Annotated in this window: 48 protein-coding genes, 2 tRNA genes and 1 pseudogene; 30 read left to right on the top strand and 21 right to left on the bottom strand. The window is 74.6% G+C overall.

What is annotated here, in order from left to right; genetic code table 11:
• Positions 1-180 precede the first annotated feature (180 nt).
• Both ACFQ8T_RS14400 and ACFQ8T_RS14405 read left to right on the top strand, forming a co-directional pair.
• Positions 181-253 (top strand) — tRNA-Arg (locus ACFQ8T_RS14400).
• An 87-nt stretch (positions 254-340) separates the two neighbouring features.
• Positions 341-865 carry a DinB family protein gene (locus ACFQ8T_RS14405; protein WP_430547207.1) on the top strand — a complete coding sequence of 175 codons (525 nt, stop codon included), beginning with the start codon at positions 341-343 and terminating at the stop codon, positions 863-865.
• A 77-nt stretch (positions 866-942) separates the two neighbouring features.
• On the opposite strand, the gene ACFQ8T_RS14410 is transcribed toward ACFQ8T_RS14405, so the two are convergent.
• Positions 943-2175 (bottom strand): MFS transporter, encoded by a 1233-nt coding sequence (locus ACFQ8T_RS14410; RefSeq protein ID WP_430547315.1) that lies wholly within the window; start codon positions 2173-2175, stop codon positions 943-945.
• A gap of 334 nt (positions 2176-2509) precedes the next feature.
• Between ACFQ8T_RS14410 and ACFQ8T_RS14415 the strand changes: the two genes are divergently transcribed.
• A complete protein-coding gene (locus ACFQ8T_RS14415; RefSeq protein WP_430547208.1) occupies positions 2510-7033 on the top strand; it encodes a hypothetical protein in 4524 nt (1507 codons plus the stop codon).
• Between the two features lie 33 nt (positions 7034-7066).
• On the top strand, positions 7067-7273 hold the full coding sequence (locus ACFQ8T_RS14420; protein ID WP_430547209.1) for a hypothetical protein: 207 nt from the start codon (positions 7067-7069) through the stop codon (positions 7271-7273).
• A gap of 67 nt (positions 7274-7340) precedes the next feature.
• On the opposite strand, the gene mscL is transcribed toward ACFQ8T_RS14420, so the two are convergent.
• The gene (gene mscL, locus ACFQ8T_RS14425) at positions 7341-7763 is read right to left on the bottom strand and encodes a large conductance mechanosensitive channel protein MscL (RefSeq protein ID WP_430547316.1); all 423 of its coding nucleotides are present in this window, start codon (positions 7761-7763) and stop codon (positions 7341-7343) included.
• A 114-nt stretch (positions 7764-7877) separates the two neighbouring features.
• Complete coding sequence (locus tag ACFQ8T_RS14430; RefSeq protein ID WP_430547210.1) at positions 7878-8666, bottom strand: SAF domain-containing protein; 789 nt, start codon at positions 8664-8666, stop codon at positions 7878-7880.
• A gap of 148 nt (positions 8667-8814) precedes the next feature.
• On the opposite strand from ACFQ8T_RS14430, the gene ACFQ8T_RS14435 reads away from it, so the two are divergent.
• Positions 8815-8994 (top strand): hypothetical protein, encoded by a 180-nt coding sequence (locus ACFQ8T_RS14435; RefSeq protein WP_430547318.1) that lies wholly within the window; start codon positions 8815-8817, stop codon positions 8992-8994.
• Between the two features lie 14 nt (positions 8995-9008).
• Here ACFQ8T_RS14435 and ACFQ8T_RS14440 read toward each other — a convergent pair.
• Positions 9009-9149: pseudogene (locus ACFQ8T_RS14440) on the bottom strand (FmdB family zinc ribbon protein); the annotation flags it as partial.
• A gap of 103 nt (positions 9150-9252) precedes the next feature.
• Here ACFQ8T_RS14440 and ACFQ8T_RS14445 point away from each other — a divergent pair.
• Entirely contained in the window at positions 9253-11988 is a 2736-nt protein-coding gene (locus ACFQ8T_RS14445) for a penicillin acylase family protein (protein ID WP_430547211.1), read from the top strand.
• 72 nt (positions 11989-12060) lie between these two features.
• On the opposite strand, the gene ACFQ8T_RS14450 is transcribed toward ACFQ8T_RS14445, so the two are convergent.
• Both ACFQ8T_RS14450 and ACFQ8T_RS14455 read right to left on the bottom strand, forming a co-directional pair.
• A complete protein-coding gene (locus ACFQ8T_RS14450; RefSeq protein WP_430547212.1) occupies positions 12061-12501 on the bottom strand; it encodes a hypothetical protein in 441 nt (146 codons plus the stop codon).
• A 33-nt stretch (positions 12502-12534) separates the two neighbouring features.
• Positions 12535-12978: a VOC family protein gene (locus ACFQ8T_RS14455; RefSeq protein WP_430547213.1), complete on the bottom strand. Its 444-nt coding sequence runs from the start codon at positions 12976-12978 to the stop codon at positions 12535-12537.
• Between the two features lie 141 nt (positions 12979-13119).
• Between ACFQ8T_RS14455 and ACFQ8T_RS14460 the strand changes: the two genes are divergently transcribed.
• On the top strand, positions 13120-13671 hold the full coding sequence (locus tag ACFQ8T_RS14460; protein ID WP_430547214.1) for a CGNR zinc finger domain-containing protein: 552 nt from the start codon (positions 13120-13122) through the stop codon (positions 13669-13671).
• A gap of 4 nt (positions 13672-13675) precedes the next feature.
• Here the strand turns inward: ACFQ8T_RS14460 and ACFQ8T_RS14465 are convergent, their stop codons facing one another.
• Positions 13676-14341: a 5-formyltetrahydrofolate cyclo-ligase gene (locus tag ACFQ8T_RS14465; protein ID WP_430547215.1), complete on the bottom strand. Its 666-nt coding sequence runs from the start codon at positions 14339-14341 to the stop codon at positions 13676-13678.
• 112 nt (positions 14342-14453) lie between these two features.
• Here ACFQ8T_RS14465 and ACFQ8T_RS14470 point away from each other — a divergent pair, with 112 nt between their 5' ends.
• The 3 genes from ACFQ8T_RS14470 to ACFQ8T_RS14480 all read left to right on the top strand — a co-directional run bounded on the left by ACFQ8T_RS14470 (position 14454) and on the right by ACFQ8T_RS14480 (position 16640).
• Positions 14454-15095 (top strand): GNAT family N-acetyltransferase, encoded by a 642-nt coding sequence (locus tag ACFQ8T_RS14470; RefSeq protein ID WP_430547216.1) that lies wholly within the window; start codon positions 14454-14456, stop codon positions 15093-15095.
• A 93-nt stretch (positions 15096-15188) separates the two neighbouring features.
• Positions 15189-16517 (top strand): hypothetical protein, encoded by a 1329-nt coding sequence (locus ACFQ8T_RS14475; RefSeq protein ID WP_430547217.1) that lies wholly within the window; start codon positions 15189-15191, stop codon positions 16515-16517.
• Positions 16518-16567: 50 nt separating this feature from the next.
• A tRNA-Ala gene (locus ACFQ8T_RS14480) sits at positions 16568-16640 on the top strand.
• 73 nt (positions 16641-16713) lie between these two features.
• On the opposite strand, the gene ACFQ8T_RS14485 is transcribed toward ACFQ8T_RS14480, so the two are convergent.
• Both ACFQ8T_RS14485 and ACFQ8T_RS14490 read right to left on the bottom strand, forming a co-directional pair.
• Positions 16714-17295 carry a hypothetical protein gene (locus tag ACFQ8T_RS14485; protein ID WP_430547218.1) on the bottom strand — a complete coding sequence of 194 codons (582 nt, stop codon included), beginning with the start codon at positions 17293-17295 and terminating at the stop codon, positions 16714-16716.
• A gap of 126 nt (positions 17296-17421) precedes the next feature.
• Positions 17422-17964, bottom strand: coding sequence for a sugar O-acetyltransferase (locus ACFQ8T_RS14490; RefSeq protein ID WP_430547219.1), 543 nt, complete (start codon positions 17962-17964; stop codon positions 17422-17424).
• Positions 17965-18278: 314 nt separating this feature from the next.
• Here ACFQ8T_RS14490 and ACFQ8T_RS14495 point away from each other — a divergent pair, with 314 nt between their 5' ends.
• On the top strand, positions 18279-19967 hold the full coding sequence (locus tag ACFQ8T_RS14495; protein ID WP_430547220.1) for a hypothetical protein: 1689 nt from the start codon (positions 18279-18281) through the stop codon (positions 19965-19967).
• Between the two features lie 155 nt (positions 19968-20122).
• On the top strand, positions 20123-21580 hold the full coding sequence (locus ACFQ8T_RS14500) for a family 20 glycosylhydrolase (RefSeq protein ID WP_430547221.1): 1458 nt from the start codon (positions 20123-20125) through the stop codon (positions 21578-21580).
• Between the two features lie 24 nt (positions 21581-21604).
• On the opposite strand, the gene ACFQ8T_RS14505 is transcribed toward ACFQ8T_RS14500, so the two are convergent.
• From ACFQ8T_RS14505 to ACFQ8T_RS14540, 8 genes are all read right to left on the bottom strand, one after another.
• Complete coding sequence (locus ACFQ8T_RS14505; RefSeq protein WP_430547222.1) at positions 21605-22270, bottom strand: response regulator; 666 nt, start codon at positions 22268-22270, stop codon at positions 21605-21607.
• Positions 22267-23457 (bottom strand): hypothetical protein, encoded by a 1191-nt coding sequence (locus ACFQ8T_RS14510; protein WP_430547223.1) that lies wholly within the window; start codon positions 23455-23457, stop codon positions 22267-22269. Before ACFQ8T_RS14510 ends, ACFQ8T_RS14505 begins: the two co-directional genes overlap by 4 nt.
• A 50-nt stretch (positions 23458-23507) precedes the next feature.
• Complete coding sequence (locus ACFQ8T_RS14515) at positions 23508-24140, bottom strand: hypothetical protein (protein WP_430547224.1); 633 nt, start codon at positions 24138-24140, stop codon at positions 23508-23510.
• The gene (locus ACFQ8T_RS14520) at positions 24137-25009 is read right to left on the bottom strand and encodes a hypothetical protein (RefSeq protein ID WP_430547225.1); all 873 of its coding nucleotides are present in this window, start codon (positions 25007-25009) and stop codon (positions 24137-24139) included. Before ACFQ8T_RS14520 ends, ACFQ8T_RS14515 begins: the two co-directional genes overlap by 4 nt.
• Positions 25009-25641, bottom strand: coding sequence for a signal peptidase I (locus ACFQ8T_RS14525; RefSeq protein WP_430547226.1), 633 nt, complete (start codon positions 25639-25641; stop codon positions 25009-25011). Before ACFQ8T_RS14525 ends, ACFQ8T_RS14520 begins: the two co-directional genes overlap by 1 nt.
• Positions 25638-26690: a hypothetical protein gene (locus ACFQ8T_RS14530; RefSeq protein WP_430547227.1), complete on the bottom strand. Its 1053-nt coding sequence runs from the start codon at positions 26688-26690 to the stop codon at positions 25638-25640. The genes ACFQ8T_RS14525 and ACFQ8T_RS14530 overlap by 4 nt, the downstream gene beginning before the upstream one ends.
• Before the next feature lie 97 nt (positions 26691-26787).
• The gene (locus ACFQ8T_RS14535; protein ID WP_430547228.1) at positions 26788-27489 is read right to left on the bottom strand and encodes a SipW-dependent-type signal peptide-containing protein; all 702 of its coding nucleotides are present in this window, start codon (positions 27487-27489) and stop codon (positions 26788-26790) included.
• Between the two features lie 180 nt (positions 27490-27669).
• On the bottom strand, positions 27670-29472 hold the full coding sequence (locus ACFQ8T_RS14540; RefSeq protein WP_430547229.1) for a dolichyl-phosphate-mannose--protein mannosyltransferase: 1803 nt from the start codon (positions 29470-29472) through the stop codon (positions 27670-27672).
• Positions 29473-29507: 35 nt separating this feature from the next.
• On the opposite strand from ACFQ8T_RS14540, the gene rsmI reads away from it, so the two are divergent.
• Complete coding sequence (rsmI, locus tag ACFQ8T_RS14545; RefSeq protein WP_430547230.1) at positions 29508-30413, top strand: 16S rRNA (cytidine(1402)-2'-O)-methyltransferase; 906 nt, start codon at positions 29508-29510, stop codon at positions 30411-30413.
• 30 nt (positions 30414-30443) lie between these two features.
• Here the strand turns inward: rsmI and ACFQ8T_RS14550 are convergent, their stop codons facing one another.
• From ACFQ8T_RS14550 to ACFQ8T_RS14560, 3 genes are all read right to left on the bottom strand, one after another.
• The gene (locus ACFQ8T_RS14550) at positions 30444-31037 is read right to left on the bottom strand and encodes an isochorismatase family protein (protein ID WP_430547231.1); all 594 of its coding nucleotides are present in this window, start codon (positions 31035-31037) and stop codon (positions 30444-30446) included.
• 28 nt (positions 31038-31065) lie between these two features.
• Positions 31066-31275: a hypothetical protein gene (locus ACFQ8T_RS14555; protein ID WP_430547232.1), complete on the bottom strand. Its 210-nt coding sequence runs from the start codon at positions 31273-31275 to the stop codon at positions 31066-31068.
• A 109-nt stretch (positions 31276-31384) separates the two neighbouring features.
• Positions 31385-31561, bottom strand: a complete 177-nt coding sequence (locus tag ACFQ8T_RS14560) for a hypothetical protein (protein WP_430547233.1) — start codon at positions 31559-31561, stop codon at positions 31385-31387.
• Positions 31562-31653: 92 nt separating this feature from the next.
• Between ACFQ8T_RS14560 and ACFQ8T_RS14565 the strand changes: the two genes are divergently transcribed.
• The 8 genes from ACFQ8T_RS14565 to ACFQ8T_RS14600 all read left to right on the top strand — a co-directional run bounded on the left by ACFQ8T_RS14565 (position 31654) and on the right by ACFQ8T_RS14600 (position 42104).
• Positions 31654-32931 carry a PQQ-dependent sugar dehydrogenase gene (locus tag ACFQ8T_RS14565; protein WP_430547234.1) on the top strand — a complete coding sequence of 426 codons (1278 nt, stop codon included), beginning with the start codon at positions 31654-31656 and terminating at the stop codon, positions 32929-32931.
• A gap of 68 nt (positions 32932-32999) precedes the next feature.
• Positions 33000-34784 carry a methionine--tRNA ligase gene (metG, locus tag ACFQ8T_RS14570; RefSeq protein WP_430547235.1) on the top strand — a complete coding sequence of 595 codons (1785 nt, stop codon included), beginning with the start codon at positions 33000-33002 and terminating at the stop codon, positions 34782-34784.
• A gap of 2 nt (positions 34785-34786) precedes the next feature.
• Positions 34787-35701, top strand: coding sequence for a TatD family hydrolase (locus tag ACFQ8T_RS14575; protein ID WP_430547236.1), 915 nt, complete (start codon positions 34787-34789; stop codon positions 35699-35701).
• Between the two features lie 61 nt (positions 35702-35762).
• Positions 35763-36980 (top strand): ubiquitin-like domain-containing protein, encoded by a 1218-nt coding sequence (locus tag ACFQ8T_RS14580; RefSeq protein WP_430547237.1) that lies wholly within the window; start codon positions 35763-35765, stop codon positions 36978-36980.
• Between the two features lie 276 nt (positions 36981-37256).
• Positions 37257-38501, top strand: a complete 1245-nt coding sequence (locus ACFQ8T_RS14585) for a transglycosylase family protein (protein WP_430547238.1) — start codon at positions 37257-37259, stop codon at positions 38499-38501.
• 359 nt (positions 38502-38860) lie between these two features.
• Positions 38861-40243 (top strand): G5 domain-containing protein, encoded by a 1383-nt coding sequence (locus ACFQ8T_RS14590; RefSeq protein ID WP_430547239.1) that lies wholly within the window; start codon positions 38861-38863, stop codon positions 40241-40243.
• 50 nt (positions 40244-40293) lie between these two features.
• Positions 40294-41166 (top strand): 16S rRNA (adenine(1518)-N(6)/adenine(1519)-N(6))-dimethyltransferase RsmA, encoded by an 873-nt coding sequence (gene rsmA, locus ACFQ8T_RS14595; protein WP_430547240.1) that lies wholly within the window; start codon positions 40294-40296, stop codon positions 41164-41166.
• Positions 41163-42104, top strand: a complete 942-nt coding sequence (locus ACFQ8T_RS14600; RefSeq protein ID WP_430547241.1) for a 4-(cytidine 5'-diphospho)-2-C-methyl-D-erythritol kinase — start codon at positions 41163-41165, stop codon at positions 42102-42104. Before rsmA ends, ACFQ8T_RS14600 begins: the two co-directional genes overlap by 4 nt.
• Positions 42105-42114: 10 nt before the next feature.
• Here ACFQ8T_RS14600 and ACFQ8T_RS14605 read toward each other — a convergent pair whose 3' ends face one another.
• Positions 42115-43110, bottom strand: a complete 996-nt coding sequence (locus ACFQ8T_RS14605; protein WP_430547242.1) for an acetylxylan esterase — start codon at positions 43108-43110, stop codon at positions 42115-42117.
• A gap of 147 nt (positions 43111-43257) precedes the next feature.
• Between ACFQ8T_RS14605 and ACFQ8T_RS14610 the strand changes: the two genes are divergently transcribed.
• The 9 genes from ACFQ8T_RS14610 to lat all read left to right on the top strand — a co-directional run bounded on the left by ACFQ8T_RS14610 (position 43258) and on the right by lat (position 56027).
• Positions 43258-44478, top strand: a complete 1221-nt coding sequence (locus ACFQ8T_RS14610) for an ROK family transcriptional regulator (RefSeq protein WP_430547243.1) — start codon at positions 43258-43260, stop codon at positions 44476-44478.
• 81 nt (positions 44479-44559) lie between these two features.
• Entirely contained in the window at positions 44560-45921 is a 1362-nt protein-coding gene (locus tag ACFQ8T_RS14615; protein ID WP_430547244.1) for an ABC transporter substrate-binding protein, read from the top strand.
• A gap of 4 nt (positions 45922-45925) precedes the next feature.
• On the top strand, positions 45926-46864 hold the full coding sequence (locus ACFQ8T_RS14620) for a carbohydrate ABC transporter permease (RefSeq protein WP_430547245.1): 939 nt from the start codon (positions 45926-45928) through the stop codon (positions 46862-46864).
• Positions 46864-47784, top strand: coding sequence for a carbohydrate ABC transporter permease (locus ACFQ8T_RS14625; RefSeq protein WP_430547246.1), 921 nt, complete (start codon positions 46864-46866; stop codon positions 47782-47784). Before ACFQ8T_RS14620 ends, ACFQ8T_RS14625 begins: the two co-directional genes overlap by 1 nt.
• A 47-nt stretch (positions 47785-47831) precedes the next feature.
• Entirely contained in the window at positions 47832-50885 is a 3054-nt protein-coding gene (locus ACFQ8T_RS14630) for an alpha-mannosidase (protein WP_430547247.1), read from the top strand.
• A gap of 115 nt (positions 50886-51000) precedes the next feature.
• Complete coding sequence (locus ACFQ8T_RS14635; RefSeq protein ID WP_430547248.1) at positions 51001-52188, top strand: glycoside hydrolase family 76 protein; 1188 nt, start codon at positions 51001-51003, stop codon at positions 52186-52188.
• Between the two features lie 62 nt (positions 52189-52250).
• Positions 52251-54152, top strand: coding sequence for an ABC-F family ATP-binding cassette domain-containing protein (locus ACFQ8T_RS14640; RefSeq protein ID WP_430547249.1), 1902 nt, complete (start codon positions 52251-52253; stop codon positions 54150-54152).
• Positions 54149-54604 (top strand): Lrp/AsnC family transcriptional regulator, encoded by a 456-nt coding sequence (locus ACFQ8T_RS14645; RefSeq protein WP_430547250.1) that lies wholly within the window; start codon positions 54149-54151, stop codon positions 54602-54604. The genes ACFQ8T_RS14640 and ACFQ8T_RS14645 overlap by 4 nt, the downstream gene beginning before the upstream one ends.
• Before the next feature lie 58 nt (positions 54605-54662).
• Positions 54663-56027 carry an L-lysine 6-transaminase gene (gene lat, locus ACFQ8T_RS14650; protein WP_430547251.1) on the top strand — a complete coding sequence of 455 codons (1365 nt, stop codon included), beginning with the start codon at positions 54663-54665 and terminating at the stop codon, positions 56025-56027.
• Positions 56028-56109: the final 82 nt, after the last annotated feature.

Below are 56109 nucleotides of genomic sequence, written 5' to 3' on the forward strand. Positions count from 1 at the left end.
GCCGTGGGTTCCCTCCGGCCGGAAGTGGGGGTCCGGCGGGGAATTTCGAACTGCCGACCCCGACCCGAACTGCCGACGTGAGCGGCTGACGGCGGCTGTCGCGTCGTCGGCGCGTACCGATGCCGGTGGTTCGGGGTGCGGGCGCTAGGCTGTGGGTCGCCTTCTTCGTCGAAGCGGCATGCGCTTGTAGCTCAGTGGATAGAGCAACCCTCTCCTAAAGGGTAGGTCGGAGGTTCGAATCCTCTCAGGCGCACTTTGGTAAGGAAATGTTCATACGCCCAGGTCGCACGCTTCCTCGGAAGCCACGCCAGGGTTCTTGGGGCGGACGTACGCTGACGTCGTGACCTCCCCTGACGTCGAACCGCGCCTGGACTCAGCCGACCCGGCGGAGCAGTTCGCCGCCTACCTCGACCACTACCGCGCGGTGGTGGTCCGGAAGCTCGACGGGTTGACCGAGGCCCAGCTGCGCGAGAGCCGGCTGCCGTCGGGCTGGACCCCGCTGGAGCTGCTGACTCACCTGGTGCACATGGAGCGGCGCTGGTTCGTCTGGGGGTTCCTGGCCGAGCAGGTCGCGCACCCGTGGGGCGACAACGTCGACGACGCCCCGGAGAGCCCCTGGCACGTGCCCGACGACGTGAGCCGCGACGAGCTGGTCGCCGACCTGCACGCGGGCGGCGCGCGGACGCGCGAGATCCTGGCGGGCCACGACCTCGCCGCACGGGCGGCCGTCGGCGGGCGGTTCGCGGCGGACGACGAGGTGCCGACCCTCCTGTGGATCTGCTTCCACGTGCTGCAGGAGTACGCCCGGCACGCCGGGCACCTCGACGTCGTGCGGGAGCTGGCGGACGGCTCGACGGGGGAGTAGCACCTACTAACCTCGCGGGTCGCGCTACTACCTCGCGGGGACACGTACTACCTCGTGGGGCCCGGTACTACCTCGCGTCAGTCGGCCTGGGCGTGGGCGATGTGCGCGAGCTGTCGCCACACGAGCACGAGCGTGAGGCCGGCGCCGACGAACCCGAACCACATGGGCGCGGTGAGGCCCCAGTGCTCGGCGAGCACGCCGCCGATCGCGTTGCCCACGACGATGCCGCCGAACACGCACATCATGTAGACCGAGCCGACGCGGCCCTGGAAGCGGGTGGGCGTGGCGCGCTGCCGCACCGTGTTGGACACGGTGCCCCACACGAACGAGTACGCGCCGAAGACGAACAGGATCGCCATCGCGGCCCAGCCGGTCGTCGCGAGGGCGAGGGCGAGGTGGAACAGCACCTCGAGCGTCAGGCACACCTTCATGAGGGCGGACAACGACCACCGCCGCTCGAGCGAGCCGTACGAGAACGTGCCGATCAGCCCGCCGACGGCGGCGGCCGTGGTGAGCAGTCCGTACCCGACGGGGCCCATGTGCAGGTAGTCCAGCGAGTACTTCACGAGGATGCCCCACGGTGCCGCCCACGTGGCGTTGAAGACGAGGATCACCAGCGCGAGGGTGCGTACGGGCGGGTTGGTCCAGATCCAGCGCAGCCCCTCGGCGATGTCGTGCCGCACCTTGCGGGGCGTGGCCGGGTCGGCGCCGTCGGCCGGGGGTACGGGCGTGAGGACGACCTTGCTCACGAGCAGGACGGCGAGCAGCACGGTCAGCACCTGCGCGGCGAACGGCCACGCGGCCCCTGCGGCGAAGAGCGCGGCGCCGAGCGGCGGCCCGACGAGCTGGTTCGCGGTGAGGAACCCGGCCTGCAGGCGCGCGTTGCCGGTGCCGAGGTCGGCGGGCCGCACGAGCATGGGCAGCAGGGTCTGGGACGTGGTGTCGGCGAAGACCTCGGCCACGCCCATGAGCAGCATGGCCGCCAGGACGACGCCGATGTTGACGTGCCCGGTCACGATCACCACGCAGAGCGCGGCGACGACGACGGCGCGCAGCAGGTTGGCGACGATGACGAGGCGGCGCCGGTCGAGGCGGTCGGCGAGCACGCCGGCCCACAGGCCGAACACGAGCCACGGCAGGCGCTGCAGCATCGCGGCGAGCGCGACGAGCATGGCGGAGCTCGTCTGCGAGGCGACGAGGAGCGGTCCCGCGGCAAGGGCGACGCCGTCGCCGATGTTGCTCACCCACGACGCCGACATCAGCCACCGGAACCCGGTGCCCATGCGTGCGGGGGCCACCGCCTCGACCATTCTTCTCACGGGCGCCCAGCCTAGGTGCCCCGGGCAGGCGCCCCTCCTCTGATTTTCCTCAGACGGGTTGCGAGGTTCGCCCCCGTCCCTTATTGACGTCGTCCCTGCTGGGCGGCACACTCTCGGTGACAGCGCGCATCGCCCGCCCCCTGCGCGGTGCGCGCTGTCCCTTGCCGGGCCGAGCCCGGCCCGACGCCCCTTCGGACCCCCCGCCGAGGGGGCGTCAACACGCTCCCGTCCTTCGCACCCCTCGCGGGTCCCCGGGAGCGTGTGCTCCGGCGGTTCCTCGGCGCGCCGACACCGGCGCGGCGGCAGCCCGTTCTACCGTGCTGGCGTGAGAGCCGCCCGACGATCCACCGCCACGACCGCGGTCGACCCCTCTGCCGGGGCACCCGCCGCGCCGGACCCGTCCCCGCGGACGGGCGCGGACGGCGGCCCGGCGGCGGGACCCGACCACCCCGACGACACCTCCGCGCGCGACGCCGCCGGCAGCCGGTCCCCGCGACCGCCGGGCCCGTCCGGTGCCGACGGCCGCCGCGAGAGCGCGTCGTCCGCGGCGGCGGCCTCCGTCGAGGCCGCGACGCGCCGCTGGCGCGCCTCCCTGGTGGAGATGGTGGGCGGCTCGTCCCTGTCCGACGTGGGCCTGCTCGGCGAGGCGATCGTCGACCTCTCGAAGGCGCACCCGAACGGGGTCGCCGGGCTGTTCGCGGGGCGCCCGACCCGCCTGTCGAACCTGGTGCGCGAGGGCGAGGCGCTGCCCGCCGCGCGGCGTCGGGCGCGGGCGGTGGCGGCCCGCGCAGCCGAGCACGCGTCCCGGTACGGCGTCGCGCCCACCTACCTCGCGATCGGCGTCGCCACCTGGACCGAGCACGACGACGGACCGGAGGTCCCGTTCGGAGGCGGCGGGCCGCAGCGGCACGACGTCGCGGCGCTCGCGCGGGTCGCGTCGTCGGGCACGACGACGGCCGCCCCTGCGGACGGCGACCCGGCCGACGACGCCGACCGTGGCGACGGAGACGGGGCGGAGCCGGGCGCAGCACCCGCGAGCGACCAGGACGGCGCCCCGGTCACCGGGGCTGCCGAGGGCCCCGTGGCCCCGGAGGACCAGGACGCCGAGGGGCCCGCGCTGACGACGTCGATCCCCGTCGTGTCGATGGCGGCACGCGAGCCGGTCGCCGCGCCGCGCGCGACGCCGTCGGACCCCGACGCCGCGATGCCCGCCGGCCGCGTGGTGCACGCGCCGGTCGTGCTGCGACCGGTGACGCTCACCCCGCGCGGGGACGGCGGTGCCGACTACGACCTCACGCTGGAGCCGACGGTCGAGATCAACCCCGTGGTGGCGCGCACGCTGCGTGCGCACGGGGCGCTGCTCGACCCGGCGGCGCTCGCCAAGGCGACGTTCACGCTCGCCGGCTTCGACCCGACGGACGTGCTGGCGCGGGTGGCGGCGCTGGGCGAGGCCGTCCTGGACGACTTCCAGCTCGACCGCCGCGTGCTCGTCGGCACGTTCGTGCACCCCGGCCAGGCGCTCGTCGACGACCTCGACCAGCTCGCGCCGTCGCTGCACCGGCACGAGGTGGTGGCGGCGCTCGCCGGGGTGGACGACGCGGCGCAGCGGCTGGCCTCGCTGGAGCTGCCGGCCCTGCGCCGGGGCGACGCGGACCCGACGCGCGAGCGGGGCGTGGGCGACCTCGACCCGCAGCAGCGCTCCGTGCTGGACGCGCTGGCCACGGGCGGGCACCTGTTCGTCGACGCCCCCGTCGGCTCGGACGTCGCGGGCACTCTCGCCGCCGTCGTCGGCGAGGCGACCGCCGCGGGCCGCTCCGTGCTCTACGTGACCGGCCACCGGCGTGCCGCCGACCGGCTCGCGCTGCGGCTGGAGTCCCTCGGGCTGGAGAGCCTGCTGCTCGACGTGCCGCCGCACCCCACGTGGCGCGAGGACGTGACCCGACGGCTGCTGTCCGCGATGGCGAGCGAGCCGGAGCAGGTCGACGTGGACGGCACCGCGCGCGTACGTGACGCCCTGATCGGCACGCGCTCCCAGCTCACGGGATACATCGAGGCGCTGCACCAGCCGCGCTCGCCGTGGCAGGTGTCCGCGTACGACGCGCTGCAGGCGCTCGCGCGCCTGACCGCCGAGCGGCCCGCGCCGTCGACCACCGTGCGGCTCGCCTCGGAGTCGGTGCTCGCGCTGACGCCGGAGCGACGACGCGAGGTCGCCGCCGGGCTGGAGCGGGCCGCCGCCCTGGGCGCGTTCACCCTGCGACCGGCGTCGACGCCCTGGTACGGGGCGCACCTGATGACCGACGACGACGCCCGCCAGGCGCTGGTGCGCGTGGAGCGGCTGCGCGACGTGACCCTGCCGCAGCTGCGCCGCCAGCTCGCGTACACGGGCGAGGTCACGGGCCTGACGACGCCGACGACGGTGCGCGGCTGGGGCGAGCAGCTCGCGATGCTCGGCGGGATGCGCAGCACGCTCGACCTGTTCCACCCGATGGTCTTCGAGCGGACGGCGGCCGACCTCGTGCAGGCGACCGCGTCGCGGCGCTGGCGGGCCGAGCACGGTATCGAGATGGGCTGGTTCGCGCGCCGCCGGCTGCACAAGCGCGCCAAGGACATGGTGCGCCCCGGCGTGCGGGTGCCGAACCTGCACGAGGCGCTGGTGCAGGTGCAGGAGCAGCGCGACGTCTGGGCCGAGCACGCGCAGCGCGGCGGCTGGCCGACCCTCCCCGAGGGGCTCGCGTCCATCGAGGACACGTACGAGGCCGTGCGCATCGACCTCGAGGCGCTCGAGCCCGTGCTGGCGCCGACCACCCTGGGCGGCCACCTCCTGGACCTCGACCTGGACGGCCTCGCGGAGCGCCTGCAGCGGCTGGCGAGCCACGCCGACTCGCTGGCCGTGCTGCCCGAGCGCACCAGCCTGCTGCGTGCCGCGCGCGCCGCCGGCGTGGGCGACCTCGTGGACGACCTCATCGACCGGCGCGTGCCCGGCGACCTCGTCGCCGCGGAGCTGGAGCTCGCCTGGTGGTCGTCCGTCTTCGAGCAGCTGCTCGCCGGCGACCCCGTGCTCGCCGGGCAGGACGGCGTCGGGCTCGACGCGCTCGCGCGCCGCTTCCGCGACCTCGACCGCGAGCACCTCGCCGCGCTGTCCCAGCCGGTGCGCGTGGCGGCACGGGCGCACCTCGGGACCGCGATGCGCGAGGACCGGGACTCCGCGGAGGCCCTCTTCACGGAGCTCATCGAGGGCCGGCTGACGACGCTGCGCGACCTCGCGGAGCGGCACGGCGACATCCTGCGCCGCCTCCGCCCCGCGCTGGTCGCGACGCCCACCCTGGTGCCGCACCTGCTCCCCGAGCACCGCACGGCCGACGTCGTGATCCTCGACGCGGTGCAGCACGTGCCCACGGAGGTCGTGGTGCCCGCCCTCGCGCGCGGACGGCAGGTCGTCGTGGTGGGGGACCCGCGGTCGGCGTCCGGCACCAGCGTGCACGAGCTGTCCGCGCTGCTGCCCACGGTGACGCTGCAGCCGCACGAGCACAGCCGCGACCCGGAGCTGACCCGCCTGCTCGCCGCGCACGGCTACGAGGGGCTGCTGCGCCCGGCGCCACTGCCGCGCGCCGAGCCGCTGGTGCACCTCGACGTCGTGGAGGGCACCGGCATGCCGGACCCGGTCTCGGGGAGCGTGGAGAGCACGCAGGCCGAGGTGGACCGCGTGGTCGAGGTGTCGATCGAGCACGCCCTGACCCGCCCGGAGGAGACGTTCGCGATCGTCACGGTGACGGCCGCGCACGCGGACCGGGTGCGCGAGGCGCTGCTCGCGGAGGTCCGCGCCAACCCCGCGCTGGCGCCGTTCTTCTCGGGCTCGCGGCCCGAGCCGGTCGTCGTCGCGGACATCACCGGCGTGGCCGGGCTCTCGCGGGACACGGTGCTGCTGTCCGTCGGCTTCGGTCGGACGCCGCACGGCCGCGTGCTGCACCGCTTCGGTGTGCTCGGCGAGGCCGGGGGGGAGGCCATGCTGGTCGGCGCGCTGGGCGCCACCCGCAAGCGGCTGCACGTCGTGTCCTGCTTCACCGCCGACGCGCTCGACCCCGAGCGCCTCCGCAGCGCCGGCCCCCGGCTGCTCGTCGAGACGCTGGAGCTGGCCGAGCGCCGGTCCGGCGTCGCCGACCAGGTGCGGCTCGGGAACGGCGTCGACGTGGGTCGCGCGCCGGACCGCCTGCTCGTCGACCTCGGCGAGCGGCTGTGGAAGCTCGGCTACCTCGTCGAGACCGACTACGGCGCCCCGGACGGCGATCGCATCCCGCTGGTCGTGGGCCACCCCGACCTGCCGGGCGAGCTGCTCGTCGCCGTGCTGACCGACGACGCCGCCTACGTCGCGGAGCCGTCCGTGCGCGTGCGGGACCGGCAGCTCGCCGAGCGGCTGGAGCGCCTGGGCTGGGTCGTGACGCAGGTCTGGTCCGCCGCCGCGTTCCTCGACCCCGACGGCGAGGCCGACCGGGTGCGCCGGCTCGTGCAGCGCGTGCGTGACGAGCGGATCGGCACCGCCGGCGGCGTCGTGCCCCCGCGCGAGGTCGTCGTGCCGGTGCTCCCGGACGAGGACGAGCCGCCCGTCGACCTCGGCGTCGCGCCCGACGTCGTCGAGGTCGCCGTCGAGGACCTGGCTGTGGCGCCGGTGCGGAACGACGATCTCGAGACCGCCCCGATGGACGCCGCGACCGTGCTGGACGGCGATGCCGCCCCGGCGGACGGCGCGGCGGTCCAGGACGAGGCCGGGGTGGACGCCGACGACGTGACGTCGGACGAGGCGGACGCCGGGACCTCGGCCGGCGACGAGGGCGAGGCACGGCCCGAGGCCTGACAGGACCGGCGGGCGATGCCCGACAATGGTCGGGTGAGCGACTCCACCGCACCGGCCGGCCCGGCGTCCGGCACCCCGACGGGTGAACCGACCCCGCGCAAGCGGGTGCGGCGCCGTGTGGTCCGGCAGGGCACGGAGCGGGAGACGGTGCCGGGCGAGACCGCCGACGACCGTGGCGGTCACGACGACAACGACGATCGCCTGCTGCGCGACGTGCCGCCGCACTGGGGCCGGCGCTGACGACGCGGTCGGCAGGCCCCGGGGACCAGGTCTCGACGGGCTCGGCCGGCGGCGTCGGTACCGCGGGTCAGTACCGCGAGCGGCCGGACTGCGCGGCGAGCAGGTCGCGGATCTCCTGCAGCAGGACCGTGTCCTGCGCCAGCGGCTCCGGCTCCACCTCCTGGCCGCGGGCGCGGCGCTCGGCGAGCTTGTTCAGCGGCATCACGATGGCGAAGTACAGCGCGGCCGCGACGATGAGGAAGTTGAGGACGGCGTCGAGGAAGCCGCCGACCGACAGCACCGACGGGCCGATGTCGCCGTGCGCGCCGCGCAGCGTGATGTCCCAGAGGTTCGTCAGGTCGGGCTTGCCGAAGATCGCGCCGATGATCGGGTTGAGGATGTTGTCGACCATCGCCGTCACGACGGCGGTGAACGCGCTGCCGATGATGATGCCGACGGCGAGATCGACGACGCTCCCTCGCATGATGAATTCCTTGAAGCCTGCGAACATGCTCTTCACGTGATTCCCCCTGTGGTGCGGCGCGCCCGGGCGAGCCGGGCGTGGGCTGACGGTCGCCGATTCTCGCGGGGGACGCGGCGGGCTGCAACGGCGGCCGCGATCGGGTCACCGCACGAGCACCGCGCCGACGGTGCCCCACCCGGACGCGGCGGACAGCCCCGGGGCCTCGCCCTTGCTCACCGCCACGAGGGTGACGTCGGCATCCTGGGACGCCGGCGCCGCGCCCGCCAGCAGGCCGCCGTCGACCGGCTCGACGGCGTCCGGCCGCGGCAGGACGAGCGCGCGCCGCGCGAGGTAGGCGTCGTCCCGCTCGGTGTCACCCTCGTCGTCCGCACGGTCGGTGCCGGCGGCCCGCGCGGCCTCGCCGGTGAGGACCAGGTCGACGCGGTCGCCCGGCCGCAGCCAGCCGGCCGCGGTGTCCTCCAGCCGCACGGGCACCACGACGGTCCCCCGCGGGGCCTGCGCGACCACGCCGCCGCCGGGCAGCAGCCCGGGGTGGAGGGGGACCCCGGCGGGCAGCGCCGTCACCGGCGTGCGCCCGACGAGCTCGGCGGGGTCCGTGGCGACGCCGTCGGGGGCGAGGGCGTCGGCCACCGCGACGGTGGTGAGATCCGCTGCGGCCACGGGCTCGCCCGCCGGGAGCGCGCGGGCGGGGACGACGACGTCCACCGTGGGCGGCGGGGCCGGCCGCACCGCCTGCACGACGGCGGCGGCCGCGAGCCCGCAGCAGACGGCGGCGAGCACGAAGCGCACCCGCCAGAGCAGGGACCGCAGCCGGCGTGCGACCCGGCGCCGCCAGGCCGGGCCACCGGGGTCGGGCGGACGCGGGGGCCCGGACCGTGGTTCCGGGGCGCGGCGGATGTCGGGTCGGGGGAGCGTGTCGAGCGGCGGCATGCGGGCGACGCTAGGTCGCCCGGTCGCCGGACGTCGGTGCGGCGCGACAGCCTGTGGACGGCGCCGGCCTGGGGGCAGCGTCCGCGGTCGGGACCGCCGCGACGGCGTCGTCGACCGGGGACCGCCGGACGATCAGGAGGAGGCGGCCTTGGACGTGCTGGACGACCCGGACGACGAGGTGCTCGACGAGCTGGTCGAGGACGAGCCGCTCGAGGACGAGTCCTTGCCGGAGGAGCTGCCCGAGGAAGCGGACGAGCCGCTCGACGACGAGGAGCTCGAGGACGAGCCGGAGCCCTTGCCCGACCCGGACCGCGAGTCGGTGCGGTAGAAGCCCGATCCCTTGAACGTCACGCCCACGGAGCCGTACTGCTTGCGCAGCGTCCCGCCGCACTCGGGGCAGACGGTCAGCGAGTCGTCCGTGAACGACTGGTGGACGTCGAAGGCGTGGCCGCAGTCGGCACACCGGTACGCGTAGGTGGGCACGTGATCTCCTCGTGGCGGACGCCGGCACCCGCCGGGAGGGGCGCGATGCTGGCACTCAGGTGATGCGAGTGCCAATCATACGCCGGACGGTAGTCTCGCCTGCGTGTCAGCGACCGTCACCCCTGCAGAACCCGGAAACCCGTCCGAGCCCGACCCCTCCCAGGACGTGACGGAGACCGAGGAGGCACCCCGCCGGCGCTCGCGGCTCCGCAGCGCCGTCGTCGGTGTCGCCGTCGTCGTGGTGCTGGCCCTCGTGGCCGGCACGGTCTTCACCGTCGTCACGCTGCGCCGGCCGCTGCCGGACCACGAGGGCTCGCAGCAGGTGCCGGGGCTCAGCTCCGCCGTCGAGGTGCGACGCGACGCGCAGGACGTGCCGCAGGTCTACGCGGACACCCCCGAGGACCTGTTCCGCGCCCAGGGCTACCTGCAGGCGCAGGACCGCTTCTTCGAGATGGACTACCGCCGCCACGTGACGTCCGGCCGCCTCGCCGAGCTCGTCGGCGACGTCCCGGAGGCGATCGAGGCGGACAAGGTGACGCGCACCTTCGGGTGGCGTCGCGTGGCCGAGCAGGAGTGGAACCTCGTCTCGGACGAGTCGCGCGAGTACCTGCAGGCCTACGCGCAGGGCGTCAACGCGTACCTGGAGAGCCGCGACCCCGAGGAGCTCGGCGTCGAGTACACGGTGCTCGGGGCGCGCGTGGACGTCGCCGAGCCCGAGCCGTGGGACCCGGTCGACTCGCTCGCCTGGCTCAAGGCGATGGCCTGGGACCTGCGCGGCAACTACGACAGCGAGCTCGACCGGGCCCTGGCGTACAGCACCCTCGGCGAGACCGACCTGGTCGACGAGCTGTTCCCGGCGTACGCCGAGAGCGGCAACCGGCCGGTGCTGCGCAACCGCGACCTGGACAACGAGCGGCCCGCGCGGGCGTCGGGCGACGCGACGGAGGGCGACGACGCCGGTGCCGACACCGGGACCGACGCCGAGCTGACGTCGGCCCTCACCGGCCGCGCGACCGGCGGGGCCGGCGAGGCGACCGCCGCGCTGGGCGCCGCCGTCGAGTCCACGCGCAGCGCGCTGGACGCGGTGCCGGTGCTGGTGGGCCGCGGCGACGCGGCGGGCTCCAACTCGTGGGTCGTGTCCGGGGAGCACACGGAGTCGGGCGAGCCGATGCTCGCGAACGACCCGCACCTCGCGCTGTCCGCCCCCGGGATCTGGTCGCAGGTGGGCCTGCACTGCAACGAGGTCTCCGCCGAGTGCCCGTTCGACGTCGCCGGCTTCTCGTTCGCCGGCTTCCCGGGCGTCGTCATCGGGCACAACGGCGACCTCGCGTGGGGCCTGACCAACATGGGCGCCGACGTCACCGACTTCTTCATCGAGCGGGTGCGCGGCGACACGTGGCTGAAGGACGTCGGTGCGGAGCAGTGGGAGCAGCTCGACACCCGCAAGGAGACCATCCGGGTCGCGGGCGGCACCCCGGTCGACATCACGGTCCGCAGCACCGAGCACGGCCCGATCGTCTCGGACGTGCTCGAGGTCGGGGACGTCGTGGGCTCGCCCACCTCGGAGGGCACGGAGTTCGGCGAGTACGCCGTCGCCCTGCAGTGGACGGCGCTGCAGCCCGGCCGCACGGCCGACGCCGTCTTCGCGTTCGACACGGCGAAGGACGCCGACGACGTGCGCGCGGCGGCCGCGCTGTTCGAGGTGCCGGCTCAGAGCATCGTGTTCGCCACCACGGACGGGCACATCGGGTACCAGGCGCCGGGCCGCATCCCGGTCCGCTCCGAGGTGAAGGGGCCCGTGCCGTCCGACGGCACCTGGCCCCGCCCCGGCTGGGACCCGCGCTACGACTGGCAGGGGTGGGTGGACGACGACGACATGCCGCGCGCGCTCGACCCGGAGGAGGGCTTCGTCGTCGCGGCCAACCAGGCCGTGCTGCGCGACGGGGCGCGTCCCTATCTCGCGGACGACTGGGACTACGGGTACCGCTCGGAGCGCATCCGCACCCTGCTCGCCCAGCAGATCGCGTCCGGCCGGCCGTTCACGGCCGAGGACATGAACCGCATCCAGAACGACGACTGGTCGGCGTTCGCGGAGGCACTCGTGCCCACCCTGCTCGACATCGACCTCGACGACTCCTACGTCGCCGCCGGGCAGGACCTGCTCGCGGACTGGGACTACCGGATGGACGCCGACTCCCCGGCGGCCGCCTACTTCGCCGCCGTGTGGCGCAACCTCCTGCAGGAGGCGTTCTGGGACGACCTGCCCCCGAGCATGCGCCCCGACGGCGGGTCGCAGTGGCTCCTGGTGGTGAAGTCGATGCTGGACCGGTCCGAGGACGCGTTCTGGGACGACCGCACGACGGCGAACGTCGTCGAGTCGCGCGACGAGATCCTCACGCGGGCCCTGACCAGCGCGCGCCGCGACCTCACGGTCGAGCTGTCCAAGGAGCCGACCGACTGGGACTGGGGCACGCTGCACACGCTGCAGCTCGAGCACCCGGTGATCGGCGGCGAGGCGGTGCCCGGCCTGGTGCGCGACCTCGTCAACCCGGACCCGGTGAGGATGCCCGGTGGCTCGTCCATCGTCAACGCGACCGGGTGGGACGCCGGCACCGGCAGCTTTGCCGTGACGACCGGCCCGTCCATGCGGATGGTGGTCGACATGGCCGACCTGGACGCGTCGACGTGGGTGACCGTCACCGGAGTGTCCGGCCACCCGGCGTCGTCGCACTACGACGACCAGCTCGACGAGTGGGCCGCGGGGAAGACCTTCGCGTGGCCGTTCACCCGCGAGGCGGTCGAGGAGTCGGCGGAGACGCGCGCCACGCTCGTGCCCTGAGCGGCCGAGCGGCCGTCGAGCACCCGACGAGCCCCGGACGTCCCGACGTCCGGGGCTCGTCCGCGTCTCGGCTCAGAAGTCGTCCGCGAAGGCCTCGCCGTAGGCGTCGGCCCACGCGAGCTGCTGCGCCAGGTCGCCCGCGTCGACGACCTGGTCCGACCCGGCGGCGGGCGGGGTCGTGGAGTCCTCGAGCAGCGCGATGCCTGTCACGGCGGTGGCGGTCGCCGCGACGAACGCGACCCCGAGCGCCACGACCGTGCGGCCCGGGCCGCGCCACCAGCGGCGCACGACCCCGTGCGGCCCGGTCGGGTCGTCGGCCCGGGCCGGCGACGGGGCGTCGGCCGCGCCGTCGTCCCCGGTGACGGCGAGGAGGGCGTCGAGCTGTCGGGGCGTCAGCCGCTCGAACGCCTCGACGACGGCGGGCGACAGGCTCCGGCCGGCGCGGTGGTCGGCCTCCCGGAACCGGGCGAGCGCCTCCTGGTCGGCGCGGTCGAGGCGGGGCGCGGTGGTCATGGTGTGGTCTCCGAGGTCTCGTCGAGGTGGGTGTCAGCGGCCCGGCGCGCGGGTGACGACCTGCTGGAGCACCCAGCCGTTGCCGTCCGGGTCGGCGAACGACGCGTAGGTGGCGTAGCTGTCGGCGGCCGGGTGGGGGCCGGGCACGCGGTGGGCGTCCCCGGCCCAGTGGAAGACGCCGTCGGCGTCGTGCCAGAGCTCGCTCACGTCCGCCCCGCGCTCGCGGAGCTCCTCGCGGGCCGTGGCGATGTCGGTCGTGACGAGGTGCAGCCCCTGGAGCGAGCCGGGGGCGGCGTCGGTGAGGTGCTCGCCGAAGATGACGGACGCCCCGGATCCCGGGGGAGTGACCTGGACGACGCGCAGACCCCGCTCGCTGCGGAAGTCGGCGTCGAGGCGGAAGCCGAGCGCCGTGTAGAAGTCCTTCGCGCGGTCCACGTCGGAGACGGGCAGGACGACGATCTCGAGGGCGAGCTTCATGGTGTTCCTCCGTGTTCTCGGAGACCGGCGTCACCGGTCTGACTGGTGACGACCTTCCTCCGATCGCCGTCACCTGTCAAAGTGGTGATGGTCACGCGTTCCTGTCTTGCGCGGCCTGGTGTCACCTGCCAGGGTGGTGACGTGATCCATGCCTTTCCCTGCGGCACCCTCGCGCTCGACTTCGTCGGCACGCTCCGCGCACGCCGCAACGACGAGCCCACCGAGAAGCTGGCGTCCGCCGCGGGCCTCGACGCGTGGTGCGTGGAGTCGGGACTGCTGTCCGCCGCCCCGTCCTCGGGCGCGGCCGACGTCGAGCGCGCCGTCGAGCTGCGGGAGGCGGTCTACGCGCTGATCTGGGCGCGGCTGCACGACCAGGCCCTGCCCGCCGGGGCGGTCGAGACGGTCAACCGCTACGCCGCGGACGCGCCGCTGGTCCCGGTGCTGACCGACGCGGGATGGTCACGGGTCGGTGGCGCCGGGCAGGTGCTCTCCCAGCTCGCGCGCGAGGCCGTCGAGATCGTCGGCGGGGACGCCGCCGCGCTGCTGCGCGAGTGCGGGCGGCCGGAGTGCACGCAGGTCTACCTCGACCATTCCCGCGGTCGGCGCCGCGAGTGGTGCTCGATGGCCACCTGCGGCAGCCGGATGAAGGCGGCGGCCTACCGTGCGCGGCAGCGCGCGGGCGCGGGCGCCTGACCCGTCAGGCCCCGGCGACGGCGGGGAGCTCCCGCCAGCCGTCCGGTGTGACGACGGCGTGCACGGGCACGTCGTGCTCCTCGGCGGGCAGCGGGTGGGTGGCGGAGTCGTAGAGCTCCTCGGGGAAGACGAGCGCGACGACGGGCACGCCCGGGCGGCGGATCTTCAGCAGCCGGTCGTACCAGCCGCCGCCCTGGCCGAGGCGGACGCCGCGGTCGTCGACGGCGAGGGCGGGCGCCACGACGACGTCGGCCTGGGTGATGGCCTCGGCGCCGAGGGCGGGGCCGCTCGGCTCGGGCGGCCGGCCCGGGGCGCGCTCGAGCAGGTCGTCGGGCCCGGCGTACTCGGCCCAGTCGCGGGCCAGGCCCGCGCCGAGCACGGGCAGGAGCACCCGGGCGCCGCGCGCGGCGAGCTGCTCCAGCAGGACGTGCGTGCCCGGCTCGGTGGGTCGCGAGACGTAGGTGGCGACGACCGCGGCGTCGCGGACGGCGGGCACCGTGGCGAGGACCTCGGCGAAGGCGTGCGCGGCCTCGTCACGCAGGCGCGGGGAGCGCTCGGCGCGGTGCGCGCGGATGGCCCGGCGGAGCTCTTCCTTGGCGTCCGCGGCCTCCATCCCGGCGACGACGGGGTACGGCTGGTGTGCTCTCGATCCGTTGCGGTCGCCGTGCATGGGGCCATTGTGGCAGGGTCCCGTCCGGGGAGTTCCCGGCGCGCGCCGGAGACGCCGAGAACGGCTCCGGCCCGCGGGCAGGGGTGGGAGCGTCGGGACGGAACGAGGTGGCATGACGCACAAGCTCGCCCGCGGATGGGTCGTGTCCCGGCCGTGGCCGGTGACGCTGCGCGAGGACGGGCCCTCGGGCACCGTCGTGCTGCGCCCGCTGCGCCGCAAGGACGGCCCCGAATGGTTGCGCCTACGATCGGCGAACGCGAGCTGGCTCGAGCCGTGGGAGGCGACGTCGCCGGGGGAGCGGCCCGCCGTGTCGACGTTCGGCGACTACCTGCGGGCACTGTCCACCCAGGCGCGCGCGGGCACGACGCTGCCGTTCGCCGTCGAGCTCGACGGCGCCCTGGTGGGGCAGCTCACCGTGTCCCAGATCGTCTACGGCTCCCTGTGCTCCGCGAGCATCGGGTACTGGGTGTCGCGCGAGGTCGCGGGTCGTGGCGTCATCCCGACGTCGGTCGCCATGGCGGGCGACTACTGCCTCGCCGTGCTGGGGCTGCACCGCATCGAGATCAACATCCGCCCCGAGAACGCCCCGAGCCTGCGGGTGGTGGAGAAGCTCGGGTTCCGCGACGAGGGCGTGCGCGAGCGCTACCTGCACATCCAGGGCCGGTGGCGCGACCACCGCACCTTCGCCCTCACCACCGAGGACGTGCCGGAGGGCCTCCTGGCCCGCTGGCAGCGGGTGCGCGACGGCGACTGACGCCGTCCCGCGGTCCCCGGACCCGCGACCCGACCACGGACACGCCGCGACGGCGTGCGTCGGCGGCGTCGTCGCGTCCCCTACCGTCGTGACGTGGAAACGTCGGCGGCAGGACTCGCGGTGCTCGCGCTGTTCGTCCTGTGGCTGGGCTTCTGGGTGCCGCACCGGCTGCGGCACCGCCAGCAGCTGCAGGACGCGCGGGTGGACGACAGGTTCTCCGGCGGGCTCCGGGTGCTGGCGGTGGCGGGCGCGGGCGGCACGCGCGGGGTGACGACCCCGACCGGCGGCGCGACGCCGCTGCTGGTGCCCGGCACGTCGTCGGAGGGCGGACGAGGGGAGCGACCGATGGGTCTGGACGACGACGGGGGCGCGTCGCGTGCCCTGACGGCCCCGCGCGCCACCGGGGAGGCCGACCGACCCCGCGAGTCCCGCCTCGCCCTGCTCGAGCAGCGCGCCGCGAGGGCGCGCCGTCGGCTCCTGCTGACCGTCCTCCTGCTGCTCGTCACGGTGGGCGGCTGGATCGTCGTCGGGCTCGGCCTGGTCGGCTGGTACGCCGCGGCCGCGCCCACCGCGCTGCTGCTCGTCGTGCTGGTGCTGGGCCGCGTCGCGGTGCTGCAGGCCCGGCGCGCCGACGCGCGCTGGGTCGCGGAGCGCAAGAAGGCGCAGCGGCAGGCGACCGAGGCCAGGGCCCTCGCCAACGGCGGACCGCACGCGCCGCGCAACCGCCCCCGGGTGACCGGCCACGCGGTGCGCCCGTCGGCGACGCACACCCAGCTCATCCCGCGCGTGGCTGCCCCCGCCGACCAGACCTCGGCCCGCGCCGTCCCGCGCACGACGCGGCGCACCGAGCCCGCCTCCCCGAGCGCCCGCGTGACCGTCCCCGCCGACGACGCGCGCGGCGAGGAGAGCGCGGAGCCCGAGCCGGCCACGCGCCGCCGCGCCGCCGGTTCGTCGGAGCGCCTGGTCTTCGACGTCCGCGCCGACGAGCGGCCGCCGGCGCCGGAGCCGGTCGTCGTCGTGGACCCCGGGGAGGGCGGCGACGCCGTACCCGCCGGGCCGCCGCCCGTGGGCAGCGAGCCGTGGGAGCCCGTGCCCGTCCCCCTGCCGACCTACGTCACGAAGCCGGCGGCGCCTCGGCGCGAGCCGCGGCCGCTCCCGACCGTGCGTGCGGGCCGTGCGCTCCCGGCAGGCGAGGCCGGACGCGGTGCGGCCCTGGCTGCGACCGTCCGCGCGACGCTCGGACCGACCGCGACGCCCGCCGGGGCTCCCGTCGCGGAGCGGGCCCCCGGCACCCTGGACGCCACGTCGTCGACCGCCGACGCGACGTCGGACCTGACGGCCGTCGACGAGCCGCGGCCGCGCACCGAGACCCTCGGGCTGCCCCTCGACCAGATCCTCGCGCGCCGTCGCGCGGCGGGCTGAGCCGATTTGGCGACCTGCCGTCACGGGGTGCTAATGTTGGCACCGCTCTCGGGGCTATGGCGCAGTTGGTAGCGCGTCTCGTTCGCAATGAGAAGGTCGGGGGTTCGAATCCCCCTAGCTCCACCGAAGGCCGAAGGCCGCCGCACCTGGTGCGGCGGCCTTCGTCGTTCCCGGGCGCGTTCGGACGCGTCCTGGGTCAGGCCGTGCGACGCGACAGCAGCGCCGCGACGAGGAAGCAGAGCGCCCCGACGAGCGTCCCGGCCTGGTCCCACCACGCGCTGAGGTAGGTGCCCGTGGACGGCTCCACGTACGCCCCGACGGCGGAGGCGGCGAACGCCACGGAGCCGACGGCGTTGAGCCAGGTGCCGTGCCAGGTGCGCGCGTCGAGGTCCCACAGGTGCCCGCGGTCGCGGGTCGCGACGATCGCGAACGCGGACGAGATGAGGAACGCGACCGAGCCGTACGCGTCGGGCTTCCACCCGGCGCCGAGCCGAGCCGGGTCGTCGACCGCGGCCGCCAGGGCGGCGACCGTGCTCACGTTGAAGCACACGGTGCCGACGAGCTGGACCGCGGCGGCCCACCAGTCCCACCGGTCGGCGGGGTGCGTGCCCGCGCGCGGCGGGCGGCGGCCGCTGAGGCTCAGCTGGACGAACGCGGCCGCGGTGAAGAACACGGACCCGACGACGAACGTGACGCCCGCCCCGACCGCGCCCACGGCGTCGGCGTACGGCGGGAGCGCCCCGACGAGGAAGCAGGACGACCGACGGCGAAGCCCCACGCCTCGCGGCGCAGGCGGCGTCGCGAGGTGCTCGGGTCGGCGCGGTCCGCTTCGGACACCTCAGCAGACTAGGAACCGTCGCGCGCGACCTCAACCGCCCGGACGCAGTTCACCCGGCGGGAGGGCTCACCACGTACGTCGCACGGTCGCCTTGCCGCCGGTGACGAGGCTCCGGGGCGGCACGTCGTCGGCGACGACGGACCCGGCGGCGATCACCGAGTCCCGCCCGATGGTGACGCCCGGCAGGACGGTCGCGCCTGCGCCGATCCACACGTTCTCCTCGACGTGGATCGGGCCGCCGGTGAGCCACACCCGCCGGTCGTCGGTGTCGACCGGGTGGCCCACGGTGATGAACGTGACCCGCGGCGCCACCATGACGCGCTCGGCCAGCCGGATCCCGGCGTAGTCGAGGAAGGTGCAGTTCTGGTTGACGAACACCCGGTCGGCGAGGTCGAGGTTGAGGCCGTGGTCCGTGTAGAAGGGCGGGTAGATCGTCGTCCTCGGCGGGACGGGACGACCGAGGATCTGCTCGAAGAGCTCCGCCTTGCCCGCCTCGTCGTCGAACGGGAGCACGTTGAGGCGGGAGGTGAGCTCGGTGGCGCGGAGCACCCGCTCGGACATGGCCCGGAACTCGGGGCCGTGGATGCGCAGGAGGAGGTCGCTCGGCATGCCTCGATGGTGCCGGGCGGGTGCGACATCTCCTGCTCACGACGTGCCGGGAGCGGCCGGTCGCGGTGCGGCGCCGAGCCGCACGACGGCCGTGCGGTCGTCGACGCGGACGGCGTGCGCACGGACTCCACGCTCGACGGACTGCGCCGGCCGCTCTCCGCCGCGCAGCGGCGGCAGTACGCGGAGATCATGGCGCCGCTCGCCGACGCCTGACCTGCACGGCGCCCGAGGCCGGGCCGGATCGCGCCGCGCGCATGTGACGAGGTGGTGGAAGTCGTCGACCAGCGGTCGGTGGATGCGCAAAGATGAGGGGCGTGCCCCTCCGGAACGTCCGATTCGTCCTGCCCGCCTTCCTGACCGGTGCACTCGCCCTCACCGGCTGCGCGGCCTCGCCGCCCGGCGAGACGGCGAGCCCGTCGACGGGCGCCCCGGCGGTCGCGGTGCGCGACCTGTCCACGCACACGGTGCTCCTCGACGCGGCCGACCCGGTCGAGCTCGCCCTCACGACGAGCCAGACGGTCTTCGCGCGCTCGGAGGTCGTGGTCCTCGCGGACGCGGACGACGCGGGAGCGCGGGAGGCCCTCGCTGCCACGGCGGTGGCCGTGCACGCCCCGGCGCTGCTGGCGGACGACGCCGGGACGGGGGTCGCCGAGGAGCTCGAGCGGCTCGGCGCGCGCGCGGCGGTCGTGGTCACGGGCGACGCGCGGGCGGAGGACGCCGCCGCGGATGCCGCGGACGGCACGGACGCCTCGGGCGCTGCCGACGAGGGCGCCGAGGCGGAGCCGGGCGCGGCAGCTCGCCAGGTCGCGGACGCCGCGGGCGTCCAGGCGATCACCGCCAGCCCCGACGTCGCCGGCGGGGAGGGCGACACGGGCGACGGTGCGGGCCCGACGCTCGAGGACGACGACCTGGAGGATCTCGTCGACAGCCTCGACTCCCTGCTCGGCGGGGGCCCGGGGGCGTCCCCCTCCGCGTCCGGAGGGACGGAGGGGGCGCCCCGCCTGCTGCGCGAGGTGCTCGCGCTGGTCGACCCGCAGGAGGGGCAGGAGGCCGCGATCGCCTCGCTGCGCGCGGCGGGGGCCGTGACGACCGAGGTGCCCGGCGGCGACCTCGCGTCCGCGCGCGTCGTCGAGACGGTGGACCGCGCGCAGGCGCTCACCGTCGTCGGGGTGGGGCGGTCGTTCGGCGACGCCGGGACCTTCGCCTGGCGCGTCGCGGCCGCGGAGCGGGCGGCGCTGCTGCCCACCGGGTCGCAGCACCTGCTGCCGGCGCGCTACGTCGCGGTCGACGGGTCGGTCTGGGACGAGCCCGCGTCCGCCGTCGCACGGGCGCAGGCCGCGGCCGCCGCCTACGTGCCGGGCGACGACGCGCCGGACGACGCCGCCGACGCCCCCGTCGTGCCGACGCTGGTGCTGCCGGTCAGCGCCACCGCGAGCGGCCCGGGCGAGGACGGCGACTGGGTGACGCAGGAGGACGTGGACGCGCTGCGCCCGCTGGTCGACGCGGCGCGGGACGCCGGGGTGTACGTGCTGCTCGACGTCGGGGCCGGGCCGGCACCGGTGGTCGAGCAGGTGCGCGCGGCCGAGCCGCTGCTGCGGACGCCCGGGGTGGGGGTCGCCCTGCACCCCGAGTCCCGGGTCGGGGACGGTGCCGCGACGACGTCCCACCAGATGACGGTGGACGAGCTCGACGACGTGACCACGTACCTGGCCGACCTCGTGGCGCGGGAGGGCCTTCCGCCGGCGCTGCTGGTCGTGCACCAGACGCGACCCGAGTCCGTGCCGGACCGGTCCCTGCTGCGCTCGGTGCCCCAGGTGGAGGTGCTGGTCCTCGCCGACCTGACCGGCGGCGCCACGACCGGCGAGTGGGTGTGGAACCAGGTGAGCGCCGACCTGCCCGACGGCGTGCACCTCGGGTGGTCGGGTCCGGCGGCGGGGGCGGCGGGGGCGGCGGGGGCGGTCGTCCCGACCGACCCGGCGCCGGTGCTGATCGCCACCTCCTGATCGCCACCTCCTGGCCGTCGCGTGCGGTCCGGCGCCGTCGGACGGCGTCGTTGACAGGGGTTCGATCGATTCGGCAGGATCACTAACGTAACGTTTCGATCCTCCGTCGGCGCCGACCGGGTGCCGTCGACCCGCGCCCCTGGAGACCGATCATCGTGCTGTCCCTGATCCCGTGGCCCACCGTCGTCGACGGGCAGGACGCTGCCCCGCTCGCCCTGGACGTCGCCCGCCTGGTCGCCCCCGACGACGCCCTCGCCGTCGTCGCCGCCGAACAGCTCGAGGCGGCGGGCGTGCGCGTCGTCGACGCGGGGTCCGCGGCGGACGGCGCCACACCCGTGGTGCTGCGCCTCGACGACGCCGCCGGACCCGAGGGCTCCGACAGCCCCGAGCGCTACACGCTGCGCGTGACGACGGCGGGCGTGGAGGCCACCGCTCCGGAGCCGGTCGGCCTGCTGCACGCGGTGCGCACGCTGCGCCAGCTCGTCCCCGCCGCCGCGGCGGGCGGCGCGCGCGAGGTGCCCGCCGTGGTCGTGCACGACGCGCCGCGGTACCGCTGGCGCGGGCTGTCGTTCGACGTCGTGCGGCACTGGTTCGGCCCCGAGGACATCCGCGCCGTGGTCGACCTGGTCGGTGCGTTCAAGCTGCGGGTGCTGCACCTGCACCTCACCGACGACCAGGGCTGGCGGATCGAGACGCCGTCGCGCCCCGAGCTGGAGAAGGCGTCCGACAGCCAGGTCGGCGGCGGCACGGCCGGCTTCCTCACCGTCGACGACTTCCGCGAGCTGCAGGAGTACGCGGCGGCACGGTTCGTGACGATCGTCCCCGAGTTCGACATGCCCGGGCACATCAACGCGGCCACGCAGGTCTACGGGGCGCTCACCAAGGACGGCCTGCCCACCGAGCCGTACGAGGGCATCGAGGTGGGCTTCTCGCGCCTCTGGTTCGACAACCCGGCGACCGAGCCGTTCCTGCGCGACGTGATCGGCGACGTCGCCGCCATGACGCGGGGCGACTGGGTCCACGTGGGCGGCGACGAGGTCCACACGATGGAGGTCGAGGAGTTCGCGAAGTTCGTCGAGCTCGCCGCGCGGATCGTGCGGGACCACGGCAAGACGCCGATCTTCTGGCAGGAGGGCGCCCGTGGCCCGGTCGAGCCGGGCACGCTGCTGCAGTACTGGGAGCCGAAGGGCGAGGAGTTCGCACGCTTCGTCGCGGCGGCGCACGCGGGCGCGCGGTTCATCATGTCGCCCGGCAACCACGCCTACCTCGACATGAAGTACACGCCCGAGCACGAGCTCGGCCTGCACTGGGCAGGCTACGTCGAGCTGCGCGACTCCTACGAGTGGGAGCCCACCGCCGTCATCGACGGCCTGCCCGCCGACTCCGTGGAGGGCGTCGAGGCCGCCGTCTGGACCGAGACGATCACCACCCGCGACGAGCTGTTCTCCATGCTGCTGCCGCGACTCGGCGCGGTCGCCGAGGTGGCCTGGACCGCGCCCGAGCGCAAGGACTGGGAGGCCTTCCGCGCCCGCACCGCCGCACAGGCCCCCGCCTGGCGCGCCGGCGGGTGGGCGTTCCACCAGACCCCGCAGGTCGACTGGCCCGCCGCCTGAGCGGGACACGGGACGGGGCGGCGGTCAGGCCCCGGGCCGCACGGACTGCCGGAGGAACTCGAGCACCGCCGCGACGCGGTGGTTGGCTCCCTCCGGCAGGTCCAGCCGCTTGTAGATGCTGGTGAGGTGGGCCTCGACCGCCTTGGGCGTGATGCCCAGCTCCGCGGCGACCGCGCCGTTGCCCCGCCCCTCCGCCACGAGCTGCAGCACCCGGAACTGCGCCGCCGACAGCAGCGCCAGAGGTGTGTCCGACCGGGGCACAGAGCGGCTCACCAGCACAGGATCGATCACGACCCGCCCCTGGGCCACGGCGGACAGGGCCCGCACGAGCTCACCGGGCTGGGCCGACGACCGCTTCGACAGGTAGCTCCACGCCGTCGGGGCGCCGGCGCTGATGGAGCGCACCAGGGCGAGGAGGTTGTGGCTGGACACGAGCAGGATCCGCAGCCTCGGGTCCCGCTCCTGCAGCGCGCGTCCCAGCGCGATGCCGTTGCCGTCCTCGAGCTCGATGTCGAGCATGGCGACGTCGGCCGAACCCGGCGGGATCGCCGCCAGCGCGGTGGCCTGACCCGCGGCGTCGGCCACCACCTCGATCCCGGGCTGGGCGCGGAGCAGGGCCAGGACGAGGCCGCGCATCATGGCCTCGTCCTCGACGACGGCGACACGCAGCGGGCGACGGGCGGCGCTCATCGCCGGCCGTCCGGCTCGGACGAGGGGTCGCGCACCGGCACCCGGGCGGCGAGCCGGGCGCCCCCCAAGGGCGACGGGCCGAGCGTGAGGTCCCCGCCCCGCCCGCGCGCCCTCGCGCGGAGCCGGCCGAGCCCGGAGAGCGTCGGGTCGTCCGTCAGGCCCACGCCGTCGTCGTCCACGGTGAGCCCGGCCGTGCTGCGACCGGAGGCGTCCGTCTCTCCGCTGACCACCACGTCGATGACGCCGGCCTTGCCGTGCAGCACGGCGTTGCTCACCCCCTCCTCGACGATGGAGAACAGCATGACCCGGTCCGCCGCGGGCAGCTCGTACCCGGCCACCAGCGCGTCGGCGACGCCCTCGTAGCGCACGTCCATCCGGACCGACGGCGGCAGCCGGTCCGCGAGGAGGAGCAGCGCCGCGGACAGGGCGAAGTCGCCTGCCGGCGGGTAGAGGGCGTGCGCCGTGGCCCGCACCTCGGTCTCGCGGAAGTCGTCCAGCCGCTCGGAGACCTCCTCGAGGACGAGCGCTGCGCGCTCCTGCCCGTCGCGGCGCAGGTCGTCGCGGATCGCCTCGACGTCCCGGATCGCGAGGACGAGCCGCTGCTGCAGGCCCCCGTGCAGGTCGCGCGAGACGTCGCGCCGCACCCGCAGCTCCTCCTTCTCGGCCTCGATGCGGGCGAGCTCCGTCCGCTGCGTCTCGAGGAGGTGCCGACGCTCCTCCTCCCGGATGCGTTGCCGTGTCCCCACGTAGAAGAGGGCGACCGAGATGGCGAAGCACGCCTCGGCCGCCGCGAGGAGGGTCTCGGCGACCAGGAACTCCGCCGTGGCGCCGCGCGGGAGGCCGAGCGAGATGGCGGCGGTGCGGACGACCCCGATCCCGAGGCTCAGGCAGACGACCAACGTGATCCGCAGGGCGCGCGACCGGTGCAGGATGCGCAGCCGCGCGAGCAGCGCCGCCGAGAGCGCGCTCGCGACCGTCACCCCGGCGACGAGGAGGAGGGCGAGGCGGGCGACGAACGCGAGCCTGGCCCCGCCCAGGAGCAGGTCGCCGCCGTGGCTGACCGGAGCGATACCCTCGATCCCCCACAGGGCGAGCTCGACGGCGGGAACGGCCGCGATCAGGGCGACGGCCGACACCGCGACGATCATGAAGACGCGGCGCTCGGCTCGATCGACGTCTCGGACCACGCCTCATCGTCGACAGGGGGGTGCGTGCCGGCAACCCGAGGGGCGGCCGATCACGCGCGGACGGCCTGGATCACCAGGTTGTCCCGCGCGGGCCCGGCGCTGCCCGCGCGCTGCAGGCAGGTGAGCACCACGAGGCGGTCCTCGCCGCCGGGGCGATGGCCCCAGACGTCGGGCGACGCGGCGGCGGCGGCCTTGCTCAGCACCTCGGTGCGCTCCACGACGTAGACGACGCCGTCGACGCGGAGCTCGTCGCCACGGGCGACCGTCACGGCCGGGTCGCGTGCCCCGGGCTCGAAGAACGCGTTGCCCGGCGCGCGTCCGTCCCGGACGGCGTGGACGGCCACGATCCGGGGCCGGGACCCCTCGGCGGTCGTCCGGTCGGGGTCGCGGACCTCGAACGCCTCGGTGAGCGAGGGCGGGTCGAGGGCCCCGCCCGCGGCGGCCATCGAGGTGAGGGGGACGTCGAGACCCTGGGCCGGAGCCTCGAACCGGCCGGCGGTCGGGCGCAGGTCCGCGTGCGCGACGTCGGGCTCGGCGTCGAGACGGACGCACCGGCCGTCCAGGTCGCGCAGGGCGGCGACGCACGTGTTCTCACCCTGCAGCCCGAGCCAGGTCACGGCCGCCGCGCCGCCGAGCGACAGCACGACGACCGCGCCCAGGAGCACCCGCACCCATCGCCTCACTCGGGCACCTCCTGGGGTGCTGCCCGGTGACGGCGCAGGGCCCGGGCGGCGCCGGCCGCGGTGAGCGCGAGCGCCGCGCCGACGAGGAGCCACCAGGGCGGATCGGCGGGGAGGGCTGCTCCGCCCGTGCGGGCGACGAGCCCGCTGGTGCCGGCGTCGCCGGTCACCGCGCGGGCGGTGCCGGTGTCGTCATCGCCTGCGCCGCGATCCGTGGGACCGGCCGCGGTCCGGTCGTCGCCGGGGTCCGCGCCGGGGCCGGAGTCGCCCGGGGCCTCAGGGGCGGGGGTGTCGCCGAGGATGCGGAGCAGGAGGTCGAACGAGAAGACGCGCTCGCCCACGAAGGCGCGGTTGCCGCTGGTCGCCTCCACGGGGAAGTCGTAGTCGACGGGGATGTCGACGGTGGCCCCGCGGCCCAGGGCGACCTCGTGGATCACTGTCCGGCGACCCTCCAGCTGCGTGGCGGGGACACCGTTGACGGTCAGGTCGTCGTAGAACGGGTCGTCGACCCAGCTCGCGTCGTCGGGGTCGCGGAAGGCGACGGCGTCGACGACGCTCGCCGTGAGCGTGCCGGCGGTCGGACCGTCGTTGCGCACCCGCAGCACCGCCCGGCCGGCGTCGCCCGGGACGACGACCACCTCGCCCAGCAGAGAGCCGTCGACGAGGATCGCGTCTCCCGGCGTCACGTCTCCGGTCAGGCGGACGAGCGGCGTGCCGTCGGTGTCGTGCTCGGGGGTGACCGGGCTCGCCACGTCCGCGCTCGCGATCCCGGCGGTCGCGGCGGCCGCGACCACGGAGGCCGACGGTGCGACGGCCGCGGTGGCGGCGAGCACCACGGTGAGCGCGAGGGCCCTGGTGCGGTTCCTGGTCATCACGATGCTCCCTGGTCTCGGTCGGTGGTCGGCTCGGTGCGACGGCGGCTGCGGCGCGAGCGGTCGGGGGTCACGACCGCGACGACGCCGTAGAGGATGAGGCCGACGGCGGCGACCTTCACGGCCGTGGGCGCCCACGAGGCGTTCGTCAGGTGGCCGACCGCCGGGATCGAGTACAGGACGCGGCCCTGCACCTGGTCGGCCACGATCGGGTCGTCGTCGGCGCCGTTGGCGTCGCCGCGGGTGGTGAAGCCGGCAGGCTCGCCGTCGCCGCCCCACACGAGCCCGACGACCCGGTGGGTCACCAGGGTGGGGTCGCCGGAGACGGGCTGGAAGGTCAGGACGTCGCCCACCTGGACGTCCGCCGGGTCGACCGGGCGCACCACCACGACGTCGCCGGGCGAGAGCGACGGCTCCATGGAGCCGGTCAGCACCGTGAGTGGGGTGGCGCCCATGGCCTTGGGGACGACCACGGCGGCTCCGGCCAGCGCGAGCAGGGCGACCATGACGGCGCCGAGCGCGACGGACGCGACCCTTCCGAGGATGCGGCGCGGGCGCCCGGTGGTGCGCGGCCGGCGGGCGGGGGACGACGTGACGTCGGTGGCCGGGGCATGCCCGGTGCCGGCGGTCATGACGCTCTCCCCTCGAACCAGGCGCGGACGTCGTCCAGCGCGATCCCGTGGGCCTCGGCCCACTCCTCGACCTCGGCGGGGAGGTCGTCCGGGTCGACGGCGGCCTCGTCGAGGCCGGCTCCGTCGAGCAGGTCGAGCAGGTCGTCGGCCCACTCGGGCTCCGGGTCGGCGGGCTCCGGCTCGGCGGGGGCGGTCTCCGTGGGCTCAGGCTCGGCGGGGGTGGTCTCCGTGGGCTCGGGCTCGGCGGGGGTGGTCTCCGTCGGCTCGGGCTCGGGGTTCGGCTCGGGCGCCGTGGTGGCGCCGTCCGGTGCGTCGGCAGGGTCGGCCGGCCCGGTGCCGGTGGCCTCGTCCGAGGCGTCGGTCTCGGCCGCGTCGCCCGACCGGGCGTCGTCGGCCTGGGCGCGCGGGGCCGCGTCGACCTCGACCCCCAGCGAGCCGCTCACGACGTCCGGCGCGGGGGCTGCCGCGTCGTCGCTCCACAGGCGCTCGCGATCGTCCACGGACTCGCCCGTCCGGACCTGCCACAGGTCGGCGACGAGCTCGCCGTCCTCCAGCCGGAGGCCCTGGTAGGCGTTCCCCGCCCCCGGGTCCATCGCCACGGTGAGCGTCACGGTGAGCGCGCCGACGGCGTCGCGCGGGAGCTCGACGGGGACGTCGGCCTCCCCGTCGAACCGGAACGCGCCCTCGGCGTCCAGCGTCCCGGTCGCCACCGGGGCGCCGTCCTGCTCGACCACGGCCGAGATCTCGAGCACGTCGAGCAGCAGGCTGTCGCGCCAGGCGGGGACCGCGAGCCGGAGGACCGCGTCGAGGTTGTCCCCGCGCAGCGACGTGCCGAGGTCGTAGGTGGCCGTGAGCTCGCCGTTCGGCTCGATCGCGCCCGGGTCCCCGGGGTCGCCCGCGGCGTCGAGCGTGACGTCGAGGTCCCCGGCCGCGAGGGCCGCGGCCAGGACGGGCGCCTCGTCCCGCCAGGCCGCGGTCGTGGTGCCCGTCGCTCCGAGGAGGAGGACGACCGCGAGAGCTCCGGCGGAGAGGCTGGCTGCGCACTTCATGGAGAGCCTCCTTCAGAGGGTCTGCAGCGGTGCCGCCGTCGCGCCCCCGGGCCCGCGGCGATCGCCGGGCCCGGGTGGCGTCAGGTGGCGAGAGCCCTCAGCGGACCTGCTCCAGCCTCACGGTCATGTCCAGCAGAGCCGCCTCGGTGCCCGTCAGGTCCTGGCGGGAGATCTCGCGCGGCAGGTTCCCGAGGACGAACACCTGCAGCTCGTGCCCGCCGGCTCCCGGGACGTGCAGGTCGGTGGCCTCGGACACGTCGTGGGCGCCACTCATGACCTTCCCCTCGCGGTCGGTGACGAAGAACTTCAGGCCGAGCCCCTGGGCGAGCTCGCCGTCGAGGGGGGCGCCGTGCACGGAGAGCCGTGCGTCCATGTTGTCGCCCTCGGTGTGGGCCATCACCCGGGTCCGCCCGAGGACGAAGTCGCCGGGCACCGCCTGCCACATGCCGAGGTCGACCTGGTGGCCCACGACGTCGCTGGTGCCGGCCCCCGTGCCGTCGGCGTCGAGGTTCCGGAACTCGGTGGTGACACCGATCGGGAGCGACTGCTCCTGCCCGAGCCAGTTCGTGTCCCAGCGCAGCGCCTGGCCGACCTCGCCCGCCAGGTCCTGGACGTCGCCGCGGTCGGGGGACACGTCGAACCACTGCGTCTCCTCCGCCACCACCTTCAGGTGGCCGGCGCGGATGACACCCCCGGCGACCTGCCCCTCGTCGTGCCAGAGGGCGAACGTGCCGCCCGCGCCGAGCAGCAGGGCGGCCCCTGCGACGCCGGCGACGATTCCCTTGGTCTTCGTGTTCATGATGAGCCTCACCCTTCGTGCGGTCGCGTTGCGTATCGCGCGAGGGTGCTCCCCGTGGAGATCTTCTCCGTCGTCCGGTGACTCGCCGTCGCAACGGTCCCCAGTCTTGGCGGCGCACGGGCGTGGTCTGACCACTGCTAGGGGAAACCCCAGTGCCGTGGTGGCGGAGGGCCGGGGCTCCTAGATCCAGGACTCCAGCCGCATGACGTTCTGCCAGTACGAGTACGGCACCTGCATCCCCGTCCACAGCGGGTAGAAGATCGCCGACACGGCGAGGATCACGACCAGGACGGCGATGATCGTCGCCACGGCGAACGAGCGCTCGCGGCGTCGGCCCTCCGTGCGCTCCAGCGCCACGACCATCGGATAGACGAGCGTCAGCACCACGAACGGCGTGAAGACGATCGAGTAGAAGGTGAAGATCGTCCGGTCGCTGAACGGCGGCGCGTAGGCGAACCAGGGCAGCCAGCCGGCGGCGGTGCCGCTCAGGACGGCGAGGGCGCGCCAGTCGCGCAGCCGGACCCCGAGCCAGATCGTCGCGACGATCGCGACCGCGCCCAGGAACCACAGCAGCGGGTTGCCGAGCGACGTGACGGCGCGGGCGCAGGCCTCCGCGGCGTCGGCGGGGCAGGTGCCCTGGCCGGGCGACTCCTTCTCCCAGAAGAACGACGTGGGCCGCCACTGCACGATCCAGCCCAGCGGGTGCGACGCGTACGGGTGGTCGGAGGAGAGCCCCGTGTGGAAGTCCCACATCTGCTGGTGGTAGTGGAGCAGGCTACGCAGCGGGTCGGGCAGCCAGGTGACGCCCTCGCCGGGATGCTCGGCCGCCCACTGCCGCAGGTAGGCGCCCTGGTTGACGAACCACGACCACCACGACGCGACGTAGACGGCGGCCGCGGTGGGCACGATCGTGAGGAAGGCGGGGACGGCGTCGACGACGAGGGAGTCCTCCCACCAGCGGCCGACGCCGGCGGCGCGCCGGGCCGCGAGGTCCCACAGCACGGAGAGGATGCCGAAGACGGCGACGAACCACAGGCCCGACCACTTGGTGCCGCACGCCAGGCCGAGGCTGACGCCCGCGGCGAGGCGCCACCAGCGGAAGCCGAGGCGGGGGCCGTACCGGGCCACGGTGCCGCCGGCGTCGAGGATCTCCGCGACCCGGCCCGCGAGCCGGCGCCGGGCCTGCTCGCGGTCCATCACCAGGCAGCCGAACGCGACCAGCACCCAGAACATGAGGAACTGGTCGAGCAGGGCCGTGCGGGAGTGCACGATCGCCTCGCCGTCGACGGCGAGCAGCAGGCCCGCGACGATCCCCATCGTGGTCGACGCGAACAGTCGCCGCGCGATCCGCACCAGCAGGAACACGGCGACGATCCCGATGATCGCGCTGGACAGGCGCCACGCGAACGAGCTGGTGGCGCCACCGCCGGCCTCCATGCCGAGCCAGATCATCCACTTGCCGATCGGCGGGTGGACGACGTAGGCGGCCTTGTCGAGGTAGGTGAGGACGTCGCCGGCCTCGAACGCCGGGTTGGGCTCGTCGGGCCACTGCGCCTCGAAGCCGAGGCGGCCGAGCGTGAACGCGTCCTTGACGTAGTAGGTCTCGTCGAACACCAGCTTGTGGGGCTGGCCCAGCTGCCACAGCCGGGCGACCGCCGCCAGCAGCGTGACGACGATCGTGCCGAACCAGCCCCAGAACCGGTCGCGGCGGCGCAGGTCGAGCCGGACGCGCCGGGCGCCGAGGAGCCGTTCGAGCAGCTTCGCCTGGGTCGTGCGGCCGTCGCCGTCGGCGGGCGTCGGGGACGGCGAGGCCGCCGGCGCGCCGGGGAACGCCGGCGGCGGGTCCGCGTGCGCCTCCGGCGAGCCGTCCGTCTCGTGCGTCCCGTCCGGGGTCGTGTCCGCGCGGTGGCGGGCGTGGCTCGGGGGCGTGCCCGCGGGCGCGGGATCGCCGGTGGTGGTGGCGTCGGCGTCGGGGGCGGTCACCGGGTCATCGTAGGGGCCGTGCGACGCTGGTCACCATGACCTCCGAGCCTTCCGCCGTACCCGCTGACGAACGCCGTCCCGCCCCGCGCGCCGAGGTCGGCGCGGTCGTGCTCGCGGCGACGCCCATCGGGAACGCGGAGGACGCGTCGCCGCGGCTGCGGCGGCTGCTCGCGGAGGCCGACGTCGTCGCCGCCGAGGACACGCGCCGCCTGCACGCCCTGGCCGCGCGCCTGGGCGTGACCGTGGCCGGGCGCGTGACGTCGTACCACGAGCACAACGAGGAGGCGCGCGCCGACGAGCTGCTCGACGTCGTCGCGGACGGCGGCACCGTGCTCGTGGTGTCCGACGCCGGCATGCCCGCGGTGTCCGACCCGGGCTACCGCGTCGTGGCCCGCGCCGTGGAGCGGGACCTGCGCGTGACGGCGGCCCCCGGGCCGTCGGCCGTGCTCACGGCGCTCGCCCTGTCGGGGCTGCCCACCGACCGGTTCACCTTCGAGGGGTTCGTGCCGCGCAAGGCGGGGGAGCGGTCGCGATGGCTCGGCGCGCTGGCCGCGGAGCCCCGCACGATGGTCTTCTTCGAGGCGCCGCACCGGATCACCGACACCCTGCACGCCATGGCGGACGCGTTCGGCGCCGACCGGGCCGCCGCCGTCTGCCGCGAGCTGACCAAGACGTACGAGGAGGTGCTCCGCGGCTCGCTCGCCGACGTCGTCGCCGAGGCCGACGCCCGCGCGGCGCACGGCGACGGGCTGCGCGGCGAGATCTGCGTCGTCGTCGGCGGCGCGCCCGCGGGCGCCGCGCCCAGCGTCGAGGACCTCGTGCCCGAGGTGCTGGCCCGCGTGCGGGCGGGGGAGCGGCTCAAGGCCGCCGTCGCCGACGTGGCCACCGCGGCCGGCGTGCCCAAGCGCGACCTCTACGCCGCCGCCCTGGCCGCGAAGTAGCGGCCGACCAGGTCGGCGGTCGGGCGGCGGTCAGATGGCGGTCGAGGGGGACAGCTCGACGCCGGCGTCGGCGAGCTCGGCGCGGGCCTGCTCGCCCTGCTCGGGGCTGACAGGGATGGTGAGGTCGGTGAGCACGCGCGTGGCAAGGCCCAGGCCGACGGCGTCGAGGGCGGTGCGCTTCACGCAGTGCGACTCGACGAGCCCGACGACGTCGACCGCCTCGACGCGCGCGTCGCGCAGGGCCTGCTCCAGCGTGCGCCCGTCGCCGTCGGTGCCCTCGAAGCCGGAGTAGCCGTGGGCGTACTGGCCCTTCTTCACGGACACGTCGGGGCCCAGATCGGCGAGGGCGGGGTGCAGCTCGGCGTTCGGCGTGCCGGCGACGCCGTGCGGCGGCCAGGAGTCGACGAAGTCGGGGTGGTCGCTGAAGTGGTCGCCCGGGTCGACGTGCCAGTCCTGCGTCGTCACGACGATCTCGTACCGGTCGCGGTGCGCGGCCGCGTAGGCGGCGACGTCCTGGGCGACCCGGTCGCCGCCCTCGACGGCGAGCTCGCCGCCCTCGCAGAACGTGGGCTGGACGTCGACGACGATCAGGGCACGGACGGGGGCGGGCCGGGCGTCACTCATGGTGCCAGCCTGCCACGACGCGCCGAGGTCAGGGGTTGCCACCCCCGTCCGTGAATCCGCCGCCGTCGAGGTAGCCCATCCCGAACGCGTCCGCGGAGCGCCGGTTGCGCATGTCCTCGCGGTCCGGCTCGAGCCGCGGGTCGGCGGCCCAGGAGGGTGGGCGCCGCTCGGAGGGATCGAGCGGTGGCAGCTTCTCGCGACGGTGGAACATGGTCCTGAGCCTTCCGCTGATCTTCATGACGACTCCTTCGCCGAACCGCAGCCCCGAAAACCGCTCGTCAAGCGTAGGTCGTGAGTCGGTCGGGTGTCGACGACCGTCACCCGGGGCATCGGGCGGAGGAAGGGCGTCAGCAGCAGCCCCCTCCGGCGGAGCCGGGGCGGTAGAGCGGCTGGACCGTCATGGTGCCGGCGGCCGGCCGTCCGCGCTCCTCGACCACCGAGAGTCGCGCGAGGACCGGTCGCTGGGCGGGCGGGGCCTCGCCGTCATGCCGGAACAGGCGCCGCAGGCGTTCGGTGATCGACATCGCAGTCCCCCCTTGACCGGTTCTTGGGGGAGAGCATGCCAGCCCGGCGGCGGGGTGTCGACGGCGGCGGCCGAGCGCAGCAGGATGGGGTCATGAGGCGCCATCCCTCCCGCCGACCGGTGGTCGTCGTCCTGCTCGTGGGCCTCGTGCTCCTGCCGGGGGCCTGCGGTGGCCCCGGCGACGACGACGGTCCCGACCCGTCGACGCGGTCGTCGTCCGTGGAGCCGGAGCCGCCGCGCGGCACCGGCCCTGAGGCGTCCGCCTCGCCGGCAGCCACCCCCGAGGTCTCGGTCGAGACGATCGTCGACGGCCTCGACGTGCCGTGGGGCCTCGCCCCGCTGCCGGACGGCACGCTGCTGATCAGCCTGCGCGACGAGGCGCGGCTGGTGGTCGTGGACCCCGACGCGGGCACGACGACGGACGTCACCGGCCCCGGCGCCGACGAGCTCGCCGCGCAGACCACGCCCGACGGCGAGGGCGGGCTGCTCGGCGTCGCGCGCGACCCGGGCTCGGGCGACGTGTTCGTCTACCGCACCGGCGCCGACGACAACGCGGTGCTGCGCGGCGCGCTGGACGGGACGGTGCTCGGCGGGCTCACGACCGTCCTCGACGGCATCCCGCGCGCCGGCCACCACGACGGCGGCGGCCTGGCCTTCGGTCCCGACGGGTTCCTCTACGTCGGCACCGGCGACGCGGGCGACGGGGAGGCCTCGCAGGACCGGGCGTCGCTCGCCGGCAAGATCCTGCGCGTCACGACCGACGGCGACCCGGCGCCCGGCAACCCCGACCCCGGCTCGCCGGTCTGGACCTTCGGCCACCGCAACGTGCAGGGCCTCGGCTGGGACGCGTCGGGCCGGATGTTCGCGAGCGAGTTCGGCCAGAACACCTGGGACGAGCTCAACGAGATCGAGCCGGGCGGCGACTACGGCTGGCCCGACGTCGAGGGGCCCGGCCTCGAGGGGCAGCCGCAGGCGGGCGACGGCACCGTCGCTCCGGTCGCGTGGTGGCCCACGTCCGACGCGTCCCCGTCCGGCCTGGCGGTGACCGACGACGCCGTCTATCTCGCCGGCCTGCGGGGGGAGCGGCTGTGGCGGGTGCCCTTCGGCGGCACCGCGTCCGCCGCGGACGAGGGCGGCGACGAGGCCGGGCCGAGCCCGAGCAAGGACGCCGTGGACGCGGACGGGAGCGTCCGGCCGCTCGGCGAGCCGCAGGCGCTGCTCGCGGGCGAGCTGGGCCGGCTGCGCAACGTCGCCCCCGTCGAGCCGGGCGGCGGCGACGCGGACGGACTGTGGGTGCTGACCAACAACACCGACGGCCGCGGCTCGCCGCGCGACGGCGACGACCGCCTGGTCCGGGTCACGTTCGGCTGACGCGGCGGGCCCGACCGGGCCGCGGACCGCTCGGACGCGTCGTCGTCCGGGCCCTTAGAATCGCCCGCATGACCCACATCCTCTCGGCCGTGGCGTGGCCCTACGCCAACGGCCCGCGGCACATCGGCCACGTCGCCGGCTTCGGCGTTCCCTCCGACGTCTTCAGCCGGCACATGCGGATGGCGGGTCACGACGTGCTGATGGTCTCCGGCACGGACGAGCACGGGACGCCGATCCTCGTGCAGGCGGAGCAGGAGGGCGTGACGCCGCAGCAGCTCGCGGACCGCTACAACCGGGTCATCGTCGAGGACCTCACGTCGCTCGGCCTGTCCTACGACCTGTTCACCCGCACGACGACGCGCAACCACTACGCCGTCGTGCAGGAGATGTTCCGCACGGTGTACAAGAACGGCTACATGGTCGAGAAGACCACGATGGGCGCGATCTCCCCGTCCACCGGCCGCACGCTGCCCGACCGGTTCATCGAGGGCACGTGCCCGATCTGCGGGTACGACGGCGCGCGCGGCGACCAGTGCGACAACTGCGGCAACCAGCTCGACCCGATCGACCTGATCAACCCGCGCAGCCGCATCAACGGCGAGACGCCCCAGTTCGTCGAGTCGAACCACTTCTTCCTCGACCTGCCGGCGCTCGCCGACGCGCTGGGCGACTGGCTGCGCACCCGCACCGGGTGGCGGCCCAACGTGCTGAACTTCAGCCTCAACCTGCTCGACGACATCCGGCCTCGCGCCATGACGCGCGACATCGACTGGGGCATCCCGGTGCCGCTCGAGGGCTGGGAGGAGAACCCGACCAAGCGGCTGTACGTGTGGTTCGACGCCGTCATCGGGTACCTCTCGGCGTCGATCGAGTGGGCGCGGCGCACGGGCGACCCGGAGGCGTGGCGCGCGTTCTGGAACGAGGAGACGGCCCGCTCCTTCTACTTCATGGGCAAGGACAACATCACGTTCCACTCCCAGATCTGGCCGGCCGAGCTGCTGGCCTACGACGGGAAGGGCTCGCGCGGCGGCGCGCCGGGCCCGTACGGGACGCTGCAGCTGCCCACCGAGGTGGTCAGCTCCGAGTTCCTCAACGTCGAGGGGCAGAAGTTCTCGAGCTCGCGCGGCGTGGTCATCTACGTGCGCGACATGCTGGCGCGCTACCAGCCGGACGCGTTCCGCTACTACGTGGCGGCGGCCGGCCCGGAGAGCCAGGACGTCGACTTCACGTGGGACAGCTTCCTGCGCCGCACCAACGACGAGCTGGTGGCGGGCTGGGGCAACCTCGTGAACCGCACCGCGAGCATGGTGCACAAGAACTTCGGGCAGGTCCCGACGCCGGGCGAGCTGGCCGACGTCGACCGCGGCGTCCTCAAGGCGACGTCCGAGGCGTTCGGCACCGTCGGTGGGCTCATCGGGTCCAACCGGCAGCGCGCGGCGATCGCGGAGGCGATGCGCGTCGTCGGCGACGTCAACCGGTACGTCTCCGAGACGGAGCCCTGGAAGCTCAAGACGGACCCGGACCGGCTCGCGACCGTGCTGCACACGGTCACGCAGGCCGTGAGCGACTGCAACACGCTGCTCAGCCCGTTCCTGCCGCACTCGGCGCAGCAGGTGCACGAGACCATCGGCGGCACCGGCACCTTCGCGCCCCAGCCGCGCATCGACGAGGTCACCGACCTCGACGACGACTCCCGGCAGTACCCGGTCATCACGGGCGACTACGACTTCCCCTCCTGGGAGTCGCGACCCGTGACCCCGGGCACCGAGATCGCGAAGCCCACGCCCGTGTTCACCAAGCTCGACGACTCGATCGTCGAGGAGGAGCTCGAGCGGCTGCGCGAGAAGGCCTGAGGGTGGCGCGCAAGCGCGAGCGCGGGTTCCCGGCGGAACCCGCGCCCCTGCCCGTCCCGGTCGCCGACAACCACACGCACCTCGACGCGATCGCGGGCGTGCTGCCGGACGACGTCCCCGCACCCCGCGTCGGCGAGCACCTCGCCCGCGCCGCGGCGGCGGGCGTGGACCGCGTCGTGCAGGTGGGCTGCGACCTGCCCGGCATCGACTGGACGGTCGACCTGCTGGCCGCGGGGCACCCGGGCGTGCTCGCCGCCGTCGCGATCCACCCGAACGAGGCCGTGCTGCACGCGGGCGTCCGCGAGGTGGGCCCGGACGGGCTGGAGCCGGACCCGGCGCCGCACCACGCCGTCGCGCTCGACGACGCGCTGGCCCGCGTCGCGGAGGTCGCGCGGGCGCACGACCGCGTGCGCGCGATCGGCGAGACGGGCATGGACCTGTTCCGTACCGGCCCGCGGGGCGAGTCGGTGCAGCGCGAGGCGTTCCGCGCGCACGTCGCGCTGGCCAAGGAGCTCGGCCTGGCGCTGCAGATCCACGACCGGGACGCGCACGCGCAGGTGATCGACGTCCTGCTGGCCGACGGCGCCCCCGAGCGCACCGTCTTCCACTGCTACTCGGGCGACGAGGAGATGGCCGCCCTGGCGGCCGAGCACGGCTGGTTCCTCTCGTTCGCGGGCCCCGTGACCTACCCGAAGAACGACCACCTGCGCGGCGCGCTGCGGGCCGTCCCCCTCGAGCTGGTGCTGGTCGAGACCGACGCGCCCTACCTGCCGCCGCACCCGTACCGCGGCCAGCCGAACGCCCCGTACGTCGCGGCGCACACCGTGCGCGCGATGGCGGACGTCCTCGAGCGCCCGCTGGACGAGGTGTGCCGCGAGCTCTCGGCGACGTCCGAGCGCGTGTACGGCACGTGGTGAGGGATCGGTGAGCGGTCGGGGTCTTCCCCCCTGGTCACGGTTCCGTTACGGTCTGGTGCTCGTGCGGAGGTCGAGGGCGGAGCGGGCGTCGGACAGGGCGACGGCTCCGGCGTCGACCCCTCGCCGCGGCGCCCTCACCGGGCCCGCGCGCCACGTCGTGCACGGCACCGTGGTCCTCGCGCTGGTGGGCGGCACGGCCGCCGTCACGCAGGTGCACAAGACGATGACGATCGACTACGACGGCCACGTCGCGACCGTCGACTCGTACGGCGCGTCGGTCGCCGACGTGCTGCGCTACCACCACATCCCGCTCGGCCCGGACGACCTCGTGCAACCGGCGGCGTCGTCCGCGGCCGCGGACGGCGGCCAGGTCGTGGTCCGCTCGAGCCGCGAGGTGACGGTCGAGATCGACGGCGAGGTCACGACCTTCCCGACGACGGCGCACACGGTGGGCGAGCTGCTCGCGGCGCTCGGGCCCCGGGGGGCGGACGCCGTGACGTCGGCGTCGCGCACCGCGGCGCTGGACCGGACCCCCGTGCGGGTGTCGACCACGAAGACCGTGCAGGTGGCCGTGGACGGCCTGGTGCTGCCCATCCGCACCGCGCAGTCCACGGTGCGCGACGTCCTGGCGACCGCCGGTATCACCCTCGGCGAGCACGACCGCACGTCGGTGCCGCTCGGCGGGGCCGCGGTCGACGGCATGCTCGTCATGGTGAGCCGCGGGGACACCGACGCCGACCGGAAGACCGAGGTCATCCCGTTCGAGACGACGAAGGTCGAGTCGGACGAGCTGCCGAAGGGGTACGAGGTGGTGCGCACGGCCGGCGTGCCGGGGGAGCGCGTCACGACCTACGAGGTGCGCACCCTGGACGGCGCCGAGGTGCAGCGCACCGTGGTCGACCGCGAGGTGACGCGCGAGCCGGTGGACGAGGTCGTCGTGGTGGGCACGCTCGAGGTCTCGACGGCGAACCCGGACCCGGGCTCCGCGAAGGCGATCGGCAAGGCGATGGCCGCCGAGCGCGGCTGGGGCGACGACCAGTACGCCTGCCTCGAGAAGCTGTGGGACAAGGAGTCCGGCTGGCGCTGGAACGCCGAGAACCCGTCCAGCGGGGCCTACGGCATCCCGCAGGCGCTGCCCGGCACGAAGATGGCGACCGCCGGCTCGGACTGGCGCACCAACCCGTCGACGCAGATCGAGTGGGGCCTGGGCTACATCTCCGGCCGGTACGGCACGCCGTGCGGGGCGTGGAGCCACTCCATGTCGGTCGGCTGGTACTGATCCCCGCCCGCCGACGCGGATATTGAGGACGCGCGGCGACCTCTGTGAGACGGCTCACGCCGTTCGTCCGGACTTTCCGGGCACGACGGGACGGAACCGGGCATCTCTACCATAGCCAGGCTTGGCCGATGATCACGATCCGGTTACGGTCTTCGGAGCCACCGGATCGACCACGCCCCGACAGCCAGCCGGGACCCCGCCGTCGTGACCGGACCGCACGACGACTGGACCTGTGTGAACCCCTCGAACGAGACTCCCCATTCCTCGGCCGAGTCGATGCCCGAGGCTGGGCCCGACGCAGCAGCCGCCTCCACGACGACCGCCACGCGCCGTCGCCGCCGGCTCCCGCTCATCGCGGGTCTCGCCGCCGGCGCGCTCGTCGTCGCGGGAGGTGCGGCCACCGCCTACGAGAGCGCGCGCAAGAGCGTGACGCTCGACATCGACGGCGAGACGCGCACCGTCGAGACCTTCTCCGGCTCCGTCGCCGGCCTGCTGGACGCCCAGGGCGTCGAGGTGGGCGAGCGCGACGCCGTCACCCCCGACACGGGCGCCGCCCTGCGCGACGGCTCGCAGGTCGTGGTCCGCTCCGGGCACGAGCTCACCGTGGACGTCGACGGCGAGCAGGACGACGTGTGGGTCACCGCGCTCGACGCCGAGGAGGCGCTGCGCGGCCTCGACGCCCGCGGCTCCGACGTCTCCCTCGTCGCCTCCCGCTCCGGCGACCGCGCCTCGCTGCCGCTGCAGCTCGACGCCGACCAGCCGGTCGCCGTCGTCGCGGACGGCACCACCACGGTGGTCGACGACGGCTCCGTCGGCCTGGAGGCGATCCTCCAGGGCCTCGGCCTCACGGTCGACGACGACGACCATGTCTTCGTGGAGCGTCAGACCGCCAAGGCGGACGGCGACCCGGCGGTGCGCATCGTCATCGAGCGCGTCGAGACGAAGAAGGTCACCAAGAAGGTCGCGGTGGACCACAAGTCGCGCACCGAGAAGGACGCCGACCGCTACGCCGACCAGGGCAGCAAGGTCGCCCAGGAGGGCAAGGACGGCGAGCGCACGCTCACGTACCGCGTGACCACGGTCGACGGCGACGTCGTCGCCAAGAAGAAGCTCTCGGACAAGGTGACGACCAAGCCGGTCACGGAGGTCGTCGTCGAGGGCACCAAGGAGCGCCCCGAGCCGGAGCCCGAGCCCGCGCCCGAGAAGACGTCCTCGTCCTCGTCGTCGTCCGAGTCCTCCGACTCGTCGAGCGGCTCGACGTCCAAGGCCACCGGCTCCGCGCCCGCGGGCGTGTGGGCCGACCTCGCCCAGTGCGAGTCGGGCGGCGACCCGGCGACGAACACCGGGAACGGCTACTACGGCCTGTACCAGTTCTCCGCGGAGACCTGGCACGCCATGGGCGGCTCCGGCCTCCCGTCGGAGAACTCGGCCGCCGAGCAGACGCGCCTCGCGCAGAAGCTGCAGGCGCAGTCCGGCTGGGGCCAGTGGCCCGCGTGCGCGGCCAAGCTCGGCCTGCTCTGACCTGACGCCGTCGGGCCTCGTGCCCGCCGACGTGACCGACCGCCCGGGACGGCACCGCCGTCCCGGGCGGTCCTGCGTCGGGGCTCCCTGCGCCCCGGGCGGGCTGTGGGTCTCGTCACGACGCCGCCGACGAATTAGGTCTCCGATAACGAATCGGTTACGGTCGGGTGTCCCGCGTGCGAGCCGTGCTCGACAGGTGTATGCGACGCGGGCCCCTGAACCGCCGGATCGGTGGGTCGGAACTCGGCGCCCTCGGGCGCGGGGCCGGGAGCGAGGCGCGAGCGCGCCGCCCCGGTGCGTGACGGGCCGCCGGCCCGCCGCCGGCCACCGTGCCCGGACAGCACGACGACTGGACTCTCGTGACCCGCTCTCCCCAGACCTCTCCCGTGCCCGCCGTGCCGGACGCCGACACCGTCGCTCCCGCCACGACCCGCAGCCGCCGCCGCTGGCCGTTCCTGGCCGCGGCGACCGCCGCCGCGGTCGCCGTCGCCGGTGGCGCCGTCGCGTACGCGGACGCCCGCAAGACCGTCACGCTCGACGTGGACGGCGACGTCAAGACCGTGACGTCCTACTCCGGCTCCGTCGACGACCTGCTCACCTCGCAGGGCGTCGTCGTCGGCGACCGCGACCTCGTGACCCCGGCCGCCGACGCCGCGCTCGAGGACGGCTCCGACGTCGTCGTGCGCTCCGGCAAGGAGCTCAGCCTGCAGGTGGACGGCGAGGACACCGACGCGTGGGTCACCGCCCTCGACGCCGACGAGGCGCTCGACACCCTCACCGCCCGCGGCGGCGACGTGCGCATCGTCGCCTCCCGCGACGGCGAGCGGGCCTCGCTGCCCGTGGACGTCGACACCGACGGCCCGGTGGCCGTGGTGCACGACGGCACGACCGACGTGGTCGAGGACGCGGAGGACGTCGAGGCCGTGCTGGCCGAGGCGGACGTGGAGCTCGGGAAGCGCGACCGCGTGCACGTCACCGACGCCGCCAACGGCGAGGTGAAGAAGCACGTCGCCGCCGCCGTCGCGGACGAGAAGAAGCAGGCCGAGAAGCAGGCCGAGAAGGACGGCGCGCAGACCGAGCAGGTCGCCGCCTCCGAGACCCCCGCCTCCGACACCCCCGCGGCCGCGACCGAGGTCGCCACGCCGCAGGTGGCCGTCGTCGTGCAGCGCGTCGAGACCAAGAAGGTCACGACCACCAAGGCCGTCGACCACAAGACCACGACCAAGAAGTCCGCCGACCGGTACTCCGACGCCGACGCGAAGGTCGTGAAGAAGGGCAAGGACGGCGAGCGCACGATCGTCCACCAGGTCACCACGGTCGACGGCAAGGTCGTGAAGAAGACCAAGGTCTCGGACGAGGTCACCACCAAGCCCGTGACCCGCGTGCTGGTGAAGGGCACCAAGGAGCGCCCGGAGCCCGAGCCGAAGACGCCGTCCTACTCCGGCTCCACCCGGTCGATCGGCAAGCAGATGGCCGCCGCGCGCGGCTGGAGCGGCTCGGAGTGGACCTGCCTCGAGTCGCTGTGGACGAAGGAGTCGGGCTGGAACGCCTCGGCGGCCAACCCGTCGTCCGGCGCCTACGGCATCCCGCAGTCGCTGCCCGGCTCGAAGATGGCCTCGGCCGGCTCCGACTGGCAGACCAACCCCGCCACCCAGATCGAGTGGGGCCTCGGCTACATCGCGGACGTGTACGGCACGCCGTGCGGCGCGTGGGGCCACTCGCAGTCGGTGGGCTGGTACTGAGCCGCCCGTCCTGAGTCGTCGGCCGCGGGCCGACGAATAGACTCGCCCCCATGACGAACACCCCTGGCGCCCTGCTCGGCCCTGCGGAGATCCGCGAGCTGGCAGGGCGCCTCGGCGTCCGCCCCACCAAGCAGCTCGGGCAGAACTTCGTGCACGACGGCGGCACGGTGCGCAAGATCGTCCGCGCGGCCGGGCTGCGACCGGGGGAGCGGGTCGTGGAGATCGGCCCCGGGCTGGGGTCGCTGACCCTCGGCCTGCTGGAGGCCGGGGCCTCCGTCGTCGCGGTCGAGATCGACCCGGTGCTGGCGGGCCAGATCTCCGAGACGGTGCGCGAGCACGCCCCCGCCGCTGACTTCGAGGTGGTGCCCGCCGACGCCCTCGAGGTCACCGAGCTGCCGGGCGAGGCGCCGACGGCGCTCGTCGCGAACCTGCCCTACAACGTGGCCGTGCCGGTGCTGCTCACGTTCCTGCAGCGGTTCCCGAGCCTGGAGCGCGTGCTCGTCATGGTGCAGGCCGAGGTGGCCGACCGGCTCGCCGCCGGCCCCGGGTCGCGCACGTACGGCGTGCCGTCGGTGAAGGCCGCCTGGTACGCCGACGCGCGCCGGTCGTTGAACGTCAGCCGGCACGTGTTCTGGCCGGAGCCCAACGTGGACTCCGCCCTCGTGGCGCTGGAGAAGCGCGAGCCCCCCGTCACGACCGCGACGCGCGAGCAGGTCTTCGCCGTCGTCGACGCCGCGTTCGCCCAGCGCCGCAAGACGCTGCGCGCCGCCCTGTCCGGCACGTTCGGCTCCGGCGCCGCCGCCGAGGAGGCGCTGCGCGCCGCGGGCGTCGACCCCGGCCTGCGTGGCGAGCGCCTCGAGGTCACGGACTTCGCGCGGATCGCCGAGCAGCTTCCGGTCGCGGCGGGCACGGTGGACGCGTGACGCATCTCGCCGCCGCCCCGTCGCCGTCCGTCCGGGTCCGCGCGCCCGGCAAGGTCAACCTGTCGCTGCGCGTCGGCGCGCGGCAGGCCGACGGATACCACCCGCTGTCGACGATCTTCCAGGCCGTGGCGCTCTACGAGGAGGTGACCGCCACGCAAGTGCCGGAGGGCGCCGGCGTGACGATCACCGTGGACGGCCCGCAGGCCGAGCTCGTGCCCGTCGACGGGACGAACCTCGCCTGGCGTGCCGCCGAGGCCCTGGCGACCCAGGTCGGCGTGGCGCCGGACGTGGCGCTGCACCTGGCCAAGGGCGTGCCCGTCGCCGGGGGCATGGCGGGCGGCTCCGCGGACGCCGCGGCCACCCTGGTGGCCTGCGACGCGCTGTGGCAGACCGGTCTGAGCCGCGACGACCTGGCGACGCTCGCCGCGGATCTCGGCTCGGACGTCCCCTTCGCCCTGCTGGGGCACACCGCCGTCGGGACCGGGCGCGGCCACCTGCTGACGCCCGCCATGACCCGCGGCGAGTTCCACTGGGTGTTCGCCGCCCAGGCCGAGGGTCTGTCGACGCCGGCCGTCTACGGCCGGTTCGACGAGCTGGCCGGCCCGGACGGCGCCGCCGACGAGCCGGGGCTCGACGAGGACACCGGGCTGATGCAGGCGCTGCGCGCCGGCGACGCCCATGCCCTCGGGCCCGCCCTGCACAACGACCTCGAGGCCGCGGCGCTCTCCCTGCGCCCCGAGCTGGAGCGCACCATCGCCGTCGCGCGGGAGGCCGGCGCCCTGGGGGCGTTCGTCTCCGGCTCCGGCCCGACCGTCGCGGCGCTCGCCCGGTCGCGCCAGCACGCGCTGGCGGTCGCCGCGTCCTGGACCGCGGAGGGCGTCGCCGACTCCGTGTGGTGCACCTCCGGCCCCGCGCACGGCGCCCGCCTGCTTCCCTAGTGCCTCGGCATCAGAGGTGCTTGGCCAGCCAGGCGAGGGTCGGGGCGAAGCGGTAGCCCTGGCCGCCCTCGTGGCGGTTGTGGGGGTAGACGTCGATCGCCGTGTCCGGTGCGGTCTCGCCCAGCGCGCCCCACTGGTTGTACGCGGCGTAGACCGTGGACGGCGGGCAGACGTCGTCGCGCAGGGCGGTCGAGAACAGCGCGGCCGCGCGGGCGCGGCGGGCGAACGAGACGCCGTCGAGGTAGGAGAACGTGCGCCAGACGGCGTCCTCGTGCTCGCGGTGCACGGACAGGTACTGCGTGATCTCGCCGTACGGGAACGCGTCGGAGATCTGTACGGCGCGGCGGTAGTGGCACAGGAACGGCACGTCGGGCACGGCGGCGGCGACGTCGGGCACCAGGCCGGCGACGGCGATCGCGATGCCGCCGCCCTGGCTCGTGCCGGCGACGGCGATACGCGCGGGGTCGATCCCCTCGACGCGGCGCGCGGCGTCCACGGCGCGCACGCCGTCGGTGAAGACGCGCCGGTAGTAGTGCTCGTGCGGGTCGAGGACGCCGCGCGTCATGAAGCCGGGGGAGGCGGGGCCGCTGCCCACCGGGTCGGGGGTGTCGCCGCCGTGGCCCCAGCCCGAGCCCTGGCCGCGGGTGTCCATGACGAGGTGCGCGTAGCCCGCGGCGGCGAGGCCCAGGTGGTCGTGCGCCAGCCCGCGCCCGCCGCCGTAGCCGACGAACTCGACGACCGCCGGCAGGGGGCCGTCGGCCGCGGCGTCGTGGCGCGCGGGGCGCGTGAGCCATGCCTTGACCGGCTGCCCGTCGAAGCCCGGGAACGTCACGTCGTCCACGACGAGCTCCGTGAGGCCGGTGTCCGCGCGCTCCAGCGTCGGTGCGTCGTCGTGCGCGCGGGACTCGACGAGGGTCTGCTCCCAGAACGCGTCGAAGTCGGCGGTCTCGTCGATCTCGGGCACGTACGCCTCGAGCTCGGCGACGGGCAGGTCGAACTGGGCCATCGGGTTCCTCCGGGGACTTCCTGCGGGGCCACCGCGGCGGCGCGGTGTCGGGCTGCACTGTAGCGGGCCGGCAGGCGGCCGTGGAGAACGTTTCCCCGCGCCGGACGTCTACGCTGCGACCAGTCGGACGGGCGAGGTGAGGACACGGTGCGACGCGGGACCAACCTGCCGCGGGTGGGCGACTTCAACCAGATGGTCGTGCTCGACCAGGTGCGGCGCGCGCCCGACGGCACGAGCCGCAGCGAGCTCGCGGCGAGCACCGGGCTGTCCCTCCAGGCGGTGTCGAACATCGTGGCGCGGCTCATCGCGCTGGGGTACGTCGTCGAGGGGGAGCGCCGGGCCGAGGGCCGGGGCAAGCCCCGCACGATGCTCTACCTCGAGCCGCAGGGGGCCTACGCGCTGGGCGTGCACATCGACCCGGTGGTGGTGACGTCGGTGCTCGTGGACCTCGACGGACGCACGGTGGAGAAGGTCGTCGAGCCGACGCCGGCCGGTCCTGAGGCCGTGGCCGGGGCCGTCGCCGCGGCGGCCGGAGCGATGCTCGACCGGGCCGGCGTCGAGCGCTCTGCCGTCCTGGGTCTGGGGGTGGCGGCGCCGGGGCCGGTGGACCTCGCCGCCGGTGCGGTGATCCGCCCGCCGCTCCTGGACGGCTGGGAGGAGGTGCCGGTGCGCGACCTGCTGGCCGCCGCGACGGGCTTCGACGTCGTGCTGGACAAGGACGTGTCGGCGGCGATGGTGGCGGAGCTGTGGCGCGGCAACCGGATGCTGCGCGGCACGTCCCTCTTCTTCTACACGGGCTTCGGCGTCGCCGTGGCGGTGGCGCACGACGGCGAGCTCCTCGCGGGATCGTCGCGCAACGCCGGCGAGGTCGGCCACCTGATGGTCGACAACGACGGCCCGCTGTGCGACTGCGGCCAGCGGGGGTGCATCGGCGTCTCCGCCGCCCCCGCGACGCTCGTCGCCGAGGCTGTCGCGGGGGGCGTGCTGCCGGCGGGCACCCCGGCGTCGACGCCGGCGGAGCTCGACGCGGCCCTCACGACGCTGTGCCGGGCTGCGGCCGAGGGCGACGCGGCCGCCGCGGGGATCCTCGCGGCGAGCGCGCGACGGGTCGCGCGCGGGATCACCGTGGTGGCCGACCTCGTGGACGCGGGGGTCGTCGTCTTCGGCGGCCCGGCGTGGGCGCGGCTGGCCCCGCACTACCTTCCCGTCGTGCGGCGGGAGCTCACCCTGCAGGCGACGCTGCGCGAGGTGCACGCCGTCGAGGTGCTGGGCTCCGCCGTCGGCGACCACGTCGGGGCGGTGGGTGCGGCGAGCCTCGTGCTCGACGGGCTCTTCACCCCGCGACCCTCCGGCCTCGTGAGCGCTTGACAGCATTAACTCAATTCGCTTGAGTTATTCACGTCAGCCGGCCCGGCGTCGTCGGGCCACTCATGTGGGCAAAGGAGCAGCATGCGACTGGCACGAACCCTTGCCGCGGGATCCGCGGTCACGGCGCTCGTCCTCACCCTCGGAGCCTGCGGCTCGGGGGACGGCGAGGGCAGCAGCGGGGACGCGACGATCAAGATCGCGTACCAGAAGTTCGGGAACTTCACCCAGGCCGACGAGCTGTTCAAGGACGTCAAGGCCGAGTACGAGAAGGAGAACCCGGACGTCACGATCGAGCTCGTGCCGATCGAGGCCAGCCAGAACGACTACTTCACGAAGCTCGCGCTCATGAACCGCGCGCCCGGGACGGCGCCCGACCTCATGTACGAGGACACGTTCATGATCAAGTCGGACGTCGAGGCGGGCTACCTGCTGCCGATGGACGACTACCTCGCCGACTGGGAGGACTGGGGCCAGTTCGTCGACCAGGCCAAGCAGGCCGGGCTGGGCGACGACGGCAAGACCTACGGCGTCCCGATGGGCACGGACACCCGCGGGCTGTGGTTCAACAAGGAGGTGCTCGCCAAGGCGGGGCTCCCCGAGGACTGGGCCCCGAAGACCTGGGACGAGCTGCTCGAGGCCGCCCGGGCGATCAAGAAGGCGGACCCCGACGTCATCCCGCTCAACGTCTACTCGGGCAAGCCGATGGGCGAGGGCGCCACGATGCAGGGCTTCGAGATGCTGCTGTACGGCACGGGCGGCACGCTCTACGACACCGACGCCTCGAAGTGGATCGTCGGGTCGCAGGAGTTCGTCGACTCGCTCGACTTCATCAGGACGATCTACACGGAGGGCCTCGCCCCCACGCCGCAGCAGGCGCTCGACCCGAACGTCGGCAACACGGTCTCGGCCGAGTGGCTGCCGAAGGGCAAGCTCGGCATCTCGCTGGACGGCTCGTGGATGCCCGGCACGTGGCTCGAGGAGGGCACGGCGCCCTGGCCCGAGTGGACCGACGTCATGGGCACCGCCGCGATGCCCACCCAGGACGGCCAGGCCCCCGGCGCGGTGAGCATGTCGGGAGGCTGGACGATGGCGATCGGCGCCGGGTCGAAGAACCCCGACGTGGCGTTCGACGTGCTGACCCACGCGCTCGACAAGGAGAACTCGCTGCGGTTCGCGATCGACAACAGCCAGATCGCGGTGCGCACCGACGTCGCCGAGGAGCCGTCGTACTCCGAGGCGAACCCGACGGTGCCGTTCTTCTCCGACCTCGTCGAGGTGACGAACTTCCGCCCCGCCACCTCCGACTACGCCCAGATCTCCAACGCGATCCAGGTCGCCATGGAGTCGGTGATGACCGGGCAGCAGACGCCCGAGGAGGCCGCCGCCGTGTACGACGAGGCCGTGGTCGCGCAGGTCGGCGAAGAGAACACGACGAACGGCTGACGACGTGACCACCACCCTCGCCCCCGCCCCCGTCGGCGGGCCGGGGGCGGGGCCGTCGCCGGTGCGGCGCGCGCACGCGCGCCGCACCGCCGGCCGCCTCGTCCCGATGCTGCCCGCCGTCGCCCTGCTCGCGCTGTTCATGCTCGGCCCGGTCGTGTGGTCGTTCTACGGCTCGTTCACCAACGCGGCCCTCACCGGCCCGAACGCGGCGAACCCCGAGTGGGTCGGCCTGGACAACTACGTCGCGCTGCTCGGCGACCCCGACTTCCCGAAGGCCCTGTGGCTCACGGTGCTGTTCGTCATCGCGTCCGCGGTGATCGGGCAGAACGTGGCCGGCCTCGGGCTGGCGATGCTCATGCGCTCCGCGCTGAAGCCCGTGCGCGCCGTCGTCTCGACGCTCGTCGTCACGGCCTGGGTGCTGCCCGAGATCGTGGCAGCCTTCGCCGCCTACGCGTTCTTCCACGCCGACGGCACGCTCAACTCGCTGCTCGCGGGCGTGGGGATCACCGGCCCGGACTGGCTCTTCCAGTACCCGATGCTCGCCGTCATCCTCGCCAACGTCTGGCGCGGCACGGCGTTCTCGATGATGGTCTACTCCGCCGCGATCGCGGAGGTGCCGCCGGAGATCACGGAGGCCGCGACGGTCGACGGGGCCAACGGGGTGCAGCGCCTCGTGTGGGTCACGCTCCCGACCATCCGCCGCAGCATCTCGACCAACCTCATGCTCACCACGCTGCAGACGCTGTCCGTCTTCACGCTCATCTACGTGATGACCGGCGGCGGCCCCGGCACCGACAGCTCCACCCTGCCGATCCTCGCCTACCAGGAGGCGTTCAAGTTCGCCCAGGTCGGCTACGGCACGGCGATCGCCACCGTGATGCTCGTGATCGGCGCCGTGTTCTCCGTCGTGTACATCCGCAGCCTGAAGCCGGAGGTCGACTGATGGCCCAGACCACCGCCCCGGCGTCCGTCCCCTCGCCCGGGCCCGACGTCGCCGGCGCGCACCCCGGGCGACGGCGGTCGACGCCGTCGGTCGCCGCCCCCGGGCCGCGCACGGCACGCATCCTGTCGAACGTCGTGCTCGTCGTCGTCGGGCTGTGCTTCCTGCTGCCCCTCGGGTGGATCGTGCTGGCGTCGCTGGACCCGAGCGCGACGCTCGCCGTCGGGCTGCCGGAGACGTTCACGCTCGAGAACTTCACGGCCGTCATGACGCCCGAGCAGACGTGGGTGCCGCTGGCCAACGCCTTCGTCCTGTCCGCGGGCACCGGCCTCATCACCGTGCTCGCGTCGGTGCTCGCCGCGTACCCGCTGTCGCGCTACCGGATGCGCTTCAACAAGCCGTTCCTGTACGCCGTGCTGTTCGGCACCTGCCTGCCGATCACGGCCATGATGGTGCCGGTCTACTCGCTGTTCGTGCGGCTCAACCTGCTCGACTCCCTGGCCGGCACCACGTTCTTCATGGCCGCGACGTCGCTGCCGATGGCGATCTGGATGACGAAGAACTTCATGGACTCCGTGCCGATCTCCCTCGAGGAGGCGGCGTGGACGGACGGCGCGTCGGCCATGACGACGCTGCGCACCATCGTGCTGCCGCTCATGCGGCCCGGCATCGCCGTCGTCTTCATCTTCGTGTTCATCCAGGCGTGGGGGAACTTCTTCGTCCCCTTCGTGCTGCTGCTGACGCCGGAGAAGCAGCCGGCTGCCGTGAGCATCTTCGCGTTCTTCGGCCAGTACGGCTCGGTCGCGTACGGCCAGCTCGCGGCCTATTCCATGCTCTACGCCCTGCCCGCCGTCGGCCTGTACGTGCTCGTCTCACGACTCTCCGGCGGCTCGTTCGCGCTCGCCGGAGCCGTCAAGGGCTGACCGCACCCCCTGTTCCACCGCCCGCCCCGTCACCAGGAGCCCGTTCCATGCACGACACCACCACCCGCACCACCATGCGCCTCGAGCGCTTCGTGAAGGACTGGCTGGAGCCCGCCGTCCTGCGCGAGACCCGGCCCCTCGACGTCGAGGCGTGGACCGTCGGCGGGGAGCCGGTGCCCTTCGCCGAGGCGGCGCGCGCCACGTACGCCCCGTTCGCGATCGGCTCTCCCTGGGGGCGGCCGTGGGACACGACGTGGTTCCACGTGACGGGCACCGTGCCGGCGGGGTGGTCGGGCGAGGCCGCGCCCGCCGGGACGCGCGTCGAGCTCGTCGTCGACCTCGGGTTCACCGGCGCCGGCCCGGGCTTCCAGGCCGAGGGGACGGCGTGGACCCCCGACGGCCGCATCGTCAAGGCCGTCGAGCCGCGCAACCAGCACGTGCCGCTCGTCGCCGGTCAGGCGCTCGACGCCGACGGCCGCGTGGACGTCTACGTCGAGGCCGCCGCCAACCCCGACGTCCCGGGCGGCGCGTGGACGCGGCCCACGCCGATGGGCGCCTGGGAGACCTCCGGGCCGGACCCGATCTACGCGCTGCGCACCATGCACGTGGCTCTCGTCGACGAGACGGTGTGGGAGCTGCTCCAGGACGTGCGCGCCCTGCACGGCCTGGTGCGGGTGCTGCCCGCCACGAGCCCGCGCGCGGCCGAGGTGCTGCGCGCGCTCGAGGACATGCTCGACGCCGTCGACCCGGACGACGTCGCCGGCACCGCGGCCGCGGGCCGCGCGGCGCTCGTGGACGCGCTCGCCGCACCGGCCGCGGCGTCCGCCCACCGGGTGCACGCCGTCGGCCACGCGCACATCGACTCCGCGTGGCTGTGGCCCACGCGCGAGACCGTGCGCAAGTGCGCGCGCACGTTCTCCAACGTGCTCGCCCTCATGGACGAGGACCCGGACGTGAAGTTCGCCTGCTCCTCGGCGCAGCAGTACTCGTGGGTGCAGGAGCACTACCCGGAGCTGTTCGAGCGGATCCGCGAGCGCGTGCGCGAGGGCCGGTTCGTGCCGGTGGGCGGCATGTGGGTGGAGTCGGACACCAACATGCCCGGCGGCGAGGCGCTGGCCCGCCAGCTCGTGGCCGGCAAGCGGTACTTCATCGAGGAGCTGGGCGTGGAGCCGAAGGAGGTGTGGCTGCCGGACTCCTTCGGGTACACGGCGGCCCTGCCGCAGCTCGCCCGCCTGGCCGGCAGCGACAACTTCCTCACGCAGAAGATCTCGTGGAACGACACCAACACCATGCCGCACCACACGTTCTGGTGGGAGGGCATCGACGGGTCGCGGGTGTTCACGCACTTCCCGCCCGTGGACACGTACAACTCGGAGCTGACCGCCGAGGAGCTCGCGCGGGCCGAGCGGCAGTACGCCGAGAAGGGTCGTGCCAACACGTCGCTGGTCCCGTTCGGCTTCGGCGACGGCGGCGGCGGCCCCACCCGCGAGATGGTGGCCGCGGCCCGGCGCACGCGCGACCTCGAGGGGTCGCCGAAGGTGGAGCTGTCCGACTCGCAGTCCTTCTTCGACGCCGCCCGGGCCGAGTACGCGGACCCGGCCACGTGGACGGGGGAGATGTACCTCGAGTACCACCGCGGCACCTACACGTCGCAGGCCCGCACCAAGCGCGGCAACCGCCGCAGCGAGCACCTGCTGCGCGAGGCCGAGCTGTGGGCGGCGACGGCGGCCGTGCGCGTCGGCGCGGACTACCCGGCCGAGCGGCTGCAGAGGCTGTGGCGCACCGTGCTGCTGCAGCAGTTCCACGACATCCTGCCGGGGTCGTCCATCGCCTGGGTGCACCGCGAGGCCGAGCGCAACTACGCCGAGATGGCGCGCGAGCTCGAGGAGATCGTCGCCGAGGCGCTGCGGGCGCTGGTCGGGGAGGGTGAGCGGCCGGTCGCCGTGAACGCCGGGCCGTTCGCGCGCGACGGCGTCGCGGCGCTCGGCGCCACGGCCCTCGACGCGGCGCGCGGCGCGGGCACCGTGGCGCCCGTGGCCGAGGGCGACGGCTGGGTGCTCGAGAACGACCTCGTGCGCGTCGTCGTCGACGGCAACGGGCACGTCGTGTCCGCCGTCGACCGCGCGAGCGGGCGCGAGGCCGTCCTGCCCGGCGCGAGGGCGAACCTGCTCCAGCTGCACCGCGACGTCCCCAACGAGTGGGAGGCGTGGGACATCGACGAGCACTACCGCCGCAGCACGACCGACCTCGTCGACGCGGCGAAGATCGAGGTCACCGACGGCGCGTCCGGGCCGGTCGTGCGCGTGCTGCGCGAGCTCGGGTCGTCGCGCGTCGAGCAGGACCTCGCGCTCCCCGTCGAGGGCCGCGGCCTGCGCATCACGACCCGCGTCGACTGGCACGAGCGGCAGAAGCTGCTCAAGCTCGCGTTCCCGCTCGACGTGCGCGCCGAGCGCGCGACGTCCGAGATCCAGTTCGGGCACGTGCACCGGCCCACGCACGTCAACACGTCGTGGGACCACGCGCGGTTCGAGACCGTCGCGCACCGGTGGGTGCACGTGGGGGAGCCGGGCTTCGGCGTGGCCGTCGCGAACGACTCGACGTACGGGCACGACATCACCCGGACCCGCACCGACGACGCGACCGACGCCCAGGGCGCCCGAGGCACCACCGTGCGGCTCTCGCTGCTGCGCGCGCCGAAGTTCCCCGACCCCGACGCGGACCAGGGCGAGCACGAGCTGACCTGCGAGCTCGTCGTCGGCGCCGGCATCGACGACGCCGTCCGCCACGGCTACGCGCTCAACCTGCCCGAGCGTGTCGTCAGCGGCGACCACGGCGTCGAGCCGCTGCTCGCGGTGGACGACGACGCCGTCGTCGTCGAGGCCGTCAAGCTCGCCGAGGACGGCAGCGGCGACGTCGTCGTGCGCCTCTACGAGAGCCGCGGCGGCCGCGCCCGGGCCCGCTTCACGCCGGCGTTCGAGCACACCGGCGTGGTCGTGACGGACCTGCTGGAGCGGCCGCTGGACGCGGCGCACCGCGACGGCGAGGACGTGCTCCTCGAGCTGACCCCGTTCCAGGTGGTCACCCTGCGCATCTGCCGCTGACCTTCGAGCAAGCGATCCGGCGCGGCATCCTGCCGGATGCCGCGACGGATCGCTTGTTCGAAGACCACCGAGAGACCGAGCACCACCCGAGCACCACCGAGCGAAGGCGAGAACGATGAGGTTCACCAGAGCAGTGGGTACGGTCGCCGCACTGGCGTGCGTGATGGGCGCGGCGGCGCCCGCCGTCGCGGAGGACGCGGGCCGGCAGGGAGCGGGCACGTCGCCGCGCACGCAGGAGGCGCGGGCGGTGGCCAGCTACGAGGCGATGCAGGAGCACCTGTACGTGGACGACGGGTCGGGGCTCTACCGGGAGCGCTACCCGTCCGGCGCCGAGGACCGCCCGTACTCGTACGAGTGGCCGTTCTCCCAGGCGCACGTCGCGACGCTCGACCTCACGGGGATGCCCGGGCGTGCGGGCCGGTCGTTCGCCGACGACCTCGCGGACCGGTCGGTGGGCCAGGAGCGCTTCTGGAACGCGGACGGCGGCACGACCGGGCTGCCGGCGTACGACTCCTACGCCCGCGCCCCGTACGGCGACGGCGGCGACATCTTCTACGACGACAACGAGTGGGTCGCGCTGGCCAAGGTGCAGCAGCACCTGGCCACGGGCGACCGGGCGGCGCTCGAGCGGGCCGAGGAGATCTTCGAGCTCGTCGTCTCCGGCTGGGACACCGACCCGGACCACCCGGCGCCGGGCGGCGTCTTCTGGACGCAGGCGCCGTGGAGCACCGACCGCAACACCGTGTCCACCATGCCCGGCGCGCAGCTCGCCACCCGCCTGTACATGCTCACCGGCGAGGAGCGCTACCTCGACTGGGCCGAGCGGATGGTCGGTTGGACGGACGAGCACCTGCTCGCGCCGAACGGCCTGTACTGGGACAACGTCAAGCTCGACGGGTCGATCGACCGGACGCAGTGGTCGTACAACCAGGGTGTCCCGGTGGGCACGTACACGCTGCTGTACGAGGCGACGGGCGAGGAGCGCTACCTGGAGAAGGCGGAGGCGATCGCGGCCGCCTCGTACCGGTTCTACGTGACCGAGGGTCGTCTGGCCGGCCAGCCGATGTTCTTCAACTCCATCTGGTTCAAGAACCTGCTGCTCCTGGAGTCGGTGACGGGCGGGCACACCTACCGCGACGCGATGACGGACTACGCGGACACGCAGTGGCGCGAGGCGCGGGACTCCGGGACCGGGCTGTTCGACGCCGGTGACGAGCACACCGAGCTGCTCGAGCAGGCGGCCATGGTGCAGATCTACGCGACCCTCGCGTGGCCGCGCGGCAAGGCGTCGATCCTGTACTGAGCCACCCGCCCCTTCGAGCACGCGCCGGATCGCGTGCTCGAAGGGGCGACTACCCTCGTCGGGTGGCACATCTCCTCGGCGCGGACGGCGTCGCGCTGACCATCGGCACCCGCACCCTCCTGGCCGACGTCTCGCTCGGGCTCGACGACGGCGACCGCATCGGCGTCGTCGGCCCCAACGGGGCGGGCAAGTCGACGCTGCTGCGCCTGCTCGCGGGCACGCAGGCGCCCGACGCCGGTCGTGTCACCCGGGTCGGAGGCTCGCGCCTCGGCATGCTCGTGCAGCGCGACGTCGACGACGACGCGGCGACGATCCGCGACCTGGTGCACGGCGACGACGCGACGCACGAGTGGGCGTCCGACGCCCGCATCCGCGCCGTGCACGCCGGCCTGCTGGCGGACCTCGACCTGGACCAGCCGGCGTCGACCCTGTCGGGCGGGCAGCGCCGCCGCGTCGCGCTCGCCGCGCTCCTCGTCGAGGACCCCGACATCCTGCTGCTCGACGAGCCCACCAACCACCTCGACGTCGAGGGCGTCGCCTGGCTGGCCGAGCACCTGTCCGCCCGCTACGGCCGGCCGGGTGCAACCGGGGCGCTGGTCGTCGTCACTCACGACCGCTGGTTCCTCGACGCGGTCTGCTCCCGCACGTGGGAGGTGCGCGGCGACGGGTCCGGCGGCGTCGACGGGTACGACGGCGGGTACGCGGCCTACATCCTGGCGCGCGCCGAGCGGGCCCGGCAGGCCGCCACGGCGGCCGAGAAGCGCAACAACCTGCTGCGCAAGGAGCTCGCGTGGCTCAAGCGCGGTGCGCCCGCCCGCACGTCCAAGCCCAAGTTCCGGCTCGACGCCGCGGCCGCGCTCATCGACGACGAGCCGCCCCCGCGGGACACCCTCGAGCTCACGCAGATGGCCACCCGCCGCCTCGGCAAGGACGTGCTCGACCTCGAGGACGTGACCGTCACCGTCCCCGCCCGCGTGTCGGACGCACGGCCCGCCGGAGCGGACCACGTGTCGGACGGCCCGGGGGAGCGCCGCGTGCTGCTCGACGACGTCACGTGGCGCCTCGGCCCCGGCGACCGGTACGGCGTGGTCGGCGTCAACGGCGCGGGCAAGACGACGCTGCTGTCCCTGCTCGCCGGGCGCCGCGAGCCGGACTCCGGTCGGGTGCGGCGCGGCAAGACGGTGCACGTCGCGGAGCTGACCCAGGACGTCGGCGAGCTCGACGACGTCGCGCACCTCACCGCCGTCCAGGTGGTGGACCGCGAGAAGCGCACCGTCGTCGTCGACGGCAAGGAGCTCACCGCCGGGCAGCTCACCGAGCGCCTCGGGTTCACCCGCGAGCGGGCGCACACGATCGTGCGCGACCTGTCCGGCGGCGAGCGGCGACGTCTCCAGCTGCTGCGGCTGCTCGTCTCGGAGCCGAACGTCCTGCTGCTCGACGAGCCCACGAACGACCTGGACACCGACACCCTCGCCGCCGTCGAGGACCTGCTGGACGGCTGGCCCGGCACGCTGATCGTCGTCTCGCACGACCGGTACCTGCTGGAGCGCGTGTGCGACCGGCAGTGGGCGCTGCTGGGCGACGGCGCGCTGCGGGACCTGCCGGGCGGGGTGGAGCAGTACCTCGAGCTGCGGCGGGCGGGTGCCTCGGACGCGTCCTCGGCCGCCGCGCCCGTGGGTGCCCCGCCGACCGCTGCGGGGGCCGCGGCGTCCGCACCGCGACCTGCGACGACGCCGTCGGGGGCCTCCGCGGCAGAGGTGCGCGCCGCCAAGAAGGAAATCTCACGGATTGAGCGGAGGTTGGCTCGGATCGCGGACGAGGAGAACACTCTGCACGAGCAGATCGCCGCCGACCCGACGGACTACGCCGCGGTGGCGGCCCTCGACGAGCGCCTCCGGGAGCTCGGCGCCGAGAAGGAGGAGCTCGAGATGGCCTGGTTGGAGTCCGCCGAGGTGGCGGGATGAGCGAGGGCACGCTGGACGACGTCGACCGGGCGCTCGTGCGCGCGCTGCGCGAGGACGGGCGCGCGACCCTGGCGGCGCTCGCTGGCGTGACGGGGCTGTCACAGTCCGCCGTGCAGGCTCGGGTGCGCAAGCTGGAGGCGCGGCGCGTGATCACCGGCTACCGCGCCGTCGTCAACCCCGACGCCGTGGGGCTGCCCATCGCGGCGTACGTGGAGATCACGCCGCTGGACCAGTCGCAGGCCGACGACGCCCCCGACCGGCTGCGCGACGTGCCGGGGATCGAGGCGTGCTGGTCCGTCGCGGGCAACGCGAACTACCTGCTGCTGGTGCGGGTGCCGTCGCCGTCCGCGCTGGAGGACCTGCTCGGCGTCATCCGTCGGGAGGCGAGCGTGTCCACGCGCTCCACCGTGGTGCTCCGGACGTACTTCGAGGGGCGTCCGCTGGCACACTGACAAGAATTCTTTCGGCATCACTCTGGTTCGGCAGGAAGTTCTCCTCTACCGTCGGGGTATGACCGAGACAATCTCTCAGCGCACAGCCCCCAGCGTCGGCGGCTCGATCGAGGCCACCGCCGTCCTCGAGTCGCTGCGCGAGCACCTGCTCGTCGACGGCTTCGACCTCGTGCTCGACCTCGACCGCTCGCACGGCTCGACCCTCGTCGACGCCCGCGACGGACGCGAGTGGACCGACCTGTTCACCTTCTTCGCCTCCAACCCCCTGGGCATGAACCATCCCGCTCTGTTCCGCGACCCGCTGTTCCGCGAGGAGCTCACCCGCGCCGCGATCAACAAGCCGTCCAACTCCGACGTCTACACCGTCGAGCTCGCTCGCTTCGTCGACGCGTTCGCCCGCGTCCTCGACGACCCCGCCCTCCCGCACCTCTTCTTCGTCGACGGCGGCGCCCTCGCCGTCGAGAACGCGCTCAAGGTCGCGTTCGACTGGAAGTCGCGGCACAACGAGGCGCACGGCCGCTCGCCCGAGCTGGGCACCCGGGTGCTGCACCTGCAGCACGCGTTCCACGGCCGCTCCGGCTACACCATGTCCCTCACCAACACCGAGCCGGGCAAGGTCGCCCGCTTCCCCAAGTTCGACTGGCCGCGCATCAGCTCGCCCTACCCCGGTCACGACGCCGACGGCGGGCTCCGCGACGTCGAGGCGCTCGAGGCACGGGCGCTCGCCGAGGCCCGCGCCGCGTTCGAGGCGCACCCGCACGACATCGCCTGCTTCGTCGCCGAACCGATCCAGGGGGAGGGCGGCGACCACCACCTGCGCGCCGAGTTCCTCCAGGCCATGCAGGCGCTGTGCCACGAGCACGACGCCCTCTTCGTGCTGGACGAGGTGCAGACCGGCGTCGGCATGACCGGGACGGCGTGGGCCTACCAGCAGCTCGGCGTGCAGCCCGACGTCGTCGCCTTCGGCAAGAAGGCCCAGGTGTGCGGCGTCATGGCCGGCGGACGCGTCGACGAGATCGACGACAACGTCTTCCACGTCTCCTCCCGCATCAACTCCACATGGGGCGGCAACCTCGCCGACATGGTCCGCTCGCGCCGCATCCTCGAGGTGATCGAGGCCGAGGGGCTGATCGAGCGCGCCGCGCAGGTGGGCGCCGGGCTGCTCGCGCGGCTCGAGACGCTCGCCGCCGCGCACCCCGGCGTCGTCTCCGACCCCCGCGGCCGGGGGGTCATGTGCGCCGTGTCGCTGCCGTCGCGGGCCGTGCGCGACGCCGTCCTCGCCGGGCTGCACGCGGAGGGCTTCCTCATCCTCGGGTGCGGGGAGCGGTCCGTGCGGTTCCGGCCGGCGCTCACGGTGGAGGAGTCCGTGCTGGACGACGCGGTCGCGGCGCTCGACCGGGTTGTCGGCCGAGTCGCCTCCTGACGGTTGACGGCACGTCGGGGAATCGCGCGCACGGTAGCGTTCACGGGCGCCAGGGCGCCCTCCACTTCGGGTGTGACTACCG

This window comes from Isoptericola sp. NPDC056618 (assembly GCF_042792715.1).
Taxonomy (GTDB): domain Bacteria; phylum Actinomycetota; class Actinomycetes; order Actinomycetales; family Cellulomonadaceae; genus Isoptericola; species Isoptericola nanjingensis.

Bases quoted from the DNA above. Each gene is read 5' to 3' on its own strand.
- ACFQ8T_RS14410 (WP_430547315.1), bottom strand. From the start codon at position 2,175: ATGGTCGAGGCGGTGGCCCCCGCACGCATGGGCACCGGGTTCCGGTGG.
- mscL (WP_430547316.1), bottom strand. From the start codon at position 7,763: ATGTTCGCAGGCTTCAAGGAATTCATCATGCGAGGGAGCGTCGTCGAT.
- ACFQ8T_RS14430 (WP_430547210.1), bottom strand. From the start codon at position 8,666: ATGCCGCCGCTCGACACGCTCCCCCGACCCGACATCCGCCGCGCCCCG.
- ACFQ8T_RS14450 (WP_430547212.1), bottom strand. From the start codon at position 12,501: ATGACCACCGCGCCCCGCCTCGACCGCGCCGACCAGGAGGCGCTCGCC.
- ACFQ8T_RS14455 (WP_430547213.1), bottom strand. From the start codon at position 12,978: ATGAAGCTCGCCCTCGAGATCGTCGTCCTGCCCGTCTCCGACGTGGAC.
- ACFQ8T_RS14465 (WP_430547215.1), bottom strand. From the start codon at position 14,341: ATGCACGGCGACCGCAACGGATCGAGAGCACACCAGCCGTACCCCGTC.
- ACFQ8T_RS14470 (WP_430547216.1), top strand. From the start codon at position 14,454: ATGACGCACAAGCTCGCCCGCGGATGGGTCGTGTCCCGGCCGTGGCCG.
- ACFQ8T_RS14490 (WP_430547219.1), bottom strand. From the start codon at position 17,964: ATGCCGAGCGACCTCCTCCTGCGCATCCACGGCCCCGAGTTCCGGGCC.
- ACFQ8T_RS14505 (WP_430547222.1), bottom strand. From the start codon at position 22,270: ATGAGCGCCGCCCGTCGCCCGCTGCGTGTCGCCGTCGTCGAGGACGAG.
- ACFQ8T_RS14520 (WP_430547225.1), bottom strand. From the start codon at position 25,009: ATGACCAGGAACCGCACCAGGGCCCTCGCGCTCACCGTGGTGCTCGCC.
- ACFQ8T_RS14525 (WP_430547226.1), bottom strand. From the start codon at position 25,641: ATGACCGCCGGCACCGGGCATGCCCCGGCCACCGACGTCACGTCGTCC.
- ACFQ8T_RS14530 (WP_430547227.1), bottom strand. From the start codon at position 26,690: ATGAAGTGCGCAGCCAGCCTCTCCGCCGGAGCTCTCGCGGTCGTCCTC.
- ACFQ8T_RS14535 (WP_430547228.1), bottom strand. From the start codon at position 27,489: ATGAACACGAAGACCAAGGGAATCGTCGCCGGCGTCGCAGGGGCCGCC.
- rsmI (WP_430547230.1), top strand. From the start codon at position 29,508: ATGACCTCCGAGCCTTCCGCCGTACCCGCTGACGAACGCCGTCCCGCC.
- ACFQ8T_RS14550 (WP_430547231.1), bottom strand. From the start codon at position 31,037: ATGAGTGACGCCCGGCCCGCCCCCGTCCGTGCCCTGATCGTCGTCGAC.
- ACFQ8T_RS14555 (WP_430547232.1), bottom strand. From the start codon at position 31,275: ATGAAGATCAGCGGAAGGCTCAGGACCATGTTCCACCGTCGCGAGAAG.
- ACFQ8T_RS14560 (WP_430547233.1), bottom strand. From the start codon at position 31,561: ATGTCGATCACCGAACGCCTGCGGCGCCTGTTCCGGCATGACGGCGAG.
- ACFQ8T_RS14565 (WP_430547234.1), top strand. From the start codon at position 31,654: ATGAGGCGCCATCCCTCCCGCCGACCGGTGGTCGTCGTCCTGCTCGTG.
- metG (WP_430547235.1), top strand. From the start codon at position 33,000: ATGACCCACATCCTCTCGGCCGTGGCGTGGCCCTACGCCAACGGCCCG.
- ACFQ8T_RS14585 (WP_430547238.1), top strand. From the start codon at position 37,257: ATGCCCGAGGCTGGGCCCGACGCAGCAGCCGCCTCCACGACGACCGCC.
- rsmA (WP_430547240.1), top strand. From the start codon at position 40,294: ATGACGAACACCCCTGGCGCCCTGCTCGGCCCTGCGGAGATCCGCGAG.
- ACFQ8T_RS14605 (WP_430547242.1), bottom strand. From the start codon at position 43,110: ATGGCCCAGTTCGACCTGCCCGTCGCCGAGCTCGAGGCGTACGTGCCC.
- ACFQ8T_RS14615 (WP_430547244.1), top strand. From the start codon at position 44,560: ATGCGACTGGCACGAACCCTTGCCGCGGGATCCGCGGTCACGGCGCTC.
- ACFQ8T_RS14625 (WP_430547246.1), top strand. From the start codon at position 46,864: ATGGCCCAGACCACCGCCCCGGCGTCCGTCCCCTCGCCCGGGCCCGAC.
- ACFQ8T_RS14630 (WP_430547247.1), top strand. From the start codon at position 47,832: ATGCACGACACCACCACCCGCACCACCATGCGCCTCGAGCGCTTCGTG.
- ACFQ8T_RS14635 (WP_430547248.1), top strand. From the start codon at position 51,001: ATGAGGTTCACCAGAGCAGTGGGTACGGTCGCCGCACTGGCGTGCGTG.
- ACFQ8T_RS14645 (WP_430547250.1), top strand. From the start codon at position 54,149: ATGAGCGAGGGCACGCTGGACGACGTCGACCGGGCGCTCGTGCGCGCG.
- lat (WP_430547251.1), top strand. From the start codon at position 54,663: ATGACCGAGACAATCTCTCAGCGCACAGCCCCCAGCGTCGGCGGCTCG.